The organism is Mycoplasma paraquilae, assembly GCF_048284415.1.
Classification (GTDB): domain Bacteria; phylum Bacillota_I; class Bacilli_A; order Mycoplasmatales; family Metamycoplasmataceae; genus Mycoplasmopsis.
In genome coordinates this window covers 115,343-156,104 of sequence record NZ_JBLVZU010000002.1, presented here as the reverse complement: position 1 = coordinate 156,104, position 40,762 = coordinate 115,343, and the positions used below count along the sequence as shown (strand labels likewise).

The 40,762-nt window shown below is 28.5% G+C and carries 26 protein-coding genes, 1 tRNA gene, 1 CRISPR repeat array and 1 riboswitch (1 of these 29 only partly in view); of the genes, 22 read left to right on the top strand and 5 right to left on the bottom strand.

The window, feature by feature from the left end; all coding sequences use genetic code 4:
* Positions 1 to 972: 972 nt before the first annotated feature.
* The 3 genes from ACNQ12_RS01715 (at position 973) to rplA (ending at position 3,291) form a co-directional block, all read left to right on the top strand.
* Complete coding sequence (locus ACNQ12_RS01715; RefSeq protein WP_418037065.1) at positions 973 to 1,743, top strand: hypothetical protein; 771 nt, start codon at positions 973 to 975, stop codon at positions 1,741 to 1,743.
* A 259-nt stretch (positions 1,744 to 2,002) separates the two neighbouring features.
* Complete coding sequence (rplK, locus tag ACNQ12_RS01710) at positions 2,003 to 2,593, top strand: 50S ribosomal protein L11 (protein ID WP_416754800.1); 591 nt, start codon at positions 2,003 to 2,005, stop codon at positions 2,591 to 2,593.
* A gap of 2 nt (positions 2,594 to 2,595) precedes the next feature.
* On the top strand, positions 2,596 to 3,291 hold the full coding sequence (gene rplA / locus ACNQ12_RS01705) for a 50S ribosomal protein L1 (protein WP_416754801.1): 696 nt from the start codon (positions 2,596 to 2,598) through the stop codon (positions 3,289 to 3,291).
* Positions 3,292 to 3,374: 83 nt separating this feature from the next.
* Here the strand turns inward: rplA and ACNQ12_RS01700 are convergent, their stop codons facing one another.
* The 3 genes from ACNQ12_RS01700 to ACNQ12_RS01690 are packed head-to-tail and all read right to left on the bottom strand — an operon-like array spanning position 3,375 to position 4,859.
* The gene (locus tag ACNQ12_RS01700) at positions 3,375 to 3,854 is read right to left on the bottom strand and encodes a hypothetical protein (RefSeq protein ID WP_418037063.1); all 480 of its coding nucleotides are present in this window, start codon (positions 3,852 to 3,854) and stop codon (positions 3,375 to 3,377) included.
* The gene (locus ACNQ12_RS01695; protein ID WP_416754804.1) at positions 3,847 to 4,374 is read right to left on the bottom strand and encodes a hypothetical protein; all 528 of its coding nucleotides are present in this window, start codon (positions 4,372 to 4,374) and stop codon (positions 3,847 to 3,849) included. Before ACNQ12_RS01695 ends, ACNQ12_RS01700 begins: the two co-directional genes overlap by 8 nt.
* The gene (locus tag ACNQ12_RS01690) at positions 4,374 to 4,859 is read right to left on the bottom strand and encodes a hypothetical protein (protein ID WP_418019341.1); all 486 of its coding nucleotides are present in this window, start codon (positions 4,857 to 4,859) and stop codon (positions 4,374 to 4,376) included. The genes ACNQ12_RS01695 and ACNQ12_RS01690 overlap by 1 nt, the downstream gene beginning before the upstream one ends.
* A gap of 112 nt (positions 4,860 to 4,971) precedes the next feature.
* Here ACNQ12_RS01690 and ACNQ12_RS01685 point away from each other — a divergent pair, with 112 nt between their 5' ends.
* From ACNQ12_RS01685 to ACNQ12_RS01605, 17 genes are all read left to right on the top strand, one after another.
* The gene (locus ACNQ12_RS01685; RefSeq protein ID WP_416754808.1) at positions 4,972 to 5,820 is read left to right on the top strand and encodes an HAD family hydrolase; all 849 of its coding nucleotides are present in this window, start codon (positions 4,972 to 4,974) and stop codon (positions 5,818 to 5,820) included.
* A gap of 125 nt (positions 5,821 to 5,945) precedes the next feature.
* The gene (locus ACNQ12_RS01680; protein ID WP_416754809.1) at positions 5,946 to 6,956 is read left to right on the top strand and encodes an ECF transporter S component; all 1,011 of its coding nucleotides are present in this window, start codon (positions 5,946 to 5,948) and stop codon (positions 6,954 to 6,956) included.
* 9 nt (positions 6,957 to 6,965) lie between these two features.
* Complete coding sequence (locus ACNQ12_RS01675) at positions 6,966 to 9,437, top strand: MAG1360 family OppF-related protein (protein WP_418027557.1); 2,472 nt, start codon at positions 6,966 to 6,968, stop codon at positions 9,435 to 9,437.
* 16 nt (positions 9,438 to 9,453) lie between these two features.
* Positions 9,454 to 9,550: riboswitch (TPP riboswitch) on the top strand.
* 28 nt (positions 9,551 to 9,578) lie between these two features.
* Positions 9,579 to 10,778 carry an ABC transporter thiamine pyrophosphate-binding lipoprotein p37/Cypl gene (cypl, locus tag ACNQ12_RS01670; protein WP_418042116.1) on the top strand — a complete coding sequence of 400 codons (1,200 nt, stop codon included), beginning with the start codon at positions 9,579 to 9,581 and terminating at the stop codon, positions 10,776 to 10,778.
* Positions 10,778 to 11,503: an ATP-binding cassette domain-containing protein gene (locus ACNQ12_RS01665; RefSeq protein ID WP_416754812.1), complete on the top strand. Its 726-nt coding sequence runs from the start codon at positions 10,778 to 10,780 to the stop codon at positions 11,501 to 11,503. The genes cypl and ACNQ12_RS01665 overlap by 1 nt, the downstream gene beginning before the upstream one ends.
* Complete coding sequence (locus ACNQ12_RS01660) at positions 11,496 to 13,169, top strand: ABC transporter permease subunit (RefSeq protein WP_416754813.1); 1,674 nt, start codon at positions 11,496 to 11,498, stop codon at positions 13,167 to 13,169. The genes ACNQ12_RS01665 and ACNQ12_RS01660 overlap by 8 nt, the downstream gene beginning before the upstream one ends.
* A 219-nt stretch (positions 13,170 to 13,388) precedes the next feature.
* Positions 13,389 to 17,021: a DNA-directed RNA polymerase subunit beta gene (rpoB, locus tag ACNQ12_RS01655; RefSeq protein ID WP_418019336.1), complete on the top strand. Its 3,633-nt coding sequence runs from the start codon at positions 13,389 to 13,391 to the stop codon at positions 17,019 to 17,021.
* Positions 17,014 to 21,543, top strand: a complete 4,530-nt coding sequence (locus ACNQ12_RS01650; RefSeq protein WP_418037059.1) for a DNA-directed RNA polymerase subunit beta' — start codon at positions 17,014 to 17,016, stop codon at positions 21,541 to 21,543. Before rpoB ends, ACNQ12_RS01650 begins: the two co-directional genes overlap by 8 nt.
* A gap of 158 nt (positions 21,544 to 21,701) precedes the next feature.
* Complete coding sequence (gene cas9 / locus ACNQ12_RS01645; RefSeq protein WP_418037057.1) at positions 21,702 to 25,418, top strand: type II CRISPR RNA-guided endonuclease Cas9; 3,717 nt, start codon at positions 21,702 to 21,704, stop codon at positions 25,416 to 25,418.
* Between the two features lie 124 nt (positions 25,419 to 25,542).
* Positions 25,543 to 26,418, top strand: coding sequence for a type II CRISPR-associated endonuclease Cas1 (gene cas1, locus ACNQ12_RS01640; RefSeq protein ID WP_418037055.1), 876 nt, complete (start codon positions 25,543 to 25,545; stop codon positions 26,416 to 26,418).
* A gap of 10 nt (positions 26,419 to 26,428) precedes the next feature.
* Positions 26,429 to 26,734, top strand: a complete 306-nt coding sequence (cas2, locus tag ACNQ12_RS01635; protein WP_416754820.1) for a CRISPR-associated endonuclease Cas2 — start codon at positions 26,429 to 26,431, stop codon at positions 26,732 to 26,734.
* On the top strand, positions 26,734 to 27,498 hold the full coding sequence (locus ACNQ12_RS01630; RefSeq protein ID WP_418037053.1) for a hypothetical protein: 765 nt from the start codon (positions 26,734 to 26,736) through the stop codon (positions 27,496 to 27,498). Before cas2 ends, ACNQ12_RS01630 begins: the two co-directional genes overlap by 1 nt.
* Before the next feature lie 9 nt (positions 27,499 to 27,507).
* Positions 27,508 to 30,845: a CRISPR direct-repeat array (repeat unit 36 nt; unit sequence GTTTTAGGGTAGTACAATATTTGTATAAGCAATAAC).
* Between the two features lie 143 nt (positions 30,846 to 30,988).
* Entirely contained in the window at positions 30,989 to 31,486 is a 498-nt protein-coding gene (locus ACNQ12_RS01625) for a dUTP diphosphatase (protein WP_416754824.1), read from the top strand.
* Between the two features lie 37 nt (positions 31,487 to 31,523).
* A tRNA-Leu gene (locus ACNQ12_RS01620) sits at positions 31,524 to 31,607 on the top strand.
* A gap of 138 nt (positions 31,608 to 31,745) precedes the next feature.
* Positions 31,746 to 32,729 carry a hypothetical protein gene (locus ACNQ12_RS01615; protein WP_418037051.1) on the top strand — a complete coding sequence of 328 codons (984 nt, stop codon included), beginning with the start codon at positions 31,746 to 31,748 and terminating at the stop codon, positions 32,727 to 32,729.
* 117 nt (positions 32,730 to 32,846) lie between these two features.
* Positions 32,847 to 33,353: a redoxin domain-containing protein gene (locus ACNQ12_RS01610; protein ID WP_418037049.1), complete on the top strand. Its 507-nt coding sequence runs from the start codon at positions 32,847 to 32,849 to the stop codon at positions 33,351 to 33,353.
* Between the two features lies 1 nt (position 33,354).
* Entirely contained in the window at positions 33,355 to 34,443 is a 1,089-nt protein-coding gene (locus ACNQ12_RS01605) for a zinc-binding metallopeptidase family protein (RefSeq protein WP_418019221.1), read from the top strand.
* 35 nt (positions 34,444 to 34,478) lie between these two features.
* Here the strand turns inward: ACNQ12_RS01605 and ACNQ12_RS01600 are convergent, their stop codons facing one another.
* Together ACNQ12_RS01600 and ACNQ12_RS01595 are read right to left on the bottom strand one after the other, a co-directional pair.
* Entirely contained in the window at positions 34,479 to 36,035 is a 1,557-nt protein-coding gene (locus ACNQ12_RS01600) for a hypothetical protein (RefSeq protein ID WP_418037047.1), read from the bottom strand.
* A gap of 8 nt (positions 36,036 to 36,043) precedes the next feature.
* Positions 36,044 to 38,410, bottom strand: coding sequence for a hypothetical protein (locus ACNQ12_RS01595; protein WP_418037045.1), 2,367 nt, complete (start codon positions 38,408 to 38,410; stop codon positions 36,044 to 36,046).
* 311 nt (positions 38,411 to 38,721) lie between these two features.
* On the opposite strand from ACNQ12_RS01595, the gene secG reads away from it, so the two are divergent.
* Together secG and rnr are read left to right on the top strand one after the other, a co-directional pair.
* Positions 38,722 to 38,952 carry a preprotein translocase subunit SecG gene (gene secG / locus ACNQ12_RS01590; RefSeq protein WP_416741926.1) on the top strand — a complete coding sequence of 77 codons (231 nt, stop codon included), beginning with the start codon at positions 38,722 to 38,724 and terminating at the stop codon, positions 38,950 to 38,952.
* Between the two features lies 1 nt (position 38,953).
* Positions 38,954 to 40,762, top strand: partial view of a ribonuclease R gene (rnr, locus tag ACNQ12_RS01585; RefSeq protein ID WP_418027392.1) — the 5' portion only. Its footprint extends 396 nt past the window's final position; only the first 1,809 of its 2,205 coding nucleotides appear in the window; its start codon is at positions 38,954 to 38,956; its stop codon lies off the right edge, out of view.

Genomic DNA, 40,762 nt, shown 5'->3' with positions numbered 1-40,762 from the left:
TAATGTATTCAGACATTTTAATGAATTATTTAATTACTATTCAGTTTCCAAAGAATATATAAATAACGCTAAAGGCGTTTTTTTATATATTTTATGAATTTTTATCTTTTAAATATCACTCTTAAAAAAACAGATCATAATCATTAAGAATATTAAAAAAATCTATATTTAGTTAAATTAGTTTTTAAAAAATAAAAATTTTTTATATTTATCTGAAAAAATATTAACAATTTCTAGCAAAAAATAAGAAAATGTATAATTACTTATGTGCCTAAAAAATAGGGATAAATAAAAACTATGTTCCATATTTTTTATTTTTTATTGCTATTAATTAAAAAAATAAAAATTTTTTAAAAAAAATGCTCAAAATATGTAATAATAATTATGTAGCAAAAACAGCTACAAAAAAATAAAACAAAAATCTTTTGATTTTAATAAACGAAAGTAATAAGGTTTAAAACTTGAAAATAAAAAAATCTTTTCTTATTTAAAAAATTATAAAACACAACATAAATAATTTAATTTAAGATAGCGTTATTTAATAATTTAAAAGATCAAGTTTTATATTTCTTGTATATTTTTAAAGCATAGTTACTTTTTGGTGACTATGCTTTTTTGTAAAGCTCATTATTTGATTTTATAAATACTGAACAATGATCAAAATTTAAATATGTTAAATATTCAATAGATATTTTTAATTTTTTATCAAAAAAAATAAAAAAAGATAAAAATTTTACAAAATTATTTTTAATTTACCTATCCACTGATAATTGTTCCATATTTATATATACATTTCAAAAAATAATATTTATTCCCCAAAATTGGGAATAAATGTGACTTTTAAATAATGAATATTTATTTAGTTAAAGCAACTAAGAAAAAATAAATTTATTTTGAAAAAAATGTTTAAAAAGTGTAATAATAATAGTGTAGCAAGAAATCGCTACAATATGGCTTTAAAAGCAAATGAATATGAATCATGTTAATGATGCACAATTTATAAAAAACAAATATAAAACTGAAAAAATCTTTTCCCTTATTAATTCAAATGATGACATGGCTGTTTTTATAAGCTGGCTGATCCATGACAGAGGTCAATCTTTAACTCAAAAGAGTGAAACCGAAGTTATATCTGCTATTAGAAATAGTTCACCTGCCTATATAATGAATATGTTTAGTTTATCAAGTGATATTAATATATCAATCATAGCAAGTAATATCAAAAATATAAAATGATATATTATTGAAACTATTGATGAATTAAAAGAATTAATCCTCTATTCTTTTTGAAAATTGTTAGATGGTAATAAACCAAAATTTGAAAAAGAAATAACAAAAATCATTCTAAATAACGGAAAAAAGCAAGCAGAAAAGTATTTGTGAAAATGCTTGAAAAACAACACAATAAATTATTTGCAATCAATTTACAATGCACAAGGAATTTTTGAAGTAAAAAACGGAAATAGATGTGCAAAATTAAGTACTTTATATAGAAAAATGCACAATGCCCAATTTGTTGAAGGAATTGTCAATAAAGGCTATGAAATTGAAATTATGGCAGCTAAAAAAGCTAAAGAACAACATATGAAAGATGAAATTAATTTAAGCTATGCTAAATATCAAAATAATGATCATGAATGCAATAATTTATCAATTAAAGAGTTACAAGATTTTACTAAAAGAAAACAAGTAAAAGAAAAAGTGGAAGCTTTTGAACGTGAGTTAAATAATTGAAAGGTTTAAGTCATATTGTTATAAATTCTTGCTACAGTCCTCACTAGTAATGGTGGGGGCTTATTTTTAAAAAGTAAATTATTCTTTATTTATATGTTAAAAAATCTAATTTTATATTGTTTATTCCTTATTTATAGACTAATTAGGTTTGCTACTAAATTAGGAAAAAAAGACTTTTTTTATATAATAAATAAGCAATATTTATATTGCCTCTACTAGTGGGAGATATCAAACATATCGCTAGACCACAATATCGAAAGGATACATTATGGCAAAAAAAGAAATACAACGTATTGCTAAATTGCAATTCCCTGCAGGCCAAGCTAAACCTGGACCAGCATTAGCTGGTGTTGGTGTAAACATGCCTGAATTTACAAAAGCATTTAACGATGCTACAAGAGACAGAGCTGGTGAACCAGTTCCAGTTCAAATTACAGTGTACAAGGACAAATCATTTGAATTTAAATTATTCACAGCTCCTGCATCATTCAAAATTAAACAAGCTGCCAAAATCCAAACAGGTGCAGCAAATGCTAAAACAACAATTGTAGCAACAATTACTAAAGATCAACTTAAAGAAATTGCTGAATACAAAATGCCAGATCTTAATACAGATGACGTTTACTCAGCTATGGCAACAGTAGCTGGAACAGCAAGACAAATGGGTGTTTTAGTTGAAGGATATGATGACATCTTTAAAGCTAAGGCAGAAGCTAAAGCTGCTGCAAAAGCTGCAAAATTAGCAGCTGCTAAAGAAGAAGCTTTAAACAATGACTTAGAAGACCTTGTTAATACAAAGGGTCAAGCTATTGAAGTTAATGTTATTACAGATGAAAAAGCAAACGAAGGAGAAGAATAATTATGGCTAAAAGAGTTTCTAAAAATTTAAGAGCAGCTCGTGAATCATTTGATAGAACAGTTGCTTATGATTTAGCACAAGCTATTGAACTTGCTAAAAAAACTTCATATGCTAAATTTGACGCTTCAATCGACCTTGCTTTCAACTTAAACCTTGATGTTAGAAAAGCTGATCAACAATTACGTGGTGCTGTTTTACTTCCTCACGGAACAGGTAAATCAGTTCGTGTATTAGTTGCTACAAACAATGTTGAAAAACAAAAATTAGCTAAAGAAGCTGGAGCAGATATAGTTGTTGATGCTCAAGCTTTAGAACAAAGAATTAAAGAAGACAATTTTGATTTTGATGTTATGGTTGCTGACCCAGCAATGATGCCTTTACTTGGAAAATACGGAAAGAAACTTGGGCCTAAAGGTTTAATGCCTAACCCTAAAACAGGTACAGTTACTCCAACTCCTGAAAAAGCTGTTGAAGAACTTAAAAAAGGTAAAGCAAACTACCGTACAGATAAAGCCGGAATTGTACACTCTCTTATTGGTAAAGCAAGCATGTCTACAGAAGCTTTAGTAGATAATGCTCAAACACTTATTTCATTAATTAAAAAGTTAAAACCTGCTGCAGTTAAAGGTGCTTACATCTTAAACTTAACAGTTTCAGCTTCAATGGGACCAAGTGTTAAAATTAAAATAGAAAAATAATTATTTCTATATAACAAACTAAACTAGGAGAAATCCTGGTTTTTTGTATTCTTAAGCAAAAGAAAAACTCGCAATATTGCGAGTTAATCAAGTAATTTAGTTATTCTATCATAATCTTCAGCTGTAAGATCGTCTTTATTTGCAATATTGTTAATTGCGTCATCCAGATTAGAAATTGTATCTTTTAAAGTTGTTTTCTTATCTGTGATTCCGAAAAAACTTTGTAAGCTAACAACAAGAGTGGTAATTACAGAAAGAACAGCTATTAGCACAAAATAAACCATAGTTGCATCTGGATATTTATTAAATCTAATTGAATATAAGTTTAAAATTACTATACTTGCAGCAATTAAAATTGCTAGCACATTAAGAAAAACGAAAAAACTTCTAGAAAAAATATATTTGTTAAATGACTTTCTTTTCAACTTGTGAACTTTATCATGTAAATTAGTGTTATTTTTATGTTCTGTAACTGAAACTGATAATTTTCGCTCATCTACATTAAAGTCATGCTTTTTTGCATGTAAGTTAACTTTATCAATATCTATTAAATGCTTATCCATGTAAATATCCCCCAGCAAAATCACTTGACTTAAAACGATCTACTTCCATAATAGCGAGACAACGCTTATAAAATAAAAATTCAGCTTTAATTTTATTAAGGTTTTTATATACAAATATTTTTTGTTTGAAAACAATTGCTTCAAATTGCAATATTTTATACTTACTTAAATAAAAAGTGTATTTTTTATTAATTACAAAAAAGGTCAATAAACCAGTTAAAAAAGTGATTGAAGCATTAATTATTGTTGTCATAATAACATAGTTGGAATTTGAATTACCATTCAACATGTCAGTATAATATGGGTTATTATCTGGATAGTTTAAACCATTGGCTACAGAAAAGTTTTTGCTAGCTCCAGCTAAATATAAAATTGCAATTAAACCATTAAGTAAGGTAAATATAATAATTAATGAGTTAAGTAAGTAATACATAATTCCATATATAGTTATTTTAAGCTTGACTTTTTTAACTAAAAGCAAATATGCTTGATAACTTGTTAAGCTATTTTTATTTTTCACTATTTACCTCCGTTAGTTAACTCAGACTTCAATACTTCAGCAATGATAATCTTTTTCCGAGTTGAAGCTTGCTTCCATAAGGCGTTGATTATATTTTCCATAGCTTCAGTTGATATTTCATTAGCATTATATTTAATTTGCAGATATGAGATTGTAGTATAAATCTTTTTATACAAGTCACTGTGAGTATTGTATCTATATATTGCGATAAACAAGTTTAAAAAGAATGAAATAATTATAAAGCTAGCTAGAATAACCACATTAACATAAGATTTATAGTCGTCTTGTGACTCTTTGTTTGGTGTTTCTTTAGAAAGAATAGATAATGCTAGTGAAGCTAATACAATTGCAGCAATGTTTAAAAATGCAATTAATACTGAAAAAAGATCATCTAGCATTTTATAACGTTTTAGTCTACGCTTATCTTTTTCTAATTTCTTAGTTAAATTTTTGATAATTTCTTGCATATAAAAATTGTATAACATTCTAATTTTTCTCAAACATTTTAAGAATGAAAGTGGTATAAAAAAGTATAAATATACCTAAAAAATGCACTAAAAAATTCTTTTTTAGACAGTAATGGTCTATAATATACACATGAATAAAACATGAGCAATTTTTAGTGATGTGGATGGTACAATTTATCCATTTCCACATAAACAATTATCAGAAGTTAATAAGGCTAAAGTAAGGGAATTAGCTGATAAAAATATACCATTTGTTATTAATACAGGTAATCCACCGCTAGAAAAGATTCAACGGTTAGCTGATACATTGCACGCAAGATATCTATGCTGTTCTAACGGAGCAATGATATATGATAATTTAGAAAAGAAAGCTTTACATGTAGAATACATAGACACAAAAAAAGCTGAAGTTATCTGACCATTAGCATTACAACATGGTGTAACATTATACTACATGGGTAGTGATCAATACTATATGTACAATAGTAATGATGTTACAAGAGAATTCCTTACCACCTTTAATGAATACAATGACTGAATTACTGATGGTAGAATTAATCAAGACTTACACAAAATTGAAGCTTACGGAACTCCAGAAGCAATTTTAGCTTTTTATGAAGCATGTTTAGCCAGTGGTGTAGACTTAGACATCATTAATGTTTCTAACAAATATATTGAAATTACTAATATAGGAATTTCTAAAGCTTCAGGTATGAAATGACTTTGTGATAATGTCTTTCATGCTGATTTAGCAGACGTTATGGCAATAGGAGATAGTGCAAATGATATTCCAATGTTTCTTACAGCAGGGTATTCATATGCAATGGACAATGCTGATGAGACAACTAAGGCAGCTGCCAAATATTATACTAGCAGTGTAGAACAAGATGGTTTAGCTGAAGCTATTGATGATTATTTATATCGTTCAGATTTTGAATTAAAAAGAGCAATCTCACAACAAAAGCCTAAGAATAAATAATGAGGTCAGGTATCTCATTTTTTCTTATTTCTCTAGGGTAAAAGAAGCAATTAAATATTAAAATAACGCTTAGAAGTTTTAATAATTTTTGTTATGTTTATAGCGTAATAATATAAAATTTAAATATGAAAAAACCAGCAATTAATTCAGTTAACAAACTTAAAGTAAAACTTTCAGATTTAGGCCTTTTTCCTAAATGAACCATTCGTAAAATGGTTTTTGTTGCTATTTTAATTGCTATTTCCGTGGCTTTTACTGTTGTTTCAGCCCAAATTATTCCAATAGTTAATATTCCATCGTACAAGTTTTCATTTATTGGTTTGCCAGTTAAAATTTCAGGATTTATTTTTGGTCCAGTTATCGGGGTTTTTGTAGGGATTGTTGCTGACTTAATTTCACTCCTATTTGTACCACCAGCTGGTTATAACCCCATTTATACAGCTGCGACAGCTGTTAATGGATTAATTTCTGGGATATTTGGTTTATACTACATGGGATTTTTACGCTTTGCATTTTCGAAAGAATATCGTTTAAATCGCCTTTCTATTAAGATTAATTTATTAGCTTATAAATACAAATTTGAATCAGCAGCTGGAAATAGAAAAAAAGCAATTGAAATTGCTAATAAAATTGTTAAACTCAATAATAAAAGACAATTTATTAATCAAGACTCCTCAAATATAGCACTAAAAAATGTTTATTGTATTTCGGGTGCTTTATTTTTAGTGCTTGCAATTTCAATTATTGCTTGATATATTGGATTTTTTGTTAGTGACGAAATTATTCAAAATGGATTTATAAAAAATAGATGAATTCTTCTTGCGTTAATGACATCAGGAATGACATTATTAGTTATTTTTATACTAGTAGGTCGTTTTGCAATGCGCACTGATAAATATTTAGTATTTGTACCTATTATCGTCTTTTGTGCTTTTTTAGAGCTTATTAATATTCCAATACTTTCATTTGCTGACTTATATTCACTTGGAAATAGCGAAACAGCTGATATTTTTGTATGAATTACACAACACATTTTGACCAGTCCAATTAAGATTTGATTTAATGTTTTTGTTATTTATTATGCATATCAAGTTGTTTCTAAATTAATTAACAAAAATGAACACTTAGCATATTAAGAAGGTTGTATGGCAAAAAATAAAAAAATACTAACAATTGAAAATATTTTTATTCCTAAAGGGTATAGTAAAAATAGAGCAGGTATTTGACCAAGCTCTAATATTTCTATCCCTTTTTTATCTATTTATCAAAATAATAAAACAGCTTTTTATATTCCTAGTGATAATGAAAATATGATATTTCACAAATTAGCTAAGTTCATTTTAAAAGATAAAAATACTGTCATGACTTACTACAATCCAAATGTCAAGGAATATTATGATTTTAATAATTATTTAAACTTTACTACTAAGAAAAAAGACATCTTAGCTAAAGTCTCTTATTTTAATATCAATGAAATAGTGGATCAAGATGATTTAAATATACCATTATTTGAACTATGGGCTGATTGTCAAAATTCTATTAAAAGTGTTATTAATCTAGCTAGTTTAAATAGCATTTATTCAAATCTTGACTATACTATGAAGAATTTAATTTTTAATATTTTAAAAAATCATTCTTCAAATATTATGGACACTAATAATGATTTTATCAAGACCATTCGAGGCTTAGAACAAAGCCTTTTATTTTCAAGTGATAATAATGATCAAGAATCAATTAGTGCACATATCGAAAATCTAAATTTTATTATCAACTCTTATGTAGTTAATACTATAAAAGAATATTTTGATGTATTCAAAGAATTAAAAAATGAGTATCGTAGACTTGAAAGTGGGATACAAACCAGCAACATTAATGAGCAAAAGAATTTAATTGAGCAAAGTAAAATTAAACTTTCATATATGAATCAAATTAATAATGTTTCATTGCTAAAAGTTGAAAATGATTTAAAAATTCGTGATCTAACTAGTGAAATTAATTATTATAAAGATTTAAAAAATTCAATTGCTAAGTATGCTAAAAAAACTATGTATTATCAAATATCATTAATACATAAAGAGATAAATTTACTTGAGCAAAAGAAAAAGTTGCTATCTGCAATTAATGATGAATACTTTGATTTATTAAAAGATATTTTAATCAAGAAAAAAGAGCTTAATATTTGAATTAAAAATTTTAAAAAAATTCAATACCTTAATGAACAACAGTTTGAAGATTTGAAAATAATGATAGATTCAGAAATTAGTATTTTTATTACCAATAATTTCACTGAAACTAAAGACAAATATAAGAATGCTACAGTATCAAAAATTAAGGAATTTATTAACCAAGAGTTTTCATTCAATATTAAACCTTACATAGCAATGTCTAAAAACATGTATGATGAGTTAACTGAACGCATATCTCATAATCAAAAAGCAATTCGTGAGCTAAAAAATCTACGATTCAATCATTTGTCAAACTATAAAAATGTTGTATCCGTACATGAACTTGAGGAAAAAATTAAGTATGCACAAGCAGAATTGGATTGATCTAAATATTCTGAAGAAAAATTGTTTAATTGGTTGCTTAAGTCAAAAGAATTTAAACTGAATCGCCTTAAATTAAATGTTAGACGTACTGAAAAAACAGTAATTTCTATTATAAATTCTCTTTTAGTTAAAGTCACTATGCTACATCATGATGCAGCAGTCAAAACATTGGTGGATTTCAAGAAACTTTTAACTAAAAATTGAATAAGTAAATTACTTATGGATTTAATCAACTATTCATCTAATAAGCAAAAAGCAAGTAAGAAATTTTTAAAAGACTCAGCTGCTATGATCCGTTTTATTGAATCATATGAAACTGCCTCAGTATCAATTCCTAATTATGTTAGACCTTTTAAGGATTTAGACATTATTGATAAGGCTAAAATTAAATTAACAAAGTTTGGATTAAGCAAAATAGAAGTTTTATTACTACAAGACAATATGGAAAATATCGCGGAAGAAGCACGTAGTGAGTTTTTAAGAGTTTTATTTAAAATAGTTGACGCTAATAATATTGCTACAGTTTTTATTACATCGAATTTAAAATTCATTAAAGAAACAATGGATTATGTTTACTTCTTTAATGATATGCAGTTACTAGAAGGTGCTAAAGTTAAAGAAATTTTTTCTCACCCAGTAAATCCAGATATTAAATTATTAATTAATCATAAGATTTCTTCCTTAAATCAACAATTAAACCGTGAATATGTACAATTATTTATTAAACAAGGTTTATATACTTTAGACACTCATCCTTCACACTTTGTTTACTGTACTTTAAACGAATATCAAAAATGAAATATGATTAATAAAAATAATCAAACTAGTGAATCTGAGCGCTTATTTAGCGATGGTAAACCTTCTGATACTAAAATTAACGAGCAATTCCAATCAGTTTTTGTTAATGATGAAGTTATTTTGACTGATGCAAATAATCAACTAGTACCAGAGCCTTATGACAAAGATGATAAGCAATTTACTAAGGAAATTAAATTAACAAAACATGTAAGCAATCATGAATCTGATGCAGAAATAATTTCTCCAGAAGTTGAAAGCAAATTATTTTAATTTTATTATATAATTCTTCCAAGGACAGAGGTACTTGTTGCAAAACAGGTTGAGAAACACTCTTATGAGCTGATCTAGTTAATACTAGCGTAGCGAGTCTTCTCTTTTTATATTCCCTCCCTGTCCAGGAAGGATTTTTTTATGAATAAATTTAAAACATTACTTATGGGAGCTGCATTAAGCACAACTTGCCTCCCAATTATTGCATCACAATGCAATAGCCAAGACCAAGAAGTCAAGGAACTTAAACTTGATTTAATTACTCCATGGGAGTTAGTTGACAATACTGATGGAATCGCTAACTTAAAAAATAGCATTGAAACAAGAATGAATCAATATTTATCAGCCAAAAATGCTGGTTTTACAGTAAAAGTAAAAATGGTTAATGATGATAAATATCAAACAGTTGCCCAAAATATTACTAAGGGTGAAACCGACTTAGGATTTATATCTTCTGGAAGTATTCTTTCAGAAAAGAACTATTTAACTAATTTTAACCCTAATATTATTCAAACCTGAACATCAAAATTTGCTGGTGATATCAAAGACGCTACATTTACGACCTCAGCTATCCAGCTTGAAAAAATTGCTCAAAATGAACAAGCAAAATTTGATTTAATACCATGATCTAAAAAATGAAATGATACAAATGATGGGAATGGATGAAATGGCAGTGCATATACCAAGTTTTATCAAGACTATTCTTCTATAGCTTCTGATAATATAGTTAGCTATCAAAGAGGATTGATTGCAATCATTGCTGATGATGCCTTAACTGCAAAAATTAAGCAAGCATGATCAAACAAAAACTTAGCAGAATTAATTTCATATGGAATTGGAATGGGAAAACCTAGCTCAGGAAGTAAATATATCTTACCTGAAGCTTTAATGAAAAAACAATTTAATTCAGCTGACAAAAAACAATTTATTTCTTTTGCTGATTTACAGACTAAAAATGAATATCAAGATAAATTGGTTAGAGCCAAATTAACAGAAGCAAGTGATGCAAAAAATAAAAGTTTACATATTTTCTTTGATAATGAAGGTGGGTATTCATTTACACACTTTAAAGAATCTAAACAATATGCATATGCTGTAGATCAAAGCATCCGCCCAAATGAAAAAATCACATTCTTATCAGTAACAGATCCATTGCCATATAACGTTGGTATTGCTGCAAAAAAAGTAGGTGATAAACAACTTAAATTAGTTACTGAAGCACTAAATGATTTAGCTTCTGGTACAAATCCAATTTATGGAAGAAATATTGGATTTGTATCTTACAGTGATGACACATTACAAAACTTTAAAAACAAAATTGACAAAGTAATAGGAGAATAATGCTTGAATTTAAAGATGTAGCGCTCAGCTACGAAAATAAGGAAGTTTTATCTAACTTAAATTTGAATTTTCATACTGGTGAAATAGTGGGTCTTATCGGACGTAGTGGTCAAGGAAAAAGCACAATATTAAAATCTATATTTGACCTAGATATAGTCTTAAAAGGTGAAATTATCTATAATGGCCAAGTTGTAAACAAATTACCAAAAAAAGGGCTTAAACACTATAAGTCCATTATTTCATTTATCGATGCTGAAACCTTATCTTTATCAAATTACGATGCCTATAAAAACATTTTGTTTAATTTTAATAACTACACCAACTGTTTAAATGCCTTATTTCATCATTTGACAGTTGCACAATTAAATCAATTATGAGATTTATTTACTAAATTTGAATTACAAGATTATGCCTTAACTCCGCTAAATATGCTATCTAGTGGTCAAAAGCAACGCTTTAACTTTATTGCTGGTGTTTTTAATCGTTCTGAGATTTTACTTTGCGATGAAGTTACAAGTAATTTAGATATGAATAACTCTCACAAAATATTTGCTCACCTAGAAGAATTAAAAGAACAAAAATTAATAATTACTGCAATTCATGATATTGATTTAGCTATGCAATATTGTGATCGTTTAGTAGCTATAAAAGGTGGCGAGATAGTTAATATCATACAGAAACAGGATTACAAAAAAGAGCTTTTAACATTATATTTTGATGAATAAAACAACTTTTATTAGTAAGTTACATAAAAAAACAGCTCTTAAATATGCACTTATCTTGTTTCTAATAGCTTTTTTCCTCTATGCTTTATATAATTTAAATTTTTTCTACACAGTTCAAAATCCAAGCTGGCAAAATGCTTGAGATAATTTTAAATCCATTTTTAGTTTTGCAAGTCATAACAAAGAGCTTTCTGCCAATATTTGACTTATCAATTGAAATTACTTTTTAATTACTTTAAAAAGTGTGACTATTGGAACATTTTTTGGCTTTTTACTTGCAATAGTAACTGGATATTGTAGTGCTACCAATATTCATAAACACAAATATTTTCCATTTTTAGTCAAAATTATTTTGATGTTACTTAGAGCTTTTCCGGTGATTGTTTTTATTTTATTATTTAAAAATGCCTTCAGTGCAGAATTAGCTTCTTTTATTATTTATTTTTGATTTACCTGACTCTGAATGAATCGATATATTGCGGATTTAATTGAAAGTTGCTCGACTAAGCAATACTTTCGTGACTTAGCCCTAGGAATAAACAAACTACAGTCATTTTATAAGAATATTTACCAACAGGTAAAAATTAAGTTTTTCCTCAATTTTTTCTTATCGTATGAGTCTAATATTCGTTGATTAACTATTTTAGGTTTAGTTGGAATTAATGGTCTTGGGATAGTTTTTGCTGATCCTAAACATTACCAAGATAGCTTTGGAATAACATTGCTCTTTATTGCGATGTTTATTCTTATTATAGAGGCAATCTTATACTTATTAAACAAAATTTTACTTGTCCAAAAACCACAATTTCAGCCTACTAAACAAACAATAAAGTGTTGAAAATATAATTGAAAAAAATATGTCTTATGCTTAATGCTAATAGGCTATTTTGCTGTCATGATATGAGGATTTATTTCACTTGCGGATTCTAAAATATATAGCATTACCCTGAAGCAATATTTTGCAAACGTATTTAAATTTGACTTCTCATCCTTTAATTGAGGTGTAATGAAGCAATATTTTACAATCTTACAACAAGCATATGTTTCTGTAGTGCTTGCTTATATACTAGGTGTTATGTATGCATATATACTTGCAGAGAAAATTAATAAAAACTACTCAGTAATTGCAAGTAAAATAGTGTTAACTTTTATAAAAGTAGTACCTACTTATTTTTGATTTTTAGTATTTAATCCACTTATGGATTCAGTGGCTGCAATAACAGTTGCTTTAGTTGTTTCTGCATTTAGAAAAATGACTAAACAAATTTCTGAATCAATTAATACCTTGCCAAGTAATATAATTGCATTGTACAAAGTAAAAGGCTGAAGTAAGCTCAAAATTTACCGTTATTATGTTTTGCCTTATGTTAATAAGCAATTGTTATCAGTCTTTATTTTTCAAGGTGAAGATGCAGTAAGAAATTCCATCTCATATGGTACTTTTGCTAACCTTGGAATTTATAATTTGGTCTTGCAATATCAAGACAAAAATGAGTATAGTAAAATTTTTCCAGTGATACTCCCTGCCTATATATTTTTCATAATTTTAGAAATTAGTTTTTGAATTTATAAAGAAAAAAATATTTTTATACGAAATAAAAGAAATAAAAATCGCACATTAACAAAAATAAGTTCACACTATATTAGGTTTTATTCAAATCTATAGTATAGGAAAATAAGTTGTATTTATGTACTAATTCTACCTTGGAATTAGTGCATTTTTTATTACTTTTTTAACCCGTTTCTTATACACTAAAAAAGTTTATTTCCTACAATTAAAAAAAATCTTATGTGATAAAATTTATATACCTTACGTAAATATACATTTATATAATGTATTTTTTAATTAAAGGTCTATATTTTCAGAAAGGATGAGAATAAATATATGGAGCAAAAAAATTATAAAATTCGTAAATTTGGTCCTGTCACAGAGAGAAGAGATTACTCAGTAACAAAGGAATCTCTACCTCTTTTCGATATTCTTGAAACAAGTAAAGAAAGTTTTGAACTTTTCATTAACAAAAGAATTCAAGAATGTTTACTTGAAGTTTATCCAATCGAAGCTGCTAACAAAGAAGTTCGTTTAGATTATGTTAAAGGGTCAGTTAGATTAGAACTGCCATTTAAGAAAATTACTAGCGAAAGCGAAGAAATTAAAAAATGTAAAGCTAAAGGAATTAACTTCAGCGTTAAAGTTTATGTCAGCTTAAAAAGAGAAATTACAAATACTGGAGAAGTTAAAATTGATGAAGTTCTTTTAGGAGAAATTCCTTACATGACTTCTGGTGGAAGTTTCATCATTAACGGGTCAGAAAAAGTTATCGTTTCTCAGTTAATCAGATCACCTGGTGCCTACTTTGGACTTGGTGTGCGTAACAAGCAATCAGATGACTTATTCAACAAATTAGAAATTTTACCAAGAATTGGGTCATGACTTGAAGTGTCACACAAAGTTACATCTTCAACACTAGACACAGTTAAAATCAAAATTGATAAAAACAAGAATGTTAACTTAGCAACTTTCTTAGGGTCATTTGGATTCACACCAAAAACAATTAGAGAATTATTTGGAACAAGTGAATTACTTGAAGAAACACTTAAGAAAGACAAGTTAATTGAAAATTCAGAATTTACTGAAGCAGAAATTCTTGATCAATGTCAAGAAGAATTATTCAGAGGTTTAAGAAAAGGTGATCGTATTTCAGAAGAAGCTAAACGTTCACTTATTCCTGGAATGTTGTTTGATAAAAAACGTTACAACTTATCAACAACTGGACGTTACATGCTTAACAAGAAGCTTTCACTTGTTGATCGTATAACAAACACATACTTAGCAGAAGATTTTGTTGTTAAATCAGTTGAATTAGGAGAAAAGGTTGTTTTATATCCTAAAGGAACATTTATTGACATCAAGAAGGCTAAAGAAATTCAAAATGCTTTTAATGAAGGTTTAGTAAGAAGCGAAAAAATTCCTGGTATTGATCCAGAAATGGTATACCACAAACTTATTAATCAAAACAAAACACTAGCGAAAAGAATTAATATCATTAAGCTAAATGTATATCCATCAAGAAAATGAATGGAAGAAAAAGAAGATCAACCAGTTTTAGTAATTGGTAATGATCCAAAATCAACTGAAACTCACTTATTAATTTCAGATATTGTTGCTGCAATTAATTACTACTTTAATTTAATTGATGGTATTGGACAAGATGATGATCCTGATTCACTTACAAACAAACGTATTGTTTCAGTAGGTGAATTACTTGAAGGCCAATTATCAGTTGCTTTAACTAAACTTGAAAAAGCAACACGTGAACGTATGGGAGCTAAAGAAGCTGACAAGGTTACAGCTAAAAATGTTACAAATAACAAACTTGTAACAAACCAAATGAAACAATTCTTTAACTCTTCAAAACTTTCACAATTCATGGATCAAATTAACCCACTTGCAGAAGTTTCAAACAAACGTCGTGTTACATCTCTAGGGCCTGGTGGTCTTAACCGTGATACAGCTCAATTCGAAGTTCGTGACGTTCATGCAACTCACTACGGAAGAATTTGTCCTATCGAAACACCTGAAGGACCTAACATCGGTCTTATCCTTAACTATGCAACATATGCAAAAGTTGATGATTTAGGATTCTTAAAAACTCCTTACTTTAAAGTTAATAACGGTGTAGTTGATTATTCTACAACTCACTATCTTACAGCTGCTGAAGAAATTGGGTTCTCATTTGCGCAGTCTTCAGTTAGAGTTGATGATAATAATAAAATTGTTGACCCTTACTTAACTATTAGACGTGACTATAACTATATTATAGGTACACCAGATGAAATTGATTACATTGAGGTTTCATCAAAACAAATTGTTTCTGTTGCTGCTGCGGCTATCCCATTCCTAGAAAATGACGATGCTAACCGTGCACTTATGGGTTCAAACATGCAACGTCAAGCAGTTCCTCTTCTTCAAGCTGAAGCACCTTTTGTCGCTACAGGAATTGAAGCAGACATTGCTAAATACTCTTCATATAACTTAGTTGCTAAAAACCCTGGTGTTGTTACTTTTGTTGATGGATCAAAAATTATGATCAAAAATGAAAAAGGTAACACAGATAGATATTCTTTAAGAAACTTTGAAAGAAGTAACCAAGGTACATTAATTCAACAAAAACCTATTGTCGCTGTTGGACAAGAAGTACAAAAAGGTGACTTACTTGTAGATGGTAGTTCATTTAAAGATGGGGAAATGGCACTTGGTAAAAACGTGCTTGTAGGATTTACTACATGAAACGGATATAACTTTGAGGATGCTGTTATCATCAATGAAAGACTTGTTAAAGATGATGTTTATACATCAATTCACATTGAAGAACAAACTATTCAATTTAGAACATCACGTGCCGGTGATGATGAATTAACAAATGCAATTAACAACGTTTCAAAATTTGCTTTAAGAAACCTTGATGAAAGAGGTATTGTTAAAGTTGGATCTGAAGTATTACCTGGAGACGTACTTGTAGGTAGACTTTCACCAAAAGGAGAAGACAACCCTTCTCAAGAAGAAAAACTTCTTATGGCTATTCTTCAACAACGTCCACAAACAACTAAAGATACTTCATTAAAAGTTAAAAATGGACATGCAGGTACAGTTATTCATGTTGAAGTGCTTTCACGTGAAGCTGGAGACATCTTAGAAGAAGGTGTAGATAAAATTGTTAAAGTTTCTATTGCTCAAAAACGTAAGATTAAAGTCGGAGATAAGATGGCTGGACGTCACGGTAATAAAGGGGTTATCTCTATTGTATTACCTGAAGAAGATATGCCATACTTAGAAGATGGAACACCACTTGACATTATGCTTAACCCTCAAGGGGTTCCTTCACGTATGAACATTGGTCAAGTTCTTGAACTTCACCTTGGAATGGCAGCTAGAAAATTAGGCGTAAAATTTGTTACTCCTTCATTCGATGGGGTTAAGAAAACAGATATCGAAAATGCCTTAGTTGAAGCTGGACTTGACAAGAGCGGAAAACAAACTTTAATTGACCCAATTACAGGTAGAAAATTTGATAAACCTATTTCAGTTGGTGTAATGTACATGCTTAAACTTAACCACATGGTTGATGATAAGATGCATGCACGTAGTGTTGGACCATACTCACTTATTACACAACAACCTCTTGGAGGTAAATCACAAAATGGGGGACAAAGATTCGGAGAAATGGAAACATGAGCTATTGAATCTTATGGGGCTACAAATGTGCTTCAAGAAATCCTTACATTTAAATCTGATGACATTACAGGACGTAATGCATTATATTCAGCATTAGTATCTGGAAAAGAATTACCAATGCCTGGAATTCCAGAATCATTTAATGTTCTTAGCTATGAACTTAAAGGTCTTGGAATGAAATTAGATGCTTCAACAAGAACACTTGATGAAGAAGAAAACATCGATCATACACAATATCAATATGTTGATACAAATGAAATAGGGGGAGAAGGTTATGAATAATTTTGATAAAGAACAAGACGAATTAGTTGAACAAATTAATAAAATTACTCTCTCACTTGCAACAGATCAAGACATCTTAGAATGATCTCATGGTGAAGTTACAAGACCAGAAACCATCAACTATAAATCATATAGACCAGAAAAAGATGGTTTATTTGATGAATTAATTTTTGGACCAGTTACAGATTATAAATGTCCAATCTGTAACACTAAATATAAGAAAAGTGATGAAAATTCTGTATGTACCAAAACCCCTGCTTGTGAAAAATATAGACCTGTTATTTTACCTAAAATCACACGTAGAAGCAGAATGGGGCACATTAAGTTACACAATCCAGTTGTGCACTTCTGATTCTTCAAAATAGATCACTCAATTATTTCAAAATTACTTGGGCTTAGAGTTGCTGATTCTACTAAGCAAGTAACAAAAGCAGATTTAGAAAAATTAATTTACTATAAATCTCACATAGTACTTGAAGCTGGAAACCTAACTAGCTTAAAGAAAAATACCATCATTGACATTAATGAAGCAGCAAACATTTATGAAGCTGCTTTAGAAGAAATGCTTGGTCACTATGAAAAAGACACAGATGAATATGAAGATATTGAAATAGCATTAACAGAATTAAGAGAATATGCTGAGTCAAAAATCGGAAAAGACTTCGGAATTGACTTCTATCAATACAATGAAATTATTCATGAATATTCAGATGCTAAAATTGACACTGGATCTCGTGCTGTTGAATACTTATTAACTCACATCAATTTAACTGAAGAAGCTGCAGCTGTTCAAGCTGAAATTGATAAAATTAACTCTGAAATGGACTCAGATAATGGATTATCTTCAACAAAAGAACAAGACAGAGCCAAATTATATAAACGTTTAACAGTAATTAACTCATTTATTAAATCTGGACAAGATCCAAAAAGTATGTTAATTTACAACCTTCCAGTTATTCCTGCTGACTTACGTCCATTAGTACAGTTAGATGGTGGAAGACACTCAACTAGTGATGTTAACGAATTATATCGTCGTATTATCATTAGAAATAACCGTTTAGCTAAATGAAATGAAGCTGATGCACCTATGCTTATTAAGCAAAATGAATACCGTATGATTCAAGAAGCAGTTGATGCTTTAATTGATAACGCAAGAAAGAAACCGACACCAGTTGTATCAAAAGATTCTCATCCTTTAAAATCTATTTCAGATGCTTTAACTGGTAAAAAAGGACGTTTCAGACAAAACCTTTTAGGAAAACGTGTTGACTATTCAGGCCGTAGTGTTATTGTTGTTGGTCCTTCACTAAGAATGCATGAAGTTGGTATTCCTCGTGACATGGCTGCTAAATTATTCGAACCTTGAATTATTAAGGAATTAATCAAGGGTGAACCTTCAATTACAAGCGTTAAATCAGCTAAGAAAATGATTGAAACTTTAAACCCAATTATTTGACCATATGTAGAAAAAGCAATAGAAGGTAGACCTGTTCTACTTAACCGTGCACCTACACTTCACAGACTTTCAATTCAAGCTTTCCAACCTGTTTTAATTCGTGGTAAAGCTATTAAACTTCACCCACTTGTAACTACAGCTTTCAATGCTGATTTCGATGGTGACCAAATGGCTGTCCACGTTCCGATTTCAGATCAAGCTGTTCGTGAAGCAAAAGAACTTATGCTTGCTTCTAAAAACATTCTTGGTCCTAAAGATGGGGAACCAATCATTAACCCTTCTCAAGATATGATTTTAGGTCTTTACTATTTAACAATAGAAAAAGCTAATGTTAAAGGTGAAGGAAACTTCTATGCAAGTTTTGATGACATGATGCTTGCATATGAAAATGGATATATTACACTACATACCAGAGTTGTACTCCCAATTTCAGCTATGAGCAAGGAATCTGTATCTAAATACACAAATGCTCCTTACTTAGTTTCTACAGTAGGTAAATTTATTCTTAACCGTGCTTTCCCATCTGATTTTGAATTTATCTTTGGTAAATATGTAACAAGAAAAGAAGTTACACAAGCAGATGGAAGTGTAAAAGTTAGTGAAAGCGAAAAGATTGATACTTCTGACAAAGATCTAAGCAAATACGTACTTAACTATGGTGATGACTTTAGAGCTAAAATTGCTGCAATGCCAGTGAACTTAGCCTTATCTAAAAAAGATATTGCTAAAATTGTACGTAGAGTATATGAAAAATATGTTGCTGTTGTAACAATGGAAGATATTGCTTCAATTATTAACGATACAACACAAGATAATTTTGAAGATCGTTTCACAGAATGTGCAGAATTAGTTGATTTTGCTAATGCACCAATTCCTACTTCACATGCTAGAATTATTTCAAACTCAATTAAAGAGCACTTTGAAGCAATTAATTATGAATGAAGTAAGAAAAACCCTAATGCAGCAGAAGGAATGAAACCTGTTTGAACTTTAGTTGAATATACTAAAGTGCTTGAAAAAGTTTGATTCGATTATACAAACTATGTTGCTTCTATACTAGATAGAATTAAGAACCTTGGATTTAAATTCTCTACAATTTCAGGTACAACTATCTCTATGAACGATATTACTACATTAGATACAACTGCTGAAAAGATTAAAAAAGGTGAAGAATATACCGACCAACTTAAGAAGTTCTTTGAAGAAGGGTACTTAACTGATGATGAACGTTATACCTTAACAATTCAAAAGTGATCAGAAGTTAAGGACTCTATTGAAAAAGACTTGAAAGAAGTTACAAAATCTGACATCGATAACCCTCTATTTATGATGTTTACCTCAGGAGCTCGTGGTAACTCATCTAACTTTACACAGCTTGCTGGTATGCGTGGGCTTATGAACAACAACACCAAAGTGCTTAAAGCCGATGCAGAAAACGACCGTGTGGTTCGTTCAACAGTTGAAATCCCAGTTAAGTCATCATTCCTTTCAGGACTTACAGCTTATGAATTCTATTCATCAACTCACGGGGCCAGAAAAGGACTTACAGATACAGCGCTTAACACAGCTAAATCAGGATACCTAACACGTAGACTTGTGGATGTTGCGCAAGGTATTGTTGTTAGAGAAGATGACTGTGGATCTGACTTTGGATTTGTGGTTAAAGATATTAAAGACACAAAAACTGATACTGTTATTGAATCATTACAAGAAAGAATTGAAGGTAGATTCACAAATAAAGCTATCTTAGATGAAAATGGTAATGAATTAGTAGCGGCAAACACATTAATTACTCCAGAACTTGCTGATAAGATTGTTAACGAATATGGACAAAGTCAAGTGGAAATTCGTTCAGTGCTTTCATGTCACACCAAAAATGGGGTATGTAAACACTGTTATGGAAAAGACTTGGCAACAAACAGAATTGTTAATATTGGTGAAGCTGTTGGGGTTGTTGCTGCACAATCAATCGGAGAACCTGGTACACAACTAACAATGCGTACATTCCACACCGGTGGGGTTGCCGGGGTTGAAGATATTACTGGTGGGTTTGGTCGTCTAATCGAACTTATCGATGCTTACGACTTCCCATGAGGAAAACCTGCTGTTATCTCAACAGTATACGGAACAGTAACAAGAATTGCGCCTGCTACAGATAAAAATGGAAAAGACAGTAGTGATATCTTGCTAGTTGAAGTTGAAACCAAGAGAGCTGATGGAACTATTGCTACAGAAACATACAGCGGAAAAGTTTCACAAAAATTACGTGTTAAACTAGGTGATAACGTTGTAAGTGGTCAAAAAATCTTTGAAGGGCCAATTATTCTTAACCAACTTCTTGAAGCAGCTGACACAAGAGCTGTACAAAACTACTTATTAAAAGAAGTTCAAAGACTATATCGTTTACAAGGTATTACAATTTCAGATAAATACATTGAAATTATCATTAGACAAATGCTTTCAAAAATTATGATTACAGATCCAGGGGATTCAAACTTCTTCACAGGAAGTCTTGTAGATACCTTTGTTTACCAAAAAGAAAATGGAAAATTACTTGCTGCAGGAAAACGTCCAGCTTACGGGGAAGTTAAGATTCGTGGAGCTAAACAAACTCCTTTATTAAGTGATTCATTCCTAGCTGCTGCTTCATATCAAGAAACAGCTAAAATTCTTGTTAACTCATCTATTGCTAAAAGAGTTGACTATCTTGAAGGACTTAAAGAAAACATTATTCTTGGACATAAGATTCCAGCTGGAACAAATGCTAACTATGAATTAAAAGGAAAATACGATATTCGTGATCCTAAAACATACTTTACAGGTAAAATTGATCCAGAAAATGCAGACTTTGAATTAAGTCAAGAAGAACAAGATGAAATTAACTCAACATTTGATGACATTGATATTCCAGTATCATTCGAAGAAGATTCATTGTTATTGCAAGATCATGATGATATGGATATGACTGATGATGAAGAAAATCAAGAAATTTTTGACATTGATGACGATGTATTAGAAATTGCAAATGAATACGACGACGACAGCATGGATGAAGAACAATTTTAATATCATTAAATAATAATATTTAAATACAGTACTTAATGTGCTGTATTTTTATTATTCACTCATCAATTAATTAAACTTTCAAAATGTGGAAATGTGGAAATTTTATCTATTTCGAAATAAAATTAAGTAAAATTATTTATAAATAAAGGAGAACTTAAATGAAAAATAATTTCAATAATGAAAATTTCACTAAAAAAGAAGTAACGCTAGGTTTTGATCTTGGAGTTGGTTCTGTTGGATGATCTGTAGTAGACTCCAAAACTAATCAAATTTACTATTTAGGAAGTAGATTATTTTCATCAGCACAAACAGCTGAAGAGAGAAGAGCTTTTAGAGGAGCGAGAAGATTAATTCGTAGAAGAAAATACAAGAATCAAAGATTAGTGAACTTAATTTGAAAATATAATGATTACTTTCAATTCAAAGATAAGTCTGAAATATTAGCAAATAATTCAAAACAACAACAAGAAAATGATATTGTTTTAAATCTAAAAGTTTTAGCTTTAAATAGCACTATTGATTCAAAACAATTGGCTTGAATATTGCATGATTATCTCCAAAATAGAGGGTACTTTTATGAAAATAACGAAAACATCAATATTTACCCTAGTGAGAAATTGCTTGAGCATTACAACAAATATGGCTTTTACAATGGGATTATTGATTTAAATGATCAAAATCAAATAAAAGATGAGCAATTAATGACTGATTTTAATTTTTCGAATAAACAATGGCTTAATGAAATAAAACAAGTATTAAACTCACAAGACAATTTACCTGAAGAATTTATTAATGAATATTTAGCTTTATTTAGCTTTGTACGTGAGATGTCGAAAGGACCAGGTAGTTTAAATAGTTCCAGTCCTTATGGTGTATACGGCTATGATAAAGAACAAAAAAAGACTGTACAACTTTATAAAAATATTTGAGATAAGACGACTGGAAAATGTAGTGTCTTTAATACAGAATATCGCGCACCTAAAAATTTACCAAGTGCATTAATTTTTAATGAATTAAATGAGCTAACTACAATTAGAAGTAAATCAGATTTATTAAATGGTTGATTTATTACTCAAGTAGAAAAATATAACTTTTTAAATGGAATAATTGATTATTTATTAAATTTAGATAAAGATACTAAAGTTAAAAAAGCGCAAATAGATAAAATCATTAATAAAACTATCGAAAATTCTGTAAACACCTTTTTAATAGAACATAATTTTGATGGAATATCTGAGTTTGAAAAAATAGAAAATATTGATAAAAATGAACATAAATTAAAATTATCAGGATTAAAACTTAATAAAAATGGAAAAATTGAATTTGGTGATTTAACTAAATTAGCAGACTTTGTACAAAAATTAAAACAATATCTCGATATCAGATTTGTATCACAATACAATTTAGAGGACAAGTTAAGTTTTTTAGATAATATGTTTTTATACTTATCACATAATTACACCTACTTAGATAAAACAAATACAGATAATTTAGCACTAGCATGTAAAAACGATAGAATTTTTGATTTTATAGTAAAAAATCAATATGAGCCTTTATGCAGTTTGTTCAAAGGTATATCTGAAGATTTTAAAAACGAATTATCAAAAACTCATTCATTGTCACAAAAAGCAATTACATTTGTAATTTCTAAAATGATCGGTATACAAAATATTCCTTATAGCAAAGAGAAAGATAAGGGATGAAATTTTGAAGCTTTGAAGAATTATGATGAATCTTTTAAAGAAGAAATTACAAAAAATAGAAATGGTGTAGCAAATAATAAGAAATCTTCAAAATATTTAAGCCCAGATTTTATTGATGAAGCAATTTTATCACCAGGTGTTAAAAAAATATTAAGGGAAGCAACTAAAGTTTTTAATGCAATTAAGAAGAAATTTGGAAAAAAATTCGAAATTTCTAAAGTTGTTATCGAATTAGCGAGAGAATTATCTGATGATGATATATCTAAAAACAAAAAGAATTATGAAAAGATAATTAAAAGCAATAGGGAAATTATTGAAAAACACTTAAAGAGTTTAAATATAAATGAAGTATTAATAGAAGATGTTTTAAAATCGCCTATTAAAAGCTATAAAACATTATTATGATTACAACAAGATCATAATGACTTATATTCTGGAAAAGAAATACTTTTTGAAGAAATATTCACTAATACAGAAATTGATCACATATTACCTTATAGCCAATCATTCGATGATTCAAGCAGTAATAAGGTTCTTGTTTTAAAAAAATCTAATCAGCTTAAAGGCCAAAAAACACCATATGAATTTATAAATTCAGGTATGGCAGGAATTACGTGAGATGAATATGTTAAAAATTGTGATAGATGATATGCTAATAGCAACGAGGGATTTGTCAATTCTCTTGAAAAGACTAAAAAGTACAAAAAACTACTTACTCAAGAAGAACAAAGTTCTTTTGATATTGGATTCTTAGCTCGTAATTTAAATGATACAAGATATGCTACAGTTGTGTTTAGAGATGCTTTACAAGAATATTCTAAAAATATTTCAAATGGTAATAAATCTATGTTTCCTGTAATTTCTATAAATGGAGGTGTTACTTCATTTATAAGAAAAAACATGCTTAGTGAAAAATTACGAAAGAAAGATCGTGATGATTATTCTCACCACGCTATTGACGCAAGTATTATTGCAATGTTTGCTAATGAGACTAAAACTTTATATCATCAATTGCAAAACATGAGCAATTATAAAATTTATAAATCAGCTTCAACAGGTACATGACGCAAGGAAGATATAAAAACTGGAGAAATAACAGAAATTGATAGCAATACATGAAAACAATTAAAAATACAAAATGAAATCAGCCAAATAGCACGTGAAATGGAAAAAAACCTTGATAACATTGACTTTAGAGTTCAATTTTCACGTAAAAAAGAAATTAAGTCTAATATGCAATTATTTAATAGCACAGTATATTCTATGATTAAAGATGAAGATGAATTTAGACAAATTAATAAAAAGAGCTTATTTAGTAAAAAGTCAGATATTGATAAGTTATTTAACTCTGAAAAGGAAAATATTTTATTAGCACAAGCTAATCCATATTTATTTGATTTAATCAAATCAGTTTATTTAGAATATGAATCAGAATATAAAAATACTGATCAAGGTGTGTTTAATAAGTACATGGGTGATTTATGCAAAAACTATCCTGATAAATTTTCACCAGAGTTTATATCTAAAATGGTTAATTCAAAAACAGTTGTATTTTATGATTCTACAAATGAAAATACATTTAGAATTAAACATTTAAGAGTCAAAGGAGACAAATTAAAAGATACATCTGGATTAATAATTGTTAAGAAGGACAGTAAGACAGATTTACCAAAAGCGTATCAAACTTCTATTAACTCTGTAGGTTTAATGATTATGAAGAAAAAGGATAATGTTGTTGGAAAAATGCCTGAATATGTAAGGATTCCAATAAACACATTAAATACTCATTTTAACACTAATGAATTAGATATATTAAAGCACGACTTTTCAAAAGATAAAAGATTTATTAAATATTTAAAAGAAAAACAAATTGATCAAAATTATGTTGTTTGAAGAATTTTAGTTCGGGGAACTACACTTATAGAAAAGGAAAGAAGAGAGCTATTTTATATTTCGTCATTCCAAAATATTAAAGATTGAAATGAATTAAAATACGTAAGAAAATCTAATGAAAAATTAATCAAGAATAATAAAGTAGAAGAAAAAAGAATACCAAAAACAATCAATAAACTTTTGGGTGATTACATTATATTAGATGGAAAACATGGCTCTCCTGATGAACCGGATATTTTGGGATTAAATAAAATTTTAATTGACAAATATTTTAAATAATATATAATATATATGACAATATAAATATTATTGCTTATACAGATATTGTCAATACCCTAAAATAAGACGTCATATTTTATATGACTGTCGTAACTGCCAGAGTTTACTCTGGTTTTTTCTTTTTATGTCAAAAAAAGTTATTGAAATAGCTCAAACTGAATATCTTTCTTTATTCTTAGATACATTGATTATTAATAAAGATGGAACGCGTATTACGATTCCTTTACGTACAATAGATACTATATTAATTACTAATCCATTTTGTTCGATTACTGTCCCACTGCTTAATAAAATTGTTGATAATAATATAAATTTAATTATTTGCAATAATAAATATCAGCCCACAATACAAATAAATCCTATTAATTCATACTATTCTAATAAGAATTATTTAGCGCAAATAAGATGAGATCAAACTTTTAAAAATAAAATGTGAAAACATATTATTAGACTTAAAATCATTAATTATGCTAAGCTGATTTATTATCTAAATATTGCTTCTGAAGAAGATATTAATAAATTAGTTGAATATTATTCTAATGTCAAAGAAGGGGATGAAAATAATTGTGAAGGGCATGCTGCTAAGCTTAGTTTTAAATTATTATATGGCAGTACATTTAGTCGCTCAGATGATAACAATATAATAAATAAGTTTTTAAACTTTGGCTATATTGTTCTTATGAGCTATGTTTCAAGAAGTTTGATTAAAAATGGTCTTGATAATAGATTAGGAATTTTTCATAAAAGTTTTAATAATTATTTTGCGTTAGCATGTGATGCAATGGAAATTTTTAGACCAATAATCGATTATTTTACATATTCTTTTTTAATCAAAGATAAAAACGACTCTTTTGCAGAATATAAAAAGGCACTATTTAGTGCATTTGAAAATTTAACATTTAAAAATCACAAAAGTTGAAATGATTTAATTGATCAATTTATTAAGTCTATTATTTCAGGTGATGTGATTGAAGAGGAATATATTATTGATTGAGACTAAAAGTAGATATATGAGAATATTAATTTTTTATGATATTTATCAAACTGATGAAAACGATAAAGCTGCACAAAAATTTAGAGATAGATTAATTGGACTTGGATATTTTATGTTGCAGTATTCTATATATTGCAAATGTATCGGATCGCATACTGTGTACAAATATGAATTAGAAAAAATTAAAAAAATTTTACCAATCAAAGCAAATGTTAGAGTTATTATGTTAACAGAAAATCAATACCAAAATATGGAGATTTTAACAGGTGAAAAAAATCTTAATGAAATTTATAATGATAGAGAGGACTATATAGAACTATAATGAAAATTAAAACATACAAAAATGAAATTAAAAATTTTAACGGACTACTATTTTTAGATGTAGCAAATACTACGAATTTTTTAAAAGAAATGTTTATTTACGAAAAACAAAAAGAAGATGCATCGATTGAAATTAATAATAAAAACATTTGATTATCTGATTGTGTCATAATATCTCCCTTAACTAAGTATTCAGATCTATTTGCGTTCAATAGTAAAAATATTATTACTAAATTGCTTTCAACAATAAATATTGACTATACCAAAGTATTAAATACTGATTATATTTTTGAAAACATATTAAAGGTTATTAATCAAAACTTTAATAATGATATTGTTTCTTTGGATAGTTCATCTATTAAAGTTATAAAATCTTTAATTAATATATCAGATGATTACGTTAGTGAAGATGATATATTAAATTACTTGAACTTGTTAGAATACGAAAACGAACCTAAAACAATAATACTTAAAGATTTTGATAGACTGAAAATTTCTGAACTTTCAAGTCATATCGCGGTTAATAATATAATTGTTTTGAAAAATAATATTATTTACGAACTAAAAAATAATTTTGAATTATTTGAGGCATATGCTTTAGTTGACGAACAAAATAACAGAATAATAAAGATAGAAAGCATAGATGGATTTGAATATTTTTTAGAAGAATTGTTTCAAAAGGAAATTAGTAATAATATGATAGCCAATATGTCTAATAAAGAAATAGATAAAATAAAGTTCAGCTTAAAAAATAATATTTTTTAACAAAATGAGGTTTTAGGGTAGTACAATATTTGTATAAGCAATAACAAACAGTGGGTGGAAGCGCCTAACTTAAATGTTTTAGGGTAGTACAATATTTGTATAAGCAATAACGAAAGTTAGCAGAAAAAGCTAAAGCTTTACGTTTTAGGGTAGTACAATATTTGTATAAGCAATAACACCAGCAGTTCCTGCAAGAGCTTCTATAACGTTTTAGGGTAGTACAATATTTGTATAAGCAATAACTTTATGCAGTTAATAAGAGTGCTTATGTATGTTTTAGGGTAGTACAATATTTGTATAAGCAATAACAAGATTTCTGCATTAAATTCATATTCTGCAGTTTTAGGGTAGTACAATATTTGTATAAGCAATAACAATCCTAAAGCTAATCCGTCATATAACACAGTTTTAGGGTAGTACAATATTTGTATAAGCAATAACATAATTATGTTCATTATGTAAAAACAACAAGTTTTAGGGTAGTACAATATTTGTATAAGCAATAACTTGAAACCTTAACAGAAGCCGGAATTTTAAGTTTTAGGGTAGTACAATATTTGTATAAGCAATAACGTATTAGATTTAAACACTATTAAATAACTTGTTTTAGGGTAGTACAATATTTGTATAAGCAATAACTTCAACTTTACGACCAATACAAGACTTTTTGTTTTAGGGTAGTACAATATTTGTATAAGCAATAACTAAAATCATTGAAAAACTAAAGCAACAAAAGTTTTAGGGTAGTACAATATTTGTATAAGCAATAACAATCACGACGTATAGCATTAAAATTTTTGTGTTTTAGGGTAGTACAATATTTGTATAAGCAATAACATAGTGTTCAATATCAATGAGAGGGTGGTGGTTTTAGGGTAGTACAATATTTGTATAAGCAATAACACCAAAAAATATTAGTCTTAAACAAATTCAGTTTTAGGGTAGTACAATATTTGTATAAGCAATAACATTTTTAAAGTCTTTTAAAATTTCTGTATTGTTTTAGGGTAGTACAATATTTGTATAAGCAATAACTTAACAAGTTGCTAATAATATAATTCCACTGTTTTAGGGTAGTACAATATTTGTATAAGCAATAACACAATAAAGAACTTTTAGAAGATATCCAAGGTTTTAGGGTAGTACAATATTTGTATAAGCAATAACTAACAACATTACAACAACTAACTTCAAAAAGTTTTAGGGTAGTACAATATTTGTATAAGCAATAACTACAAGCTTTTGGTTATGAAGAGTACTATTGTTTTAGGGTAGTACAATATTTGTATAAGCAATAACAAGCATTTCTTGGAACTATTACAAACTTAAGTTTTAGGGTAGTACAATATTTGTATAAGCAATAACCAAACAAACATATACAAAAACTTTTATTGGGTTTTAGGGTAGTACAATATTTGTATAAGCAATAACCTCTGTTTCCTACTAGGCCTGCGTCTGCTAGTTTTAGGGTAGTACAATATTTGTATAAGCAATAACAATATGACGGCTACACTACTGATTGGAAAGAGTTTTAGGGTAGTACAATATTTGTATAAGCAATAACATAGATATAAAAATATGCGTATTACTTACAGTTTTAGGGTAGTACAATATTTGTATAAGCAATAACATTGACGTATTCCTAAAATTGAGGATACCTGTTTTAGGGTAGTACAATATTTGTATAAGCAATAACAAATGTTAGGTTATACTCTTCTAGGTGCTTGTTTTAGGGTAGTACAATATTTGTATAAGCAATAACAAAACACCTTCAGCACCAGAACCATTTTCTGTTTTAGGGTAGTACAATATTTGTATAAGCAATAACTGTTACATTGCAAAACTCAAATTTCTATTTGTTTTAGGGTAGTACAATATTTGTATAAGCAATAACCTATATAAAAATATAATATTAGTGCTTATTGTTTTAGGGTAGTACAATATTTGTATAAGCAATAACTTTGGAAATGGGTCAAATTACGCCGATTTAGTTTTAGGGTAGTACAATATTTGTATAAGCAATAACGTATAATTAAGCCAAAATACGAAATCGAAGGTTTTAGGGTAGTACAATATTTGTATAAGCAATAACAGGATTATATAGGAAAGTGAGCAGGTGCAAGTTTTAGGGTAGTACAATATTTGTATAAGCAATAACCAGCAAATTCAGCACGAACACCTTTGTCTGGTTTTAGGGTAGTACAATATTTGTATAAGCAATAACACAACATTTATCACACGATCTATCACTTCACGTTTTAGGGTAGTACAATATTTGTATAAGCAATAACATAATACAATTTCAAACAATGAACAAGCAGGTTTTAGGGTAGTACAATATTTGTATAAGCAATAACTCAAAATAGCAAGAGGGCTAATTTTGAACAGTTTTAGGGTAGTACAATATTTGTATAAGCAATAACGATCGTCTAAATCAAATTAGCTTAAATGAAGTTTTAGGGTAGTACAATATTTGTATAAGCAATAACAATCATTGAAAAACTAAAGCAACAACAAAAGTTTTAGGGTAGTACAATATTTGTATAAGCAATAACAGGAGTATAAAATGACAAAAATAACTACAAGTTTTAGGGTAGTACAATATTTGTATAAGCAATAACAATTAGCAAAAATTGCTCAATCTAAAACAGGTTTTAGGGTAGTACAATATTTGTATAAGCAATAACTTTGAAGTACATTTAAAAATAAAAAAACAAGTTTTAGGGTAGTACAATATTTGTATAAGCAATAACAAAATTCTGTTATTCTAAAAAGCTTGTCTGGTTTTAGGGTAGTACAATATTTGTATAAGCAATAACAAAGCTATCGAATAGTGAACTCGCAAGTTAGTTTTAGGGTAGTACAATATTTGTATAAGCAATAACACGAACAATTTTACGTTAGAGCCTTGAATTGTTTTAGGGTAGTACAATATTTGTATAAGCAATAACAATTAGCAAAAATTGCTCAATCTAAAACAGGTTTTAGGGTAGTACAATATTTGTATAAGCAATAACTGTTACATTGCAAAACTCAAATTTCTATTTGTTTTAGGGTAGTACAATATTTGTATAAGCAATAACTATTATATTCACCATTAAAAATATATTTATGTTTTAGGGTAGTACAATATTTGTATAAGCAATAACATATATGCGAAAATTTAACAGATAGTAATAGTTTTAGGGTAGTACAATATTTGTATAAGCAATAACTACCAAGCCCTGAAAAAATGGTTCATTTTGGTTTTAGGGTAGTACAATATTTGTATAAGCAATAACCAAATGAACTTGGGTGAGAAATTCAAGAAAGTTTTAGGGTAGTACAATATTTGTATAAGCAATAACAATGTGTTGTTCCATTGGTGACACACATGTGTTTGTAGTAGTAAAATATTTAGGAAATTATTTTAATTAATAATCTTTAGTACACAGCCAACATATGACTGTTTTTTATTAACTGATAAGAATAAAAGTAATATAATACAGCTATGAATTTAACAAAAATTTTTGATATGCAAAAAGAACTTGACAAGCAAATTGCTAAAAAGAGTCAAGATGCAAACCCTGATTTAAATGTTGAAGATATCAAAGTTCAAAAAACACTAGCTTTAATTATTGAGGCAGCAGAATATATTAATGAAGTTCAAAGCTTTAAATATTGAAAAATTCACAAGGATATTAAAAAATCTGCAGTAACTGAAGAATTTGCAGACTTAATTCACTTTTTGGTTAATTTCTCATATAAATTTGAAATTGATCCTGAAATTGAACCTTTAATTTTAAGTGATGATATCAATTTGCAATTTCAACAACTATTTATTGCAATAGCCAACATTATGAAAGATATTAATAAAGATAATATATTAAAAGCGTTCCAAGTAGCTCTAGGAAGCTTTGTAATGTTGGGTTATAATTATGATGATTTATTTGCTGCTTATGAAGCTAAAAATCGTAAAAATTATGAAAGAATTGCAAATAATTACTAAAAGCAAATAAAAAAGCTATATAATTATATAGCTTATTGCCTTAGTGGTGGAATGGTAGACGCTGCGGACTCAAAATCCGCTGGAGCAATCCGTGCAGGTTCAAGTCCTGTCTAAGGCACCATATGACTCCTTAGGAGTCTTTTTTATAATCCTAATCTGGAATCATTTCTAGTGTCTTGGGCAGAAATGTAAAAAATATATAATAAAAGTGTGTAGTAATTGCACACTAAAAATATATTAAGACCAGAAGAGGAAAATGATGAAAAAGAATTTATTAATTACTCTAAGCACTATTACTTTACCTGTGCTGTGCACAATTGCTACTAATTGTAATCATAATAGTGTAAATAATGATAGAAATAATAAGAATGAAAGTCGAAGTCTGAAAATTGGTAAAGCAAACATTCCGAGTCAACTATCTGCATATATAAAACGTGACAATGTGGGTGCCAAAATAACTGATAAAGATTATTATAAGCTTATGTTAAAGGCTTATACAAATATATGCTTTTTAAAAAATACAAATGTTGATCAAAGTTCAGAACAAGCAATTAGATCAATTGATAGCGAAATATTGAATGAAAAAGATAAACAAGAATTGATCAATGCTGTTGAAAATTTAGACAGTCTTTCTGAAATAGTTGACAATGATTTTGCGCCTTTTAAAATGAAGAAGATATCTAGTTACCATGGGTTTGAAGCCACAATTGCTAAGAAAAAAATCACTAAGGCAGAACATTTATTCTTGTTAATGTGTAATAGACTTAATGATATTATAAATAATGAAAGTCATACATCACTTACATTAAAAAGAAACTCAGATATGTCTGCAGTTCCTTATAAGATATGGGATTTAGTACAAATGATATTGTGAGCTACATCAAATGGTGACTGCCTATTGGTAAATGCTAAAAAGGATTTTGATGTTTTTGTACCAACAATAAAATTAAACCAATTTTGGGATAAGCAATATATAGAACCAAGTTGTGGTTACGTATATAACATTAATTTTGAAAAAGTTAATGATAATCCATACGCAAAAATGAGTGTTCAGATTGCGAAACAAATCATAGATTGAATCTTAAAAGATAAAATATTTATGAATTCTTCAGCGTTGCCGAATGATTATGATGTAATATTTGATTCTAATGAAAATGCAATTAAATATATTAATTTCAAAAAAGAAGTACAATCAAAATTAAATGATAAGCAAGAAATATTTGATATTATCTTTTATTACTAAGATATTGACTTAGAAATACTCCATATCAATAATAAATGGAGTATTTTTGAATTAAAAATAATTATCACAAAAGCTAACATTTAGTAAAATTGAATAAATGAAAAATAAAGGAGAATTATGAGAACAGTTAAATTCGCGAATAAGGATTATAACCTTGCTGGTACAGCACCAATTGTTGGTAATGAAGTAGTACTTCAAGGCGCTAAAGAAGGTAAATTTGACCAAAGTATGCCAAAACGTGAACATAAATATTTAGTATTAGGAACATTCCCATCAGCTGATACTATGGTGTGTGATATGCAAATTTTAAAAATGGCTGAATTATCACGTAAATATAAAGATGTTGACTTTGTGACATTTTCAATGGATTTACCTACTGCCTTAAGTAACTATGCAGAAGACCATGAAACTGGAAGAGTTCAATTATACTCAGACTACTTAGCACATGACGTTGCACGTGGACTTGGTGTGCTAATTGAACAATTACAATTATGTGCTCGTTCTTTATTCATATTGGATGAACAAAATAAAATTAAATATATGCAAATTAACGAAAACACAAATGAACAAGTTGATTTTAAATCAATGGAAGCAAAATTAAATGAATTATTAAAGGAGAATTAAAATGGATAAAAAATATGAAAAATTAGCTAGTCGTTTAGCTAAATACATGTCAATTGAAGCAATTTCTCGTTTTGAAGAACCAGTTGCTAATGAATTAAGAGCAAACATCAAAAACAAATATGAAATTACCAGAGATGCTTTTGGATCAATTATTTTCCATAAACCTTCAAAAGTTGCTAATGCTCCTAAAGTAATGTTAGCAGCTCATATGGATGAAGTTGGATACATGGTAAAATCAATTGCGGATAATGGAAATATCTTAGTAACTACAATTGGTGGAGTATGACCAAGTGTAGTTATTGGAACTAAAGCTACTGTAGTTTCTAATGCTACTGGAAAAAGATTTGAAGGTGTTTTTGGACACACTTCAATTCACATTATGGATAGAGACAAAATTACTGTCGCAATCAAGGAAGCTGATTTATTTGTTGATTTAGGATACGCTAATAAACAAGAAGTGCTAGAAGCTGGTATTGAAATTGGAGATAAAATTTTCTTATCTGGTGAAACAATTCACTTTGCAAATAATATTATCGGTGGTAAAGCTATGGACAATAGAGCTGGGGTTACAGCTTTAGAATTTATTGCCAATAACCTAGCTGACTTAGATTTAGCTTGTGATTTATACCTAGTTGGAACAGTGCAAGAAGAAGTTGGAACTAGAGGTGCTAAAACTTCAGTTTCAATTATTAACCCTGATGTAGCTTTTGCTGTTGATACAGGTGCTTCACATGATACAACTGGATGTAAACCTGGTACACCAGTTCTTGGTAAAGGTGTTTCTTTATTAGTTAAAGATGGTGGTACATTACCTGATCCAAAATTACTTGCAGTTTTAATGGATATTTCAAAGAGAAAAGATATTCCTGCTTATAAATATGTAGCTGAAGGTGGTGGAACTGATGCTGCTGAATTGCAATACGGTGAAGGTGGTGTTTCTGTAATGACTATTTCAATTCCACAAAGATACTTACACTCACCAATTGGTTCATGTTCTCTTGTTGATATTCAAGCTACAATCGATTTAATGACAGAATTCATTAAAGAATTTACACCTGAAGTATATGCTGACAAAATCGCATATAAATAACTAAAATAACTACTAGCGCACTAGTAGTTATTTTTCTATAAAAATTTTAAGTCAAATGTGTCATTATCTTGCATTTGCATTAATTTGTTATAAGTTTCTTGATCTAACTTAAGATAAATGTTAAAAATACTTAATTCAACATTGTGTGGATAGTTATAAGAAAGAGCAATTTTTTTATTTGGATATAAAACTGTATCTCACCCAGCGGGCACCACGTAATTTTCATCCTTATAAGCTAGTGAAACTTGTAACTTGTTATTTTGGAATGCTGCAGAAGCAACTAAACTTTCAGGTTGGGATAAAATCACATTTCCTTTTTTATTGAACACAGAGTTTTGTAATATAGAGATCAGAGAAATACCAAGTGATTTTAGTTGATTTTGATTAACTTGTAAGCGCATTAAATAATTTGCGTTAGTTAATTGTTTTTCTTGGGATAGCTTTGTTCCGAAGTTAGGACTGGCTAGTTCTTGAACGAAATTAAATTTACCTTCTTTTTTAGCAACTAGTGCTAAGTCGAATTTAACATTATTATGCAAGTTGCTTTTCAAATGAAGCTTTTTATCATAAAGCAAATCATCAATTATATAATTAGAAATAATATGATAATTTTCTTTTCTTAATTTGTTTAATTCATTGACATAATTAATATTTCCAAGTTGGCTAGCTGCAGTTATAAAAGCATGAGGATCAATAAATAAATAATCAGTTATTAAGTTGTTTCCTTCTTGGCTAATTAGCATTTTCATTTGATTATTCATTGAACTAATGGATGAAGTAAAAACATTATTTTTGTTCAAATCAAGAGATTGGAGATAAATTGCTCCGAATTCATTTTTGTAAATCTCAATAATTTTGTTTAAATTACTAAAAGCAGCTTTTATTCCTGTTTTATAAGAATTGCTAATTTCAATATTGCTATTTTTTATTTGGCATAAACTTTTAATTTGGTTCAAATTGTCTTCTATTTTTTGACTAAAATTAGTTATTTTATCTTGTTCTATTAGCTTTTTAGTTTTTAAACTTGAAAGATTACTCAAAATATGATTGTAAATTGAATTGAGATAATAGATTTGGGATATAGCTTGCACATTGGCAAATTCATCTTCTAAATTGTATGTAAAATTTTGATCAATATTAAAATATTGATTTAATGTGAGTAGCATTTCATTACATTCACTCACCATTTCATTAACAAAATTCTCCATAGCTTTAGCAAGTGAAAAACTTGTTATATTTTTTTGTTGGAATATAACTTTAAATTCCTTATATTTAGTATTAAAGATATTATCACCTTGAACTTGATTTTGTGCAAAAGGTAAAAAATATTTATTAAAGCTACTTGGTTTTTGCAATCTATAAGATTCAATTTGTTCTCTAAGTGCTAAATTAATTTTGCTTTGTGCTAGGATATAGTCAACAATTTGTTTTTGCATTTTAGTATAGTTATTAACAAATACTTGAGCCTCAGTAGCAAAAGTCTTAGCATATAAATTGTTTTGGGTTGGATTATTACTTTGACAGCTACTAGAAACTGCTATTAATGAAATACTTGGCAAAGCAAGTAATTTTATTAGAGATGTGTATTTCATAACACTCCTTAATTATTACTTTGTAATCTAAATAGTATGCTCAATAATTCAGTATCAGTCAATTTGTCGATTTGTTGTTGAATTTGATTAATTGGTTCCTTAACTGTATTTAAAATAGAAGTCACTTTATTTTTTATTACATCAATATCACTATATTGACTAATTTCAAGCCCATGTTCTTGTGCTTTTTGGATTCATTCTTGAATTGTCACTTTTGCATCAGTGATTTGGAAATTCAATGCCTCTATATTTTTATTGTAATTGTTTTTGGCAGTATCTAGAGCCAAGTTTAATTGTTGAATCGCTTGTTTTGCATTATTTTTAGCATCATCAGTTGAATCTTTTCCATCTACAATAGCTTGTTGTTTAGCTTTTTCATCATTAATTCCCTTAACTTGTTCTTCATATTCTTTAGTTAGGCTATCTTTCTGGTCATTAAGCTCTTTAACAGCATTTTGAATAGTGCTTTCGCTTTGATCTTTATTTGGCGCAGCAGCTAAATAATCTAATATATTGCTTAATGCTTGCATTCACTTATCAACTGTAATGTAGTTTTTTCCATCTTTATTAGTAAGAATTTGAGCCAATTTATCTTTGTAGTATTGATCTGAAGTCATATTACTATTAATTTGATATTTAGGAATTAAGAAATTCTTTACTCATGGAAGATATTTATCTTCAAGTAGTATTTTTTTGTTTTCTAATTCTTGTTTATTTTTGATTAGTCCTGTTAATTGTTCTTTTGACTTATTATTAAAGAATTTATTATATAAATCATCGCTAATACCAATATATGTCTCAACATTTATTGGCGTATCTTTGTTTACTAAGACAAAATTGTAGTTTTCAAAAATAAATTGATCTCATTGATTAATAATAGATCTATTTCCTTCTAGCCCTGCGTATAAGGAGTCAAAGACAAGGAGGTTTTGCCCAATTACATAATTTTTAGTTGTATTAAGTCCTCTAATACCAAATGGTAAATAACCATTTGTGGCATCATAAAATGCTTTGATTTCAGGATTGTCTTTTGAAGGTGAAACAACTAAACCTAATTGTGCTGCAACATTGCTTGGCATGTTTAATTTAATTACATAGTTAACATTACTTTCATCAAATTTTTGAGCTAATCCTGTATTAATATTAGGCTGTGAATTAAATTTCTTAGTTGCTACATCGCGACTATAAAGAGTAGCAGAAAGACTATCGGTCTCTTGTTTTTGTGCGTTAGAAAGATAGGCTAGTTTGACTTTAACATCTATGCCATTGATAAAATTGTCAATTTCATAACTTGGATTCAAAGTTTTACCATATTCGCTGTATTTTTTTTCCAAATTCTTAATGGCATCACTTATTTTCTTATCATTAGCTATTGCATCTTGTTTTAGGATTGCGCTTGCTGTATTAAGTTCATTAACATCTTGATTTGATGTATTAAACTTAAAGTAAACAGGATTGTTATTAAATTCTTTGTTTAACAATTCTGCAGGCTGTCTGTTTTGTAAAACTTTATCCATGAATTGAGTGTAAAAAGGTTTAGATACATTATTTTGAAAATCATTATGAATTTCAGTAATGATATTACTTAGTTCTCACTTATCATTTATGATGTTTTCCACTTTATATCCATTAACGTAATTTAATCATTTTTCAATTCATGCATTGCTATTTTTAATTACTTCACTTAGCTGCTCATTTGGTTGTTGAAGTGTTTTGCTTAAATTAAATAACATGTCATACATTCCATAGTTCTTGATTTCTAATTGAAGCAATGCGGTTGGCACTAATGAAAATTGAAACATTTTTTTAGCTATATCTAAGCCATTAACAAATTTGTTTTGATATTCTTTTACTTTTTCAGAGTTAACTTTCTCAGCTTGTCCTAGTATTGCACCATAAGTTTGAATAAAGTTATTATACATATCACCAATTGACTGATGGCTTTGTAATACATTTCTGTAAAAATCAATTGGGTTCCCCATATTAACATTTGTCACTTTTGCAAGAATTTCATCAAATGTTTGTTCCATCTTAGCAGAAAATTTGTTTACATTTTCAATATCATTGTAATAATTATAGAAAAGATTATCAAGCTTACCATTAGGGGTTGAAAGTGATAATTCTCCATAAAATTTATTTGCTATTGGTGCTAAAAATTGATCATTCTTAGTATCAACAATTACTTGTGTAAAGTATTTATTAGCTTGGTTTACATACAGCTGACAGATATCTCTGTAAGCTTTTATACTTTCAATAATTTTATTTTGATTTTGGTCTGTTTCATTTTTGTGATTGCAACTGCTTGAGACCATTGGTAAAACAATGCTTGCTAAAGCAGAACTGGTTAATAATAAATTTCTATATATTTTTTTCATAATTTTAATTATACTCTCTAAATTTAAAAGGCTATATAAGTTAGAAAAAATCTATTTTGAAAAGGCTAAATTTGCTACAGTATCTGAGTCAATTGTCCCTATTTTATAGGTGCATTAGTAAAATATTTTGTGTTAGAATTAACATACTAAATGTTTTGAAAATATATTAAACAAAAGTCATATTGAATAGTTAAGGCTGAAAAATATTTTTTTACCACTTATACAAAAGCTCAAAAGACTGTTAACTAACAATAATTTTTTCGGTATTTGTGGTATTATTTAAATACTATTTAAATATTTTGGGAGGAATGATGACTTCTTTAGTAGTTGTATTACTGATAATAGGTTTTTTAATTATCATAGTTTCGTTCTTAATGTCACCTGATTCTAACGGTTTTTCAGGAGCTTTAGTTGGTTCTGGTGATTTGGACTTATTTAAACATTCAAAAGAGAGGGGAGTAAAAAAGATTTTAAAATATTCAATGATTACACTAGGGACATTAATCATAGTGGGATCACTGGTAATTAGAATCTTAATGTAGTATGAAAAAAAATCTTATTTATGACTATATAAAAAATGGAAAACCAAAAGCTTTTTTGGAAATTGCAAAACATTTTAAAATCTTGCCAAGAGATAATAAATCGCTTACAAGAGTGCTTTCAGAACTTCAAGGTGAGTATTTAGTTTTTAAAAATAATCGCGATGAATATTATGCACCAGTGCTTGAGGAAACGATTGAAGGTAATTTAAATGTTTCTCAAAAAGGAAATTTCGGTTTTGTTGACTATGATATTGATGAAGAAAACAACACCAAGAAAAGTGTTTATGTTAAATCATTTAACTTTAATGGCGCAATTAATGGAGACACTGTAAAAGTTAATGTTTATAAATCAGAACTTCCTGGTGGAGATGATTTAACTCATGGAGTAGTAACTGCAATAGTGCAAAGAAACAACCAAGATGTTGTTGGTTTTATTAAAGAAAAAAATGACACCAAATATTTTGTACCAGTAGACAATAGACTTAAGACGAGTAAGTGAAAATTGATTTCTTCAACTGTTCCAACTAAGTTAAATGATTTAGTAACTTGCAACATTTTAGCTTATGAAGGAAACTGCATCGATATTCAAGTTGCTCGTGTGATTACAAATGAAGCCGATCCTATGGTTTTTGTTAAATCATATTTAGAACAAATTAAAGCACCATTATCATTCCCAGAAAATATGGCGCAGGAAGTTAGTCAAATACCAAGCACAATTGTGGCTGAAGATTGAAGTAACCGTAAAGACTTTCGTGATGAAATGATAGTCACTATCGATGGAGATGACACTAAGGACTTTGATGACGCTATCACTGTTAAAAAGCTTGCTAATGGAAACTATTTTTTAGGAGTTTATATCGCTGACGTTTCTTACTATGTTAGAGAAGAAACAGCTATCAATGAAGAAGCCTTAAAACGTGGAACAAGTATTTACCTCGTTGATCGTGTTATTCCTATGCTCCCAGTTGAATTATCTAATGGAATCTGTTCTCTTAATCCAAACGAAGATCGTTTTGTTTTGGCTTGTGAAATGGAAATTGACCCACAAGGTAATAATGTTAATGTTGAGATCTCACAAGGAATAATTGAAAGTAAGTTTAGATTAACCTATAAAAATGTTGATAAGTTTTATAAAACAGGTTTATTAAATGAAAATGATGATCCTAAACAAGTTAAATGTTTAAAGGATATGCTACTTACAGCTAAAGAATTAAGTTTAATCTTACATAAATACAAAATTAATGAAGGTTATGTAGATTTCGAAATTCAAGAACCAAAAATTAAACTTGATGAAGAAGGAAGAGTTAAAAGCATTGAAATCAATCCTCGTGGATTTAGTGAAGTATTGATTGAAGACTTCATGGTTAGAGCTAATGAAACTGTGGCTAAATATTTATTTGACGCTAAATTACCTGTACTTTACCGTGTGCATGAAACACCTGATGAAGATAAATTAACTTTATTAAAGAACTCACTAGCTGCTATTAGTGTTTCTGCAACTGAATTAAAAGCCAATACTATAACACCTAAAATATTTGCTGACTTTGTTACAAAAGTAAAAAATGAACGTGATGATGACTTTGTTAAATTAATGTTTTTACGTTCAATGCAAAAAGCTATTTATTCAGATAATAATATTGGGCACTTTGGGCTTGCGTCAAAATTCTATTGTCACTTTACTAGCCCAATTCGTAGATATCCTGACTTAGTAATTCACCGTACTATTAGAAACTTTTTAATTAATAAAGAGTATGACAAGTTAGATGAATACAGAGAAATGCTACCTATTTTTGGAGATTTAAATACCAAG